General features: G+C 71.6%; 44 protein-coding genes and 3 pseudogenes (1 of these 47 running past the window's edge). 24 read left to right on the top strand and 23 right to left on the bottom strand.

Annotated features, from left to right (window positions below):
- On the bottom strand, positions 1 to 1,331 hold the 5' portion of the coding sequence (locus ACF09C_RS00540; protein WP_392087033.1) for a phosphocholine-specific phospholipase C. It extends 730 nt beyond the left edge of the window; only the first 1,331 of its 2,061 coding nucleotides appear in the window; its start codon is at positions 1,329 to 1,331; the stop codon falls past the left edge of the window.
- Between the two features lie 282 nt (positions 1,332 to 1,613).
- Between ACF09C_RS00540 and ACF09C_RS00535 the strand changes: the two genes are divergently transcribed.
- Entirely contained in the window at positions 1,614 to 4,043 is a 2,430-nt protein-coding gene (locus ACF09C_RS00535) for a polysaccharide lyase 8 family protein (RefSeq protein ID WP_392087032.1), read from the top strand.
- Between the two features lie 23 nt (positions 4,044 to 4,066).
- Here ACF09C_RS00535 and ACF09C_RS00530 read toward each other — a convergent pair whose 3' ends face one another.
- The 10 genes and pseudogenes from ACF09C_RS00530 to ACF09C_RS00485 all read right to left on the bottom strand — a co-directional run.
- The gene (locus ACF09C_RS00530; protein ID WP_392087030.1) at positions 4,067 to 5,560 is read right to left on the bottom strand and encodes an HAD-IA family hydrolase; all 1,494 of its coding nucleotides are present in this window, start codon (positions 5,558 to 5,560) and stop codon (positions 4,067 to 4,069) included.
- 79 nt (positions 5,561 to 5,639) lie between these two features.
- Positions 5,640 to 8,528 carry a glycoside hydrolase family 2 TIM barrel-domain containing protein gene (locus tag ACF09C_RS00525; RefSeq protein WP_392087028.1) on the bottom strand — a complete coding sequence of 963 codons (2,889 nt, stop codon included), beginning with the start codon at positions 8,526 to 8,528 and terminating at the stop codon, positions 5,640 to 5,642.
- Between the two features lie 150 nt (positions 8,529 to 8,678).
- Positions 8,679 to 9,656, bottom strand: coding sequence for a hydroxyacid dehydrogenase (locus tag ACF09C_RS00520; RefSeq protein WP_392088623.1), 978 nt, complete (start codon positions 9,654 to 9,656; stop codon positions 8,679 to 8,681).
- An 89-nt stretch (positions 9,657 to 9,745) separates the two neighbouring features.
- The gene (locus ACF09C_RS00515; RefSeq protein WP_392087025.1) at positions 9,746 to 10,681 is read right to left on the bottom strand and encodes a carbohydrate ABC transporter permease; all 936 of its coding nucleotides are present in this window, start codon (positions 10,679 to 10,681) and stop codon (positions 9,746 to 9,748) included.
- Positions 10,678 to 11,679, bottom strand: coding sequence for a carbohydrate ABC transporter permease (locus ACF09C_RS00510; RefSeq protein WP_392087023.1), 1,002 nt, complete (start codon positions 11,677 to 11,679; stop codon positions 10,678 to 10,680). The genes ACF09C_RS00515 and ACF09C_RS00510 overlap by 4 nt, the downstream gene beginning before the upstream one ends.
- Before the next feature lie 118 nt (positions 11,680 to 11,797).
- Positions 11,798 to 13,108 carry an ABC transporter substrate-binding protein gene (locus tag ACF09C_RS00505; protein WP_392087021.1) on the bottom strand — a complete coding sequence of 437 codons (1,311 nt, stop codon included), beginning with the start codon at positions 13,106 to 13,108 and terminating at the stop codon, positions 11,798 to 11,800.
- Positions 13,109 to 13,234: 126 nt separating this feature from the next.
- The gene (locus ACF09C_RS00500; RefSeq protein ID WP_392087019.1) at positions 13,235 to 14,332 is read right to left on the bottom strand and encodes a substrate-binding domain-containing protein; all 1,098 of its coding nucleotides are present in this window, start codon (positions 14,330 to 14,332) and stop codon (positions 13,235 to 13,237) included.
- Positions 14,333 to 14,409: 77 nt separating this feature from the next.
- A complete protein-coding gene (locus tag ACF09C_RS00495) occupies positions 14,410 to 15,297 on the bottom strand; it encodes a polysaccharide deacetylase family protein (protein ID WP_392087016.1) in 888 nt (295 codons plus the stop codon).
- Complete coding sequence (locus ACF09C_RS00490) at positions 15,294 to 15,611, bottom strand: GH36 C-terminal domain-containing protein (RefSeq protein WP_392088613.1); 318 nt, start codon at positions 15,609 to 15,611, stop codon at positions 15,294 to 15,296. The genes ACF09C_RS00495 and ACF09C_RS00490 overlap by 4 nt, the downstream gene beginning before the upstream one ends.
- A gap of 96 nt (positions 15,612 to 15,707) precedes the next feature.
- Positions 15,708 to 17,463, bottom strand: a pseudogene (locus ACF09C_RS00485) (alpha-galactosidase); the annotation flags it as partial.
- 259 nt (positions 17,464 to 17,722) lie between these two features.
- Between ACF09C_RS00485 and ACF09C_RS00480 the strand changes: the two are divergent.
- The 6 genes and pseudogenes from ACF09C_RS00480 to ACF09C_RS00455 all read left to right on the top strand — a co-directional run.
- Entirely contained in the window at positions 17,723 to 18,592 is an 870-nt protein-coding gene (locus ACF09C_RS00480) for a GntR family transcriptional regulator (protein ID WP_392087014.1), read from the top strand.
- A 17-nt stretch (positions 18,593 to 18,609) separates the two neighbouring features.
- Entirely contained in the window at positions 18,610 to 19,269 is a 660-nt protein-coding gene (locus ACF09C_RS00475; protein ID WP_392087011.1) for a hypothetical protein, read from the top strand.
- Positions 19,270 to 19,448: 179 nt separating this feature from the next.
- A complete protein-coding gene (locus ACF09C_RS00470; protein ID WP_392087008.1) occupies positions 19,449 to 20,483 on the top strand; it encodes a hypothetical protein in 1,035 nt (344 codons plus the stop codon).
- Positions 20,480 to 21,418, top strand: coding sequence for a terpene synthase family protein (locus tag ACF09C_RS00465; RefSeq protein ID WP_392087005.1), 939 nt, complete (start codon positions 20,480 to 20,482; stop codon positions 21,416 to 21,418). The genes ACF09C_RS00470 and ACF09C_RS00465 overlap by 4 nt, the downstream gene beginning before the upstream one ends.
- A 49-nt stretch (positions 21,419 to 21,467) precedes the next feature.
- Positions 21,468 to 22,823 carry a hypothetical protein gene (locus ACF09C_RS00460; RefSeq protein ID WP_392087002.1) on the top strand — a complete coding sequence of 452 codons (1,356 nt, stop codon included), beginning with the start codon at positions 21,468 to 21,470 and terminating at the stop codon, positions 22,821 to 22,823.
- A gap of 223 nt (positions 22,824 to 23,046) precedes the next feature.
- Positions 23,047 to 23,719 (top strand): annotated as a pseudogene (locus ACF09C_RS00455) (phosphotransferase); the annotation flags it as partial.
- A gap of 59 nt (positions 23,720 to 23,778) precedes the next feature.
- Here ACF09C_RS00455 and ACF09C_RS00450 read toward each other — a convergent pair.
- On the bottom strand, positions 23,779 to 24,207 hold the full coding sequence (locus ACF09C_RS00450) for a VOC family protein (RefSeq protein WP_392087000.1): 429 nt from the start codon (positions 24,205 to 24,207) through the stop codon (positions 23,779 to 23,781).
- Positions 24,208 to 24,304: 97 nt separating this feature from the next.
- On the opposite strand from ACF09C_RS00450, the gene ACF09C_RS00445 reads away from it, so the two are divergent.
- Positions 24,305 to 24,886 (top strand): TetR/AcrR family transcriptional regulator, encoded by a 582-nt coding sequence (locus ACF09C_RS00445; protein WP_392088605.1) that lies wholly within the window; start codon positions 24,305 to 24,307, stop codon positions 24,884 to 24,886.
- 125 nt (positions 24,887 to 25,011) lie between these two features.
- On the opposite strand, the gene ACF09C_RS00440 is transcribed toward ACF09C_RS00445, so the two are convergent.
- The 4 genes from ACF09C_RS00440 to ACF09C_RS00425 all read right to left on the bottom strand — a co-directional run bounded on the left by ACF09C_RS00440 (position 25,012) and on the right by ACF09C_RS00425 (position 30,862).
- Positions 25,012 to 25,551 carry a barstar family protein gene (locus tag ACF09C_RS00440; protein ID WP_392086997.1) on the bottom strand — a complete coding sequence of 180 codons (540 nt, stop codon included), beginning with the start codon at positions 25,549 to 25,551 and terminating at the stop codon, positions 25,012 to 25,014.
- Between the two features lie 2 nt (positions 25,552 to 25,553).
- Complete coding sequence (locus ACF09C_RS00435) at positions 25,554 to 26,210, bottom strand: GNAT family N-acetyltransferase (protein ID WP_392086995.1); 657 nt, start codon at positions 26,208 to 26,210, stop codon at positions 25,554 to 25,556.
- Positions 26,211 to 26,422: 212 nt separating this feature from the next.
- A complete protein-coding gene (locus ACF09C_RS00430; protein ID WP_392086993.1) occupies positions 26,423 to 27,709 on the bottom strand; it encodes a Gfo/Idh/MocA family protein in 1,287 nt (428 codons plus the stop codon).
- 207 nt (positions 27,710 to 27,916) lie between these two features.
- Positions 27,917 to 30,862 (bottom strand): hypothetical protein, encoded by a 2,946-nt coding sequence (locus ACF09C_RS00425; RefSeq protein ID WP_392086990.1) that lies wholly within the window; start codon positions 30,860 to 30,862, stop codon positions 27,917 to 27,919.
- Between the two features lie 214 nt (positions 30,863 to 31,076).
- On the opposite strand from ACF09C_RS00425, the gene ACF09C_RS00420 reads away from it, so the two are divergent.
- Positions 31,077 to 33,470 carry a polysaccharide lyase 8 family protein gene (locus tag ACF09C_RS00420; RefSeq protein WP_392086989.1) on the top strand — a complete coding sequence of 798 codons (2,394 nt, stop codon included), beginning with the start codon at positions 31,077 to 31,079 and terminating at the stop codon, positions 33,468 to 33,470.
- Between the two features lie 50 nt (positions 33,471 to 33,520).
- Here ACF09C_RS00420 and ACF09C_RS00415 read toward each other — a convergent pair whose 3' ends face one another.
- Both ACF09C_RS00415 and ACF09C_RS00410 read right to left on the bottom strand, forming a co-directional pair.
- Complete coding sequence (locus tag ACF09C_RS00415) at positions 33,521 to 34,792, bottom strand: alpha-L-fucosidase (RefSeq protein ID WP_392086986.1); 1,272 nt, start codon at positions 34,790 to 34,792, stop codon at positions 33,521 to 33,523.
- Positions 34,789 to 35,838: a hydroxyacid dehydrogenase gene (locus ACF09C_RS00410; protein WP_392088604.1), complete on the bottom strand. Its 1,050-nt coding sequence runs from the start codon at positions 35,836 to 35,838 to the stop codon at positions 34,789 to 34,791. The genes ACF09C_RS00415 and ACF09C_RS00410 overlap by 4 nt, the downstream gene beginning before the upstream one ends.
- A 330-nt stretch (positions 35,839 to 36,168) precedes the next feature.
- On the opposite strand from ACF09C_RS00410, the gene ACF09C_RS00405 reads away from it, so the two are divergent.
- From ACF09C_RS00405 to ACF09C_RS00390, 4 genes are all read left to right on the top strand, one after another.
- On the top strand, positions 36,169 to 37,155 hold the full coding sequence (locus ACF09C_RS00405) for an ABC transporter permease (protein WP_392086984.1): 987 nt from the start codon (positions 36,169 to 36,171) through the stop codon (positions 37,153 to 37,155).
- Between the two features lie 2 nt (positions 37,156 to 37,157).
- A complete protein-coding gene (locus tag ACF09C_RS00400; RefSeq protein ID WP_392088601.1) occupies positions 37,158 to 38,096 on the top strand; it encodes a carbohydrate ABC transporter permease in 939 nt (312 codons plus the stop codon).
- Between the two features lie 69 nt (positions 38,097 to 38,165).
- Positions 38,166 to 39,851 carry an extracellular solute-binding protein gene (locus ACF09C_RS00395; RefSeq protein ID WP_392086982.1) on the top strand — a complete coding sequence of 562 codons (1,686 nt, stop codon included), beginning with the start codon at positions 38,166 to 38,168 and terminating at the stop codon, positions 39,849 to 39,851.
- Positions 39,852 to 39,926: 75 nt separating this feature from the next.
- Entirely contained in the window at positions 39,927 to 40,721 is a 795-nt protein-coding gene (locus ACF09C_RS00390; RefSeq protein WP_392086979.1) for a helix-turn-helix domain-containing protein, read from the top strand.
- Positions 40,722 to 40,765: 44 nt separating this feature from the next.
- Here ACF09C_RS00390 and ACF09C_RS00385 read toward each other — a convergent pair whose 3' ends face one another.
- A complete protein-coding gene (locus tag ACF09C_RS00385; RefSeq protein ID WP_392086976.1) occupies positions 40,766 to 41,467 on the bottom strand; it encodes a FadR/GntR family transcriptional regulator in 702 nt (233 codons plus the stop codon).
- A 308-nt stretch (positions 41,468 to 41,775) separates the two neighbouring features.
- Between ACF09C_RS00385 and ACF09C_RS00380 the strand changes: the two are divergent.
- The 9 genes and pseudogenes from ACF09C_RS00380 to ACF09C_RS00340 all read left to right on the top strand — a co-directional run bounded on the left by ACF09C_RS00380 (position 41,776) and on the right by ACF09C_RS00340 (position 49,853).
- Positions 41,776 to 42,629, top strand: a pseudogene (locus tag ACF09C_RS00380) (fumarylacetoacetate hydrolase family protein).
- Between the two features lie 49 nt (positions 42,630 to 42,678).
- Entirely contained in the window at positions 42,679 to 44,040 is a 1,362-nt protein-coding gene (locus tag ACF09C_RS00375) for an enolase C-terminal domain-like protein (protein WP_392086974.1), read from the top strand.
- The gene (locus ACF09C_RS00370; protein WP_392086971.1) at positions 44,037 to 44,792 is read left to right on the top strand and encodes an SDR family NAD(P)-dependent oxidoreductase; all 756 of its coding nucleotides are present in this window, start codon (positions 44,037 to 44,039) and stop codon (positions 44,790 to 44,792) included. The genes ACF09C_RS00375 and ACF09C_RS00370 overlap by 4 nt, the downstream gene beginning before the upstream one ends.
- A 59-nt stretch (positions 44,793 to 44,851) precedes the next feature.
- The gene (locus tag ACF09C_RS00365; protein ID WP_392086969.1) at positions 44,852 to 45,838 is read left to right on the top strand and encodes an aldo/keto reductase; all 987 of its coding nucleotides are present in this window, start codon (positions 44,852 to 44,854) and stop codon (positions 45,836 to 45,838) included.
- Positions 45,839 to 45,840: 2 nt separating this feature from the next.
- Positions 45,841 to 46,581: a (Fe-S)-binding protein gene (locus ACF09C_RS00360; protein WP_392086967.1), complete on the top strand. Its 741-nt coding sequence runs from the start codon at positions 45,841 to 45,843 to the stop codon at positions 46,579 to 46,581.
- Positions 46,578 to 48,044 carry a lactate utilization protein B gene (locus ACF09C_RS00355; protein WP_392086966.1) on the top strand — a complete coding sequence of 489 codons (1,467 nt, stop codon included), beginning with the start codon at positions 46,578 to 46,580 and terminating at the stop codon, positions 48,042 to 48,044. Before ACF09C_RS00360 ends, ACF09C_RS00355 begins: the two co-directional genes overlap by 4 nt.
- On the top strand, positions 48,041 to 48,694 hold the full coding sequence (locus tag ACF09C_RS00350) for a lactate utilization protein C (RefSeq protein ID WP_392086963.1): 654 nt from the start codon (positions 48,041 to 48,043) through the stop codon (positions 48,692 to 48,694). The genes ACF09C_RS00355 and ACF09C_RS00350 overlap by 4 nt, the downstream gene beginning before the upstream one ends.
- Positions 48,691 to 49,002 carry an L-rhamnose mutarotase gene (locus tag ACF09C_RS00345; protein ID WP_392086961.1) on the top strand — a complete coding sequence of 104 codons (312 nt, stop codon included), beginning with the start codon at positions 48,691 to 48,693 and terminating at the stop codon, positions 49,000 to 49,002. Before ACF09C_RS00350 ends, ACF09C_RS00345 begins: the two co-directional genes overlap by 4 nt.
- Positions 49,002 to 49,853, top strand: a complete 852-nt coding sequence (locus tag ACF09C_RS00340) for an amidohydrolase family protein (protein WP_392086958.1) — start codon at positions 49,002 to 49,004, stop codon at positions 49,851 to 49,853. Before ACF09C_RS00345 ends, ACF09C_RS00340 begins: the two co-directional genes overlap by 1 nt.
- 19 nt (positions 49,854 to 49,872) lie before the next feature.
- Here ACF09C_RS00340 and ACF09C_RS00335 read toward each other — a convergent pair whose 3' ends face one another.
- Positions 49,873 to 51,042 (bottom strand): hypothetical protein, encoded by a 1,170-nt coding sequence (locus ACF09C_RS00335; protein ID WP_392086956.1) that lies wholly within the window; start codon positions 51,040 to 51,042, stop codon positions 49,873 to 49,875.
- 326 nt (positions 51,043 to 51,368) lie between these two features.
- On the opposite strand from ACF09C_RS00335, the gene ACF09C_RS00330 reads away from it, so the two are divergent.
- A complete protein-coding gene (locus tag ACF09C_RS00330) occupies positions 51,369 to 53,390 on the top strand; it encodes a calcium-binding protein (protein ID WP_392086954.1) in 2,022 nt (673 codons plus the stop codon).
- Positions 53,391 to 53,413: 23 nt separating this feature from the next.
- On the opposite strand, the gene ACF09C_RS00325 is transcribed toward ACF09C_RS00330, so the two are convergent.
- Together ACF09C_RS00325 and ACF09C_RS00320 are read right to left on the bottom strand one after the other, a co-directional pair.
- Positions 53,414 to 54,526 (bottom strand): choice-of-anchor A family protein, encoded by a 1,113-nt coding sequence (locus ACF09C_RS00325; protein ID WP_392086951.1) that lies wholly within the window; start codon positions 54,524 to 54,526, stop codon positions 53,414 to 53,416.
- Positions 54,527 to 54,641: 115 nt separating this feature from the next.
- Positions 54,642 to 55,199 (bottom strand): peptidoglycan-binding protein, encoded by a 558-nt coding sequence (locus ACF09C_RS00320; RefSeq protein ID WP_392088599.1) that lies wholly within the window; start codon positions 55,197 to 55,199, stop codon positions 54,642 to 54,644.
- A gap of 699 nt (positions 55,200 to 55,898) precedes the next feature.
- Here ACF09C_RS00320 and ACF09C_RS00315 point away from each other — a divergent pair.
- Entirely contained in the window at positions 55,899 to 56,201 is a 303-nt protein-coding gene (locus tag ACF09C_RS00315) for a hypothetical protein (protein WP_392086949.1), read from the top strand.
- Between the two features lie 436 nt (positions 56,202 to 56,637).
- Here ACF09C_RS00315 and ACF09C_RS00310 read toward each other — a convergent pair whose 3' ends face one another.
- Entirely contained in the window at positions 56,638 to 57,501 is an 864-nt protein-coding gene (locus tag ACF09C_RS00310) for a hypothetical protein (RefSeq protein ID WP_392086947.1), read from the bottom strand.
- Between the last annotated feature and the right edge of the window lie 170 nt (positions 57,502 to 57,671).

Here is a 57,671-nt window from a genome sequence, read left to right as displayed (position 1 = left end):
AGGTCGCCGCAGACCGCGCGGCGCCAGGGGGAGATGTTCGGCTCCTGCACGCCGAAACGCTTCTCCAGGAAGCGGATCACGGAGGTGTGGTCGAAGGTCTCGGAGCAGACGTAACCGCCCTTGCTCCAGGGCGAGACCACGATCATCGGCACCCGCGGGCCGAGGCCGTACGGACCCGCCGTGAACTTGCTGCTGCCGGGGTACAGGTCCTTCGAGACGTCGGCCGTGGACAGGCCCCACGCGGAGGAGGCCGGCGGGTACGGCGGTACGACGTGGTCGAAGAAGCCGTCGTTCTCGTCGTAGGTGATGAGCAGCGCGGTCTTCGCCCACACCGCCGGGTTGGAGGTCAGCGCGTCGAGCACCTGGGAGATGTACCAGGCGCCGAAGTTCACCGGCCAGTTCGGGTGTTCGCTGAACGCCTCGGGCGCGGCGATCCACGACACCTGCGGCAGCGTCCCGTTGGCGACGTCGGCGCGCAGCCGGTCGAAGTACCCGCCGCCCGCCTTGACGTTCGTGCCGGTGCGCGCCTTCTCGTACAGGGCGCTGCCGGGCTGGGCGTTGCGGTAGGTGTTGAAGTACAGCAGGGAGTTGTCACCGTAGTTGCCGCGGAAGGCGTCGTTGATCCAGCCCCAGTGGCCGGCGGCGTCCAGGCCGTCGCCTATGTCCTGGTAGACCTTCCACGAGATGCCCGCGGCCTCCAGGCGCTCCGGGTAGGTCTTCCACCCGTACCCGGCCTCGGCGTTGTCCAGGACCGGTCCGCCGCCCGTGCCGTCGTTGCCGGTGTGACCGGACCACAGGTAGTAGCGGTTCGGGTCCGTGGCGCCGATGAAGGAGCAGTGGTACGCGTCGCAGACGGTGAACGCGTCGGCGAGGGCGTAGTGGAACGGGATGTTGCTCCGGTTCATGTACGACATGGTGACGTCGGTCTTCGCCGGCACCCACTTGTCGTACTTGCCCTTGTTGTACGCCGCCTGGCCGCCGGCCCAGTCGTGGTTGAGGCCCGTCACGAACTGCATGCCCAGGTCGCTGACCTGGGGGTTGAACGGGAGGATGTCCTTCGTCCCGTTGGACTGGTGGAAGACCGACTTGCCGCTGTCCTGGAGGACGGGCCGCGGGTCACCGAAGCCGCGTACGCCCTTCATCGTGCCGAAGTACTGGTCGAAGGACCGGTTCTCCTGCATGAGGACGACGACGTGCTCGATGTCCTGGATCGTGCCCGTGGTGACCTGTGCCGGGATGGCGGCGGCGCGCGCGATGCTCTCGTTGAGCATGCCGGCCGTGGCGGTTCCGCCGGCGATCTGGAGGAATCTGCGGCGGTTGAGTTCCGTCATGGAGTGATGACCTCTGCGGGTGAGGTGGAGCCGATGGGTGGGTGACGAGAAGCTGAAGAGCGCACCAAGGACAGCGCTCTCCGGGGACCGCACGGCGATCCTTGCCCAAAACTTGGCTGTACAACTCGAGAAAACCCGGGCGCGGCAGACCCTAGCGGGGGATCGAAGGAAGGGGAAGAGCGATCGAAACGCTCAACTTCGTCACCACTATGGATCGATTGAGCGCCTGCATGCTAAAACCGGCCAGCCATGACTCGATTCCAGCGTCCCCCTGGAGCCCCCATGACAGCTGTCTGGTCCCGCCGCGGCTTCCTCACCGCCACTGGTGCCGCCCTCGCTCTCGGCTTCGCCGCGAGCCCACCGCTCACGGGAGTGGCGCTGGCCGCCGACGAGTTCAGCACCCTGCGCGCGAAGTGGCGCACGCTGATACTCGGCGAGGGGTTCAGCCCCACCGCCGAACCGTTCAGGACGAAGCTGACCGAGCTCGGCAGCCGCGCCGCCGAACTCCGGGCGACGATGGCGCCGGCCACCGGATCCCTGTGGCCCGACGCGGTGTGGACCGACCCCGAGCCCGACACCGACCAGGAGTCGTTCGGCTACTCGGCGAGAATGAACGAGAACTACTCCCGGCTCCTCACCCTGGCCCAGGCCTACAGCCAGCCGGGAACCGGCCTCACCGGCAACGCCTCCCTGGCGGCGGACATCGTCACCGGCCTCGACCACCTGTACCGCCGGATCTACAACGAGGGCCAGACCCGCTACGGCAACTGGTGGAACTGGCAGATAGGCGCCCCCCAGGCGCTCCTCGACATCTGCGTGCTCCTGCACGACCAACTGACGGCCACCCAGATCGCGAACTACTGCCGTGCCGTCGACCACTTCGTGCCCGACTCGGCCATCGGCAGCTACACCGGCACCAGCACCGGCGCCAACCGCGTCGACCTCTGCCGGGTCGTCGCGCTCCGCGGAGTCGTCGGCGACAACTCCGCCAAGATCACCCTCGCCAGGAACGCCCTCTCGCCCGTCTTCCCGTACGTCACCTCCGGAGACGGGCTCTACACCGACGGCTCCTTCGTCCAGCACACCTCAGTCCCCTACACCGGCACATACGGCGCCGCCTACCTCGGCGGCCTCGGCATGCTCTTCGCCCTCCTCGCGGGCTCCAGCTGGGCGGTCACCGACCCCAACCGGCAGATCGTCCTCGACGCCGTCGAGAACGCCTGGGCGCCGTTCCTCTACAACGGGCTCATCATCGACAACGTCTCCGGGCGCGGAATCAGCCGCGGCATCTCGGCCGGCGACCCGAACCAGATCCAGGCCGACGACCACCTGCGCGGCCACGGCATCCTCTCCTCCATCGTGCTCCTCGGGCAGGGCGCGAGCGCCGCCGAGAACGCCCGCTGGCGCGGTCTGGTCAAGGGCTGGATCCAGCGCGACTACTACAGCCCGCCGCTGAGTAACCCCTCACTCGGCCTGGTGAGCCTCGCCCGGCTGAAGTCCGTGGCCGACGACACCTCCGTCACCGCCCTCGCCGAACCCACCGGGCACCGGCTCTTCCCCTCCATGGCCAGGGCCACCCACCGCCGCCCCGGCTGGGCCGCCTCGATCAGCATGGCCGACAAGCGCACCACGTACTACGAGACCGGCAACGGCGAGAACCTGCGCGGCTGGCACACCGGCTCCGGAATGCTCTACTGGTGGGGCGACACCTATGCCAACGGCCAGTACAGCGACGCCTTCTGGCCCACCGTCGACCCCTACCGCCTGCCCGGGACCACCGCCTCGCGCAAGGTCCTGGCCGACGCGGCGGGCGGCGACTGGGGCGCGTCCAAGCCGGACGTCAACTGGGTCGGCGGCGCCACCGACGGCACGCGCGCCGCGATCGGCCAGTACCTGAAGGGCCTCCAGAGCACCCTGATGGCCAAGAAGTCCTGGTTCTGTCTGGACGACGCGATCGTCTGCCTCGGCGCCGGCATCAAATGCACCGACGGCACCGCCGTCGAATCCGTCGTCGAGAACCGCAACCTCGGCCCCACCGGCACCCACGCCCTCACCGTCAACGGCACCGTGAAGCCCGTCAGCCACCCGTGGTCCGAGACCCTGACCGGCGCGACCTGGGCGCACATCGGCGGCATGGGCGGCTACGTCTTCCCCGGCGGCGCGACCGTCAAGGCCCTGCGCGAGGAGCGCACCGGCCGGTGGAGCGACATCAACCGGGGTATGGCCACCACCGCGCTCACCCGCCGCTACCTGACCCTCTGGGCCGACCACGGCACCAACCCGACCAACGGAACGTACGCCTACGTCCTCATGCCCGGCGCGAGCACCACGCAGACCGCCGCCCGCGCCGTCGACACCGGCTGGGTGCAGGTCCTCGCCAACACCGACAACCAGCAGGTCGTACGGGTGCCCTCGCTCGGCTTCACCGGGGTCAACTTCTGGTTCGGCGGCACCGTCGGGACGCTCACCGCGAGCGCGCCCTGCTGCGTGATGATCACCGAGAAGACCGACGGCACGGCGGTCATCTGCGTCAGTGACCCGATGCGCATGCAGACCGCCCTCACCCTCACCTGGAACCGGGCCGTGACCGCCGTGACGTCCCAGCCGTCGACGGTCACCGGATCGTCCACCGGCTCCTCGCTGACCCTCACGTTCGGCGACCTGAGCGGCACCTTCGGCGCCACCCAGAAGGTCACCGTCGGGCTCGGCTGAGCGGCAAGAGAAGCCGGGCTCACCTACGGCCGAGGCACCCGACCGGCCCGCAGCAGCTCCACCAGCTCCTGCAGGCCGGTCAGGACCCGCCGGCCGGGGGCCGCCTCGACCGGGAAGAGCGAGGGTACGGCGACGACCCGGCACCCCGCGGCCTCCGCCGCGGCGATGCCCACCGGGCTGTCCTCCACCGCCAGACAACTCGCGGGATCGACACCCAGGGCCCGCGCGGCGGCCAGATAGGGCTCGGGGTGCGGCTTCGTACGGTCCACGTCGTCCGCCGTCACCGTCACCTGGAACGACTCGGTCCCGAGCAGCTTGAGCACGGACTCCACCACGGGCCGCGGCGAGGCGGTGACCAGCGCCGCCGGGATGCCCATGTCCCGCAGCGTGCCGAGGAGTTCCAGGGCGCCCGGGAGGGCGGTCGCCTCCTCCTGGACCGCCGTGAGGAACCCGGCGTCCAGCTCGGCCACGACGGCGCCCAGCGGGCGCCCGGTGCCCGAGGTCCGCCACAGGTGGACCGCGGTGTCCTCCACGCAGCGGCCCACCACCGCGGCGGTGTCGGCGTCGGTCAAGGGGTGGCCGAGACCTTCCGCCACCACCCGCGCGGTCCGCCACCACAGCGCCTCGGTGTCGACGAGCGTGCCGTCCATGTCCAGCAGGACGGCCCGCGGCTCGACGGTGAACGGCCGGCCGTCGAGGGTCCAGTGCGAGTCCGGGGGACAGTCGAGCGACGCGAACACCTGGGCGGCGACGTCCTGGTGGCGCAGCTCCCCGACCGGCGCGCCCACCGGGACGTCGGGTCCCGCGCAGGCGATCCATGCGGTGCGCTCCAGGTCCGAACGTCCGCCGTGGCCCCCCTGGTCACGGTGGCCGTGGTCCGTGACCACAAGGAACGTCCAGGCCTCCTCGGCGTACGCGGCCCGCCCGCGGACCGCGGCGAGAAGACGGCCGAGCCGCTCGTCGGCGCGGACGATCGCCCGCTCGTACTCCGTGCCGCAGCCCAGGATGTGGGCCGTCTCGTCGACCGCGCCCAGATAGACGAAGGACGCCTCGGGATCCTGCTCGGCGAGCACCCGCGCGGCGTCGACGGTCACCAGCTCGTCGGCCGCCTCCCAGCCCGCGCAGTCGTCCGCGGCGGGCGCGACATGGCTCAGCCTCCCGGGACCCCGGAACAGCGGACCGCCGTTCGCCACCGTCACCAGCGGCTCCCAGCCGGCGGCCACATAGGTGCGCCGGCCGGCGTCCCGCAGCCGCGTGGTGAAGTCGGGGAAGACGGAGAGGCGGTTGCCGCTGAAGTCGTTGCTCCAGACGGCGTGCTTGTCCACGGTCACGCCGGTCACGATCGTCGCCCAGCACGGCCCCGACATGGTGGGCGTCCCGGGTTCGACGAGGACCGGCGCGAGGAACCCGGACGCCGCGAGGGCGTCCAGGTGAGGGGTGCCGAGGCGGCTGAGCGTGTCGAGACGCACCCCGTCGATGCCGACCACGAGGACGCGGCGGCGGGCGGCGACGGACATGGGATCCTCCGGTTCGTACGGGGTGAGGCGACGGAGCGCGGGCCCCGCTCCGCGAGGAACGGGGCCCACCGGGCGGGGTTCAGAGAGCGCGGAGGACCAATCGCAACGCGACCGGTCCCGCGCCGAGCGCGTGCTGCGGCAACGGGCCGGGACCGCAGGACGCGGTACCGATGCCGTGGTGCGCCACGTCCAGGTTGACGTGCAGCCGGTCACCGGGCACCAGGTCGGTGGTGTGCCGGGCGGCGTCCAGCTCCGCGCTGGTCCAGCGCCGGACCGTGAGGTCGTACGAGGGCAGGCCGACGATCTCCAGGCCGCCGCCGCCCGCGCCGGTCAGCAGGGCCCGGCGGACCGCGCGCCGGTTGCCGTTCTCCTGCGGGCGTACGTACGGGGTCTGGAGCGCGTCGACGGTGCGCCGGTGGCGGCCGAGCCGGGCCGCCGCGGTGCTGTCCCGGTACGCCTCACCCGGGCCGAGGCCGTACCAGTCCACCGTGTCGAGCCGGCCGGGCAGGGAGAGACCGAGGCCGATCCGGGGCAGCGGACAGGGCCACTTGCCCTCCGGAACCGCGACGACGTCCAGCCACAGCGACCTGCCGTCCGAACGCCAGCGGTACGTCGCGTTCACCGCGTGGTCGGCGCCCGCGGGCGCCGTCCGGGTGCGGACCGTCAGCCCTTCGGCGGTCGACTCCACACCGAGGGTCCTGGTGGTGAGCCGGTGCAGACCGGCGGCCCGCCAGCGGTCGGCGATCCGGTCACCCAGCCGGTCGTTGTCGGTCGGTGCCCGCCACAGGTCGAGCCGGAGCCCCCCGACATCGACCCCGCCGACGGCGAGCAGCCGCCCGCTGTGGGCGTCGAAGGCGGCAGGCCCGAGGGCGAGCCGGCCACCCCGCCCCGCGACCGTCGGAAGCAGACGCTCCGGGACCGGTTCCCGAGCCGCCGGGGCGAGGACGGTCTGGCCCCACGCGATCTCGTGGCCCGCCTCCGCCCAGGGCTCGTCGGCGGCGAGCTCCGCGACCACCGTCAGGGCCCGCTCCGCGTCCTTGACCGGCGGCAGCGCCGGCACCGGCAGACTCACGCGGTCGCCGGACGGCAGGACGGGGACGTCGAGCACGCCCTCCGCGACGATCTCGCCGTCGTCCTCGGCCCGCCACCGGAAGCGCAGATACGCCGTGTCCCGGAAGTCATGGCCGTTGCGGACGGTGACGCTCCGCCCGTCGGCGCCGAAACCGATGCTGACCGGCTCGATCACCTTCTTGTACTCGACCAGCCCCGGCGAGGGCGTGCGGTCGGGGAAGACCAGGCCGTCGGCGACGAAGTTCCCGTCGTGCACGGGTTCGCCGAAGTCGCCCCCGTACGCGTGGAACACCCGGCCGTCCGCCGTGCGGCGCGCGATGCCGTGGTCGATCCACTCCCAGACGAAGCCGCCCTGCAGCCGCGGATAGGTCTCGAACAGGCGCTGGTACTCGCTCAGGCCGCCCGGCCCGTTGCCCATGGCGTGCGCGTACTCGCACAGGATGAACGGCAGCCCGCGCCGGTGCGCGTCGAGCGCCGGATCCCGCGTCGGCGGCTCCTCGCCCCGGCCGATCAGCTCGGTCTCGGCGTGGTCCGCGTACATCCGGCTGTAGACGTCGACATAGCCGCTGTCCCACTCACCCTCGTAGTGGACGGGCCGCGACGCGTCGCGTGTGCGCGCCCACTCCGCCATCGCGACCAGGTTCTCTCCGGTGCCGCTCTCGTTGCCGAGCGACCACATGAGGATGCTCGGGTGGTTCTTGTCGCGCTCCACCACCCGCCGCATCCGGTCGAGCAGCGCGTCCCGCCACCGCGCGTCGTCGCTCGGGTTGCCGCGCCAGCCGACCAGCTCGAAGCCGTGGGTCTCCAGGTCGCACTCGTCGACCACCCACAGTCCGTAGGCGTCGCACAGGTCGAGGAAGTCGCTGGACGGCGGATAGTGGCTGGTGCGCACCGCGTTGATGTTGTGCCGCTTCATGAGCAGCACGTCGCGCAGCATCGTCTCGTACGACAGCGTCCGCCCGGTCTCCGGGTCCCACTCGTGCCGGTTGACGCCGCGCAGCAGCAGGGGCCGCCCGTTGGCCTTGAGCAGGCCGTCCTCGACGACGATCCGCCGGAATCCGATGCGCAGCGGGATCCGCTCGCCGGCCGCGGTCAGCTCACCCTCGTAGAGCCTCGGCTGCTCGGCGTTCCACGGCTCGACGCCCGCGAAGGTGTGCGGGCCCGCCGGGTCGGCGTCGACGAGGCCGAGCTCCGGCACGGAGAGCCGGGCCGGCGCCGAGGTCTCGACGGACAGGGTGCCGACGCCGGTGGTGTGGTCGTAGTCGGCGTGGACGAAGAAGTCCTCGACGCAGCCCTCGGGACGGGACAGCAGCCGCACGGGACGGAAGATCCCGGACAGCCACCACATGTCCTGGTCCTCCAGATAGCTGCCCGCCGACCACTGGTGGACGCGGACGGCGAGGACGTTGCGCCCCGGCCGCAGGGCCTCTGTCGCGTCGAACTCGGTGGGGACCCGGCTGCCCTTGCCGTCGCCCAGCCGGACGCCGTTGAGCCAGACCGCGAAGCAGGAGTCGACGCCGTCGAAGCGCAGCACGCCACGGCCGGCCGGCCAGTCGTCCGGGAGCGTGAACTCCCTGCGGTACTCGCCCGTCGGGTTCTCCTCGGGCACCCGCGGCGGGTCGACCGGGAACGGGTAGGTGACGTTGGTGTACGCGGGGGACCCGACGCCCTGGAGCTGCCAGCAGGACGGCACGGGCAGCGTGTCCCAGGCGCCGTCGTCGAAGCCGGGGTCGTCGAAGCCGGCGGTGAGATCCCCGAGCCCGGCGGCGGCCCGGAAGCGCCATTCGCCGTCCAGGGGGATCCCGGGGGCGTCCGAGCGGAACGCGGCCCGCGGTGTCAGCCGGCCGCTGCCGGGGCTGCGGTCCTCGACGTAACGGGTGTCCGGAGGCTGGTGCATCGCTGTGTCCTGTGTGGTCTGCGGGACGGAAGGGCTCGGGAGGGAGGGACGCTGGCCCGAGTGGCTCGGGCCCGAAGGGGCTCGGGCCCGAAGGGGCAGGCCGAGTGGCTCGGCCTCAGGGGGCAGGCCGAGCTGCTCGGGCCCCAGGGGTCAGGCCGAGTGGGAGAGCTCGTCGGGGCCGACACCGTGCGCGAGGGGCAGGCCCTGGGCGATGCGCTCCACCTCGTCGGTCGCCCAATGGGTCATGCGCACCAGCTCGTTGCCCAGGGAACCCGCGATGTGCGGGGTGAGCAGGACGTTGGGGAGCGTGTAGAGAGGCGAATCGGGGGGCAGCACCTCGGGCTCGGTGACGTCGAGCACGGCGTGGATGCGGCCGGTCGACAGCTCCTCGGTGAGGGCGGCGGTGTCGACGAGGGAACCGCGCGCGGTGTTGACGAGCGTCGCCCCGTCGCGCAGCAGCGCGAGCCGCCGCCGGTCGAACATGTGCCGCGTCTCCGGGAGCTGGGGGGCGTGGATGGAGACCACGCTGCTGCGCCGCACCAGTTCGTCGAGCTCCACCGACCGCGCGCCGAGCCGCTCGGCCTCCGAGGCGTCCACGTACGGGTCGTACAGCAGGACCTCGAAGTCGAACGGGCGCAGCAGTTCAAGGACGCGACGGCCGATCCGCGACGCGCCCACGATGCCGACGGTCCGGCGGTGGTTGCCGTGACCGGTGAAGTACTCGAGCAGGTGCACCTGGCCCCGGGCCTCCCGGTAGGCCCGGGCGCTGTCGAGGATCCGCTTGCCGGTGGCGAGGATCGTGGCGAGGGTGAACTCGGCGACCGGCAGGGCGTTGGCGCCGGCGGCCGTGGAGACGGCGATGCCCCGCTCCCACACCGCGTCGGTGACATGGTGCTTGACCGACCCGGCGGCGTGGATGACGGCCCGCAGCCGCGGCATGGCGCGCAGCGCGTCCGCGGTGAGCAGCGGGGCGCCCCAGTGGGTGAACAGCACCTCGGTCTCGGCGAGGGCCGCCGGTTCGACGTCGGCGAAGTCCGGGACGAACCGGTCGGTGTCCACGGCCGCGACCTGCGCAAGCCGGTCGAGCGCGCCCTCGGCGAGGAGCTGGGCGTGGATGCCGGCCCCCATGGCGAGCAGGGTCCGCGGGCGTTGCGGGGCGGCGACACCGTGGGGGGTGTGGTCCTCGTTCAGGACGGAGCCTTCCGTTACGGGCACGGTCACTTGACCGCGCCGGCGGTGAGGCCCGAGCGCCAGAAGCGCTGCAGGCAGATGAAGGCGATGATGAGCGGGACGACGGCGACGAGCGAGCCGGTGATCACCAGAGAGTAGAACTCGGGCTGCAGCTGGGTGGTGCTGTTCCACATGAACAGGCCGAGGTTGACCGGGTACAGCCTGTCGTCGTTGAGCATGACCAGCGCACCGAAGAAGTTGTTCCAGCTTCCGGTGAAGGAGAACAGGAAGATGGTCATGAAGCCGGGCGACAGCATCGGCAGCGCGATCCGCGCGAACATGCTCACCTCACCTGCGCCGTCCACGCGCGCGGCCTCCAGCACCTCGTTCGGCACGTACCCCTCGGAGAAGACGCGGGCGAGATAGACGCCGAACGGGTTCACGAGGGCGGGCAGCAGCAGGGCCCAGTACGTGTTGACCAGGCCGACCTCGGAAGCCAGCAGGTACATCGGCAGCTGGATCACGGTGGCGGGGACGAGGAGCCCGCCGAGGACGACCCCGAACAGCTTCTCCTTGCCGCGGAACTCGTACTTGTCGAAGGCGTAGCCGGTGGCGACGCACAGCAGCGTCGAGGCGGCCGAGCCGACCACGGAGTAGAGCACGCTGTTGCCGAGCCAGCGCAGGTAGATGCCGTCGTTGAAGGTGAAGACGTCGGCGAGGTTGGAGAAGAGGTTGAAGTCGGCGAAGGTGAAGCCGCCGGTGGAGAAGAGGTCGCCGTGGTCCTTGGTGGCGGCGAAGAGCAGCCAGCTGACCGGCATCAGCATGTAGAACGAGGCGAGGAGCAGCACGCCGTTGACGACGCCCTTGGAGAGCAGGCTCCCCGGGCGCTTGCGTCGCGGGTCGCGGCGCCTCACCGCGGTGGCGGCAGCGCCCGTGCGGGCTTCGGCGGCTGCGGGATCCTGGGTGACCGTGTGTGTACTCATGCCGCCTTCCACCGGTTTCCGATCTTGGTGACGATGAACGACAGCACGACGCCGAGCGCGGCGAGCAGCAGGGACGCGGCGGCCGCGAGCCCGTAGTCGTGCTGGACGAAGGCCGTCTTCCAGATGAACATCGTGGGCGACCACTCGGTGTCGACCGCGGCGGTGCCGCGCTGGTTGAGCAGCTTGGGCTCGGTGAACAGCTGGATGGCGCCGACGCAGGTGAACAGGACGGCCATCACGACCGCGGAGGCGATCATGGGCACCTTGATCTGCAGGGCGGTGCGGACGGGCCCGGCCCCGTCGATGTCGGCGGCCTCGATGAGTTCGCGGGGGACGGCCTGCAGGGCGGCGTAGAAGATGATCATGTTGTAGCCCATCCACTGCCACGCCGTGAGGTTCACGATGGACGAGTACACGTGGTCGTTGCTGAAGAAGTCCCAGGTGCCGCCGACGGCCTCGATCCAGTCGAGCACCGGGCTGAGTCCCGGGGTGTAGAGGTAGATCCAGAGGATCGAGGCGATCAGGCCGGGGATGGCGTGCGGCAGGAAGAGCGCCAGCTGGAAGAAGCGCCGGGCGCGGGCCACGGCCGAGTCGATCAGCAGCGCGAGGGCGAGTGCCCCGCCGATCATCACCGGGATGTACAGCGTGCAGTACGCGGCGATGTGCAGGAACGACTCGCGGAAGCCCGCGTCGGACAAGGCCGCGAGGTAGTTGTCGATGCCGGCGAACGTCCGCTCGGTGCCGCCGAAGCCGAGTCCGGACGACTTCTCGCTGAAGAGGCTCATCCACACGGCGTACGCGATGGGCGCCGCGGTCATGGCCGCGAAGAGGACGAAGAACGGGACGATGAACAGGGCCGCCGCGGCGCGCTGGTTGCGCCTGATCGGTGAACTGCCGTTAGGGGCACGGCCGGTGCGGCCGGTGCGCGGGCCGCTGCCGTCGGCTCTGCTGCCGCCGGTCGCGGGCGGGGGCGCGGCCTTCGCGAGTGGTGCTGCCACGGGTACTCCTTGGCGGGTGGGCGCTGCGGGTCCGGGGGAGGGGCTCTGGGGCTGTGGCTCAGCCGAGTGGGACGGCGGGGCCCGGCCGGGGTCAGGGACCGGCCGGGCCCCACCGGGTTCACTCGGCGAGCTTCAGCCCGCGCTCCTTGATGCCCGACGTGGCCTTCGCCTGGCCGGCCGTGACGCCACCGGCGAAGCCGGTCTTGGCGCTCTCGTCCTGGATGGCGGTGTAGACGTCCATCTGGTTCGGGCCCCAGGTCCAGCCGGGCACGATCGTGTCGACCTGCTCGGAGGCCAGCTTGTAGAGGTCCTGGCCGCCGAAGTACGCGGTGTCGAACTTCGCCGCGGCCACCGCCCGCATCTCCGGGTTGGCCGGCAGGGCGCTGCTGGGCTTCTTCGGGTCGCTGAGACGGGCCTTGACCGCGTCGCCGTTGGTCGTGAGCCACGTGATGAACTCGGCCGCGGCCTCGACGTTCTTGCTGCCCTTCAGGACGCCGTAGGAGCTGCCGCCGTAGTTGCCGCTCGCCGGGGTGCCCCAGTGCGGCATGGGCGCGGCGGCCCACTTGCCGGCCAGGTCGGGCAGGTTGGTCTTCATGCCGGCCGCGGACCACGAGGCGCCGAGGAAGGAGAGGGTCGTGCCCTCGACCCGGGCCTTGGTCTCCTCGGGGCTGTAGCCGGTGTAGCTCTGGACCAGGTCGTCCTTCACCAGGCCGTCCCAGTAGGCGGCGACCTTCTTCGAGGCGGCGTCGTCGACGCCGGGCTTCCACGCGTCGCCCTGGGTGCTGAACCACTTGCCGCCGGCCTGCCAGGAGAGCGAGGCGAGCAGGGCGGGGTCCGACTTGGGCATGTTGGCCAGGCGGACGTTCTTGTCGGCCTTCTTGACCTTCTCGGCCGCGACCCGGAACTCGTCCCAGGTCTTGGGGACCTCGATGCCGTACTTCTTGAACAGGTCGGTCCGGTAGTAGTAGACCTGCGGCGCCGCGTCGAACGGGACGGTCCAGGTCTTGCCGCCGAAGGTGACGAGGTCCTGGATCGGCTTGGGGAACTTCTCCTTGACGGTGTCACCGACCTGCTCGGTGAGGTCGACGAGGTTTCCCTGGCTCGCGAACTCGGGGACCATCTGGTACTCGACGGTCGCCACGTCGGGCGCGTTGCCCGCCTTCACACCGCTGGACAGCTTGCTGTAGCCGTCGGCGCCACCGGGGATCTCGGTGAACTTGACCTGGATGTTCTTGTGGGTCCTGTTGAACTCGTCGACGGTGGCCTTGGCGCCACCGGTCCAGGTCCAGTAGGTGATGGTGACCGGCTTGCCGTCGGAGCCGGCGTCGGACGAGCCGCCCTCGCCGCCACCGCACGCGGTGGCGAGCAGGCCGAGAGCGGCGAGGGTGGCGGTGGCGGCTATACGGAACGAGCGTGAACTGCGCGACATGGCACGGCTCCTACGAAGACCTCGACGGGGAGAGAGGCGAACGGAGCACATCATTTTCGCCAACTCGATCACCGTCAAGAGCAAACGCACAAGACAATCAAAACGATCGAGTTACGATCAAGAAGTTCAGCCTGTGCTCGATGCTCCCCGATCGCCCCCGCAGGAGGCGCGGATCCTCAACTTCGGCAGCAGGTCGAGGTGTTGGCCAGGACCCGGCTCGTTCCCCGAGCTCCGCTCGGCAAGCCGCTCGAGCAGCAGCTTCGCCGCCAGCTCGCCGACCGCCTGCTTGGGCGGCGCGATCGCCGTGAGCGGTACGTCGGCGAGCGCGGCCACCTCGTCCTCGTACGCGACCAGGGCGAGGTCCTCGGGAACGCTGATGCCGCGCGCCTGCAGCCGCGGGACCAGCACGATCGCGTCCTCGTCGCTGTGCACCAGGGCAGCCGTGACGCCGTGCCGCCGGACGGCCTCGACGAGGTACTCCGTCACCTCGTCGTACTCCGTGCCGGACCCGCGGGCGAACGGCGAGCCGGGCACGGTCTTCAGGTCCAGTGACCGCACCGAGGTGAGGTACCCGTCCGTGATGCCCGTCGCGTGCGGACCTTCCTGCAGCACCGCCGCGACCGAACGGTGGCCGAGGGACGCGAGATGGTTCACGGCGAGCGCGGCGCCGTGCGCGCGGTCCGTGCGCACCCGGTCGAGCGTGGCCGCCGGATTGACGGCCGGCGCCGTACGCTCCACCAGCACGGTCGGGGCGCCGCAGGCGAACAGCCACTCCTCCTGCCCGTCCGAGGGCGCCCCGCCGAACCAGCTGGGAGCCACGAGCAGCCCCTCGGCCCCGCTGGCGAGCAGATGCTCCGCCTGCACGGGATCCTCGCTGTCGACATAACCGGACACACCGAGCACCAACCGGCCGCCCTGGGCCTCGACGGCCTTGCGCGCACCGAGGACGACGTCCCCGAAGATGTACGAGGTCGTCGGCACGATCATGCCGATCACCACGCCACCGGACTCCGGCTCCTCCGCGCGCCCGGAGGACTCACCGGGCCAGACGACGGCACCGTGCATGCGCTGCACCTTGCCCTGCGCGGCCAGCGCCTCCACGTCCCGCCGCAGCGTCACCGGCGAGACACCCAACTCGGACGCGAGTTCGGTGACCCGGATGCTGCCGCGCGCCCGGACGAGTTCGAGTACCCGATCGTGGCGATGGTCGACGTGATGCCGCATGGCTCCCCCTGGATCGCTTGGGAGGCGCTACCCTACGCCTCTCTACCCAGCGTATCGATCGATTGTGATCGAATCGATCAGAATGCGGAGTGCGGGAGCTGTGAAGGTGGCGTGCGCCGGGTCCAGACGCGCTGGACGGAGCGGTAGTCGATGACCGTGATGTCCTCCTCGCGGAGGACGGCGCGGGCCTGTGGCGAGGTCAGGAACTCGTAGTCCGTCCGGCGAACCGTCCAGCCGTCGTCGACGGCCTGCGACTCCGGGGTGCCCAGACCGGGGTGCACCGCCCACTCGTTGAGCCCGGCGGGCAGGTCGCGCAGCAGTTGCACGTAGCGGCCCGCCTTTCCGTCGATGTCGAGCGAGTAGCTGTCCAGGAAGTCGTTGTCGGTGACCGGCAGCCCACGCCCTCGCATCACGCGGCGCCCACGGTCGAGCCAGACGCGGACCGCGAGGCCGTACTCGCCCGCAAGCGCGGCGGTCAGTTCGAGGATGTCGTGGCGGCCGCCGTCGGCCAGGCAGTGGAAGTCCAGATGGGTCGGTGCGAGGCCCTTCTCGGCGACGGCGTCGATCTGGGCGCGGAACTCACGTTCCACGTCCTCGATCCGGGCCCGGGAGAGGAGGGCCTCGCGCCCGGCGGGCGTCGGAGAGAACACGTCACCCGCCGCGTCCAGCAGCGAAGGGACCCGCTCCCTGGCGGCCATCGGCCCCCACCGGATGCGGGGCATCTCGCACACCAGGGTGAGGTGGATACCGAAAGGGACGTGCGGCCTCCGGGCGAGCAGCTCCATCGCCTGCGCCGCCGCAGGGCAGGGCACCATCAGGCTGCAGGAGGTGGCGATGCCCTCCTCGATCGACTCGATCACGGCGGCGTTGATCGCCGGATACATCCCGAAGTCGTCGCAGTTGACGATCAGCAGCCGGGCATCGCGGGGATACCCCAGCAACTCACTCGACGTTTCCACCGTCATGTCCTCGCTCCTTTCCGCCGTCCTCGCCGGAGCCGTTCCACGTCCAGCAGCAGCGCGTCGCCCGGCGCGAGGCGGGGTACCGCGAGCCCGAGCACGCCGAGGACGCGCCCGGTCGTCGTGATGCCGGTCGTCGCGAGCGGGCCGGGAATCGGGGTGTGCGGGGTGAGTTCGGGAGTGAGCGCGACCCGGTACGCGGCGTCGGCGGTGAGTCCCGGCAGGCGCAGCCGTACGGGAGCGTCCGCGACGGACGTGCCGGTCCGGGCGTGGCAGAAGAGGGCGCGTTCGCCGTCGGCGGAGACGACGCCGTGGAGCAGGGCCGCGGGGTCGGGGTGGTCGGCCCGGACGGTGGTGCCGGTGTGGATCAGCTCGCGCCGGCGCTTGTAGAGGGTGATCCACGAGGTGAGTTCGCCCAGCTCGGCGTCCGTGCACCCGGTGAGGTCCCATTCGATCCCGGCGTGTCCGAACAGGGCCGTGGCGCAGCGGAAGCCGAGCCGGGTGGTGCGGCCGGTGACGTGCGCGGTGGCCGGGCCGACGTGGCTGCCGACCAGCTCGGGCGGGAGCAGCAGCCCGGTCCAGCGCTGGCTGTACTGGCGGTCGACGGGATCGTTGGTGTCCGAGGCCCACACCCGGTCCGTGCGTTCGATGATCCCGAGGTCGACGCGGCCCCCGCCGGAGGCGCAGGACTCGATCTCCACTCCTGGGTGCAGCCGCCTGATGCGGTCGATGAGCGCGTACACGGCTCGGGTGTGGCGGTGGACCCCGGCCGCGCCGTCGTGGACGGCCTCGACGAGAGGGCGGTTGTGGTCCCACTTCACGAAGGCGATGGGGTACTCGGTGAGCAGGGCGTCGATCCGCTCGGCGAGATGCCGGGACACCTCGGGTCGGGCGATCGAGGACGTGCTGGTTGCGGTGCGGCTCGGGCAGCCGGCCGGGTGCGGCGAGGAGCCAGTCCGGATGGGCGCGGGCCAGGTCGGAGTCGGGGTTGACCATCTCCGGCTCGCACCACAGCCCGAAGTCCATGCCCAGGGCGCGGACATGATCGGTGAGCGGATGCAGACCGTTCGGCCAGATCTTCTCGTCCACGTACCAGTCGCCGAGTCCGGCGCTGTCGTCGCGACGCCCGCGGAACCAGCCGTCGTCGAGCACGAACCGCTCGACACCGACCTGGTGGGCCCGGTCGGCGAGGGCCTTGAGCCGGTCGAGGTCGTGGTCGAAGTAGACCGCCTCCCAGGTGTTGAGGACGACCGGCCTGGGCGTTGTCGGGTGGTTCGGGCGGGCGCGCAGCATGCGATGGAACCGGTCGCCGATGCCGTCCAGGCCCTCGTCGGAGTGAACGAAGTACACCCAAGGGGAGACGTACGACTCGCCCGGCGCGAGTCGCACCTCACCGGGGGCCAGGAGCTCACCGCCGGACAGCAGGCCGTGGTGACCGGCGGAGCGCTCGGCGCCGTGCTCGCTCTCCCCGCTCCAGGCCACGTGCACGGCCCACACCTGTCCGTGGCGGAAGCCGAATCCGGCGGTTCCGGCCACGAGCAGGGTGGCGGAGTCGTGCCCGGGCCGGCCCTGGTGCGTCTCGCGCAGATGGAGGCCGTGGACGAACGGGGAGCGCTGGGGGACGCGTTCGAACCCCCAGCGCCCGGTGAAGTCGAGGAGCTCCACGGCCTCCTCGGGAAGCGGCAAGGAGGGGCGTGCCGCGGCCACCGCCCAGGGGTCGTCGCCGGTGTTGATCACCGTGTGCCTGATGCCGACCACGCCCTGGGCGGTGAGCCGCAGTTCGCAGGTGAGGCCGACCCCGGCCTCGGCGTCCGCGGCGCGTGCGGTCACGACGGACCCGCCGCTGCCGTCGGCCGTGTGCGTGACGGGTTCGGTCAACTGGGGCCGCAGGTGCGGCCAACGCCCGGCGCGGTCACCGCGGACGCCGGGTCGTCCCGGCCATCCCAGGGACTGCAGGGGTACGAGGGGCACTCCGTGCGGCACCCCGCTGCCCGCCGCGCGGGTGTCGTCGGCCGCACCCGCGCCGCTCGCGACGAAGGCGGCGGCACCGTCGGCGTCCGGGTCAAGGGCGGTACCCCAGTGCAATACACGGGGGAGAGCGGGGCCCGCGATGTCCAGGACCAGGCCGGAGCCTCCGGCCGCGAGCACGAGCGGAAGCGGTTCGAGCCGCATGTATTCCTCCGGGCGCTGGGGGCGTGCAGGCCCCGCCAATCCCACGAACACTCGGGAGCGCGCATTTTCTATCAGGTTCGCGCAGGTTCAGACAATGTCCAACGCTAGGGTGGCCCGGGCGGGGGAGCGTCGAGGCTCGCCGGGTGCTCCCAGGGTGCTCTCGGAGTGGAGCGCAGGGGTTCGACTCAAAGGTGTAGACCAATGCTGGCTTGATGCCGCACCGCGCCCGGACCATCACATTCCGTGAGGTGACGCTGTCGTGTCTCGCCCACTCCACCACCGGCCCGCACCCACTCCTGCCTACCTGCGCATCGCCACGCACCTGGAGCGGGAGATCGCGCAGGGCCATATGCCCGTCCACACCAAACTCCCCGCCGAGCGCGCGCTCGCCGAGACGTTCGCCGTCAACAGACCGACCGTACGGGCCGCCCTCCAGTGGCTTCGGCAGCGGGGAATCGTGGTGACGGATCGCCGCGGCACCTACGTGAACGGCTCCGTCCCACCCGCCGACACGCCGCCCGTCGAGCGCCCGGGACCCGCGGGCGCGGACAGAGCCGGGCACGCGTTTCCCATGGCCGCCGCCGACACCGGCCATGAAGGCCGCCTCTTCAGCGCGCCGGTCCCGCCGGCCGTGGCCGACGCCCTGGGTATCCTGCGTACCCGCCCGGCGCTGACCTACCACCAGCGTGTCGTCGACGCGTCCGGACGCCTGACCCACGAGGCCGTCACACACTTCGCCCCGGCGGCCGCCCTGGAGATCCCCGAACTCGGCCGGTACCTCACGCGGTTACCGGTCATCGACCCCGACCTGCGGCTGCTCCACCACTGGCTCACCCGCGCCGGGCTCCGTCCGACCCTCACGGAAACGGTCACCGTGACGCGCCCCGATGCGCAGCCCGACGCCCCGGCCGCACCCGAACTGGCCATCCGCCGCCACCTCCACGACCAGCGCGGCCGCCTCCTCGCCCGCGCCGACATCACGTTCCCCAGCGGCTGGCAACGCATCACCCTCGCGCACACCGGCCCGTGCCCCCTCACCCACGACCTCCACCCCGAGCCACCGACCGGCTCGGACGACCGGGTCGGTCAGACGGGAGAGGTCACCCTCTGCCGAGGACACCACCGCTGACCTGTCACCCTGGTGAGATGCTGCTCAAACTGACCGGCTCCAGCTGCTCGGGCAAGACCACCCTCGCTTACTCCCTTCGCGAGCGTCTGGGACGTATCGCCGTGCACGACTTCGACGAACTCGGCGTACCGGAGAGCGCCGATCGTTGGTGGCGCAACCGCATGACCGAGATGTGGGTGCGTCGTGCGCTGGAGTACCAGGTGCGTGGAGTCGACCTCCTGCTGACCGGGCAGTCCCCGCTGGGCGAGGTCCTGGCCAGCCCCTCCGCCCCGTCGCTGGATGGAATCGCGGTCTGCCTGGTCGACGTTTCCGACGAGCACCGGCGCGCCAGGCTCACCCTGCGCGACCCGGGCCGATGGGATGCTCCTGCGGTGGATTCCTTCCTCGGCTGGGCCGCCTGGCACCGCAGGCACGCCGAGGATCCCTGCCACCGACCCGACGTCATCATCGACGACAGCTGGCCCGAGATGGCCTGGCACCGCTGGACCGGATGGACCGCCGACGACCGGCGATGGTCCACCCACCTGCTCGACACCACGGATCGGCCCGTCGCGGAGTCCGTGGATCAGATTGAGCAATGGGTGACCGAACAGCGCGACGCGCTCCGATCCGGCCGTCTCGCCCTGTCGCGGGGCTGGTCGGACCGGACCGCCGACCGAGCCGACCACGACTCCTGATCCACTGTCGCAAGCTCCGACGGCTGCGGCGACCTGGGCGGCGGTGGTCGAGATCATCGACATTGCGGCATCCTATTCAACACGTTCAACGACCTGACCCCACCGGGCACCTTCCAGCCGGGGGAGCGCGGGGCCTATAACGAACAACACCCGCCCCCGCCGCGAACCCGGGGCCCCTCATGCTGCAACACCCCCACCGTGACGTCCTCTCCTCCGCCGCCCGGGGATGGGCCTTCCTCTCCGCCTCCCCGCACGGCATGCCCGCCGCACTGTGCTCCTGCGACCCCTCCTTCGACCCCTCCCTCGAGGAGATCGCGCCGCCGGCCGCCGCGCCCCGGCTGCTGCGCGAGCGGGACGCCACGGACCTCGGGTTCGAGCTGGGCGACGAGGCGTTCTCCGCGATGCTCGCGCTGTCCGTGCTCCCGCGCGCGGCGGCCCCGGCCGAGCGACGGTTCCTCGGGGACGTGGCCCGGCAGGTGGAGGGGGCGCGCCGGGGGAGCCGCTTCGCGTTCTTTCCCGGAGTTCCGGCCTTCGCCGCCGACACGGACTGCACGGCTGTCGCGGCGGGCGCCCTCATCGAGCACGGGCTCATGCCGGAAAGCCGCTTCCTGGCGACGGTCCAGGATCTTCTCCGATCCGCCGTCGGCCCCGGCAGCGGGACGCCGAACGGCCCGCTCCACGAGGGCGTCTTCCTCGTGTACTGGGACGACTCGACGGAACCCGACGCCCCGCCCCGCGGCCCCAAACACGACGCGGTCGCCTGCGCGAACGTGCTGGCCACCCTTCACCTCGTGACCGGTCACCCGGATGCGGCCCCCGCCACCCTCGCGTACCTCCGCCACCATCTGACCTCCGGCGACTACCGGAAGGGCACCCGCTACTACCCGTCCCCCGCGGCCTTCCTGCACGCCGCCGCGCGCGTGTGCCGACGGTGCGCGCGGTGCGCGGACGCGCTGTCGGCCCCGCTCGCCGCCGCCCTGAACCACGTCGAACCGGAAAGCGCGCTCGATCTCGCGCTCCTGACGATCGCCGCGGACGACATCGGCCTCGGCTCCCCGCCCGCGTGGCGCGAGGAACTGGCCGCGCGGCAGCGGCAGGACGGATCGTGGCCCGCCCACGGCTACTTCCGGATGGGTCGGGTCCCGCTCTGGTTCGGCTCACCGCACCTGACGACCGTCTTCGCCGTACGCGCCCTGCACGGGGCGAGACCATGACGAAGTACCTCGACGAATCCCACCGCCGTACCGCGCAGAAGCTGCTCGCCTGGTCGCTGCGGCACTGCACCTGCACCCGGGGCAGGGCGTACCACGAACGAGGGGCCTACCTGGCCGCCACGTACGACGCGTACTGCGCCCCGCGCCGCACGACGACCGGCCTCGACGGCCCCGAGGTGGACGCCGGCACGCTCCTCGTCCTGTTCGTGTTCCTGGTGGAGGATGTGACGCTCGCCGAGAACGAGGCCCTCGTACGGTTCCTCACCACGGGCGCCGTCGACGAGCGGAACGAGGGAGTGGCCTGCGTACGCGCGATCCTGGGAACCCTGCACCGGAAGGGGATCCCGACAGGGCGGCTGGAGGAGACGTTCCGCTCCTGGGCGTCCCGGGCCCGGGCGGAGCAGTCGCTCGACCTGGAGGAACTGACCCTCGCGGCCTACTGGCCGTACCGGCAGCACACGATCCTGGTGCCTCTCTTCCTGGAGTGCTGGACCACGGAACTCGGCCTCCACCTCCCCTCCCACATCGAGGAGGCGCTGGACCTCAGTGGTCTGCCCGAACTGTCCGCGCACATGGTCGTACTCGCCAACGACCTGGGCTCCCTCGACCGCGACGCGGCCCGACGCCCGGACGACGCCCACGTGGTCGACATCAACTCCGTGCTGCTCCTCGAAGGGAACCTCGGCTCGCGAGACGCGGCCGTCCGGCACCTGGTGGAGGAGTACCGCAACGACGTCGAGCGGTTCACCACACGCGCGACCCGCCTCCTGGCCGAGCACGGGCACGCGGAGCCGCGCCTGCGCGACCGCGTCGAACTGATCCGGCGCCAGACCAACGGCAACCTGGACAGCGTCCGCCACCTGACGGACCGCTACCCAGGCAGCCGGGAACGGCTCCGTGAGCTGTCCGCCATCCCCGACATCAGCGCCGGGTGATGCGGGCAAGAGGCCTGTGGGTACCCGCCGGCGGCCGGAGGGAGGGTGCGTGGCACGTCGTGAGGCCAACGGACTGCTCGCCGCGCTGCTCGGTGAGGCCGACTGGACCGGGGGAGAGCTGGCACGAGCGGTCAACGCCCTGGGCACGGCCCAGGGCCTGCGCCTGCGCTACGACCGTACGTCGGTGGCCCACTGGCTCACGGGGTCCCGGCCCCGCCCACCGGTTCCGGATCTGGTCGCCGCCGCCTTCAGCCGGCGAGTCGGCCGCCTGGTGCTCCCCGCGGAGACCGGTCTCGCGGCAGACACACGTCTCGGGGCACCGGTGCTCGATCCCGGCGCCGGGGCAGCCTCGGCGGCGCTCGGGCTCATCGCCCTGTGCCGGGCGGAGGCGCTTCCCGAGCAGCGCGCCGTCCTGACCCGATCCGGATACACCCCGACGGCTCCGCCCCTTCCGGGCGGCCACACGCCCCTCACGCCGCCACCGTCCGCGGCGAGCGGAGCCGTCCACCGTGTGCTTCCCGAGGACGTGCGGCTCTTGCGGGAGATGGCACGCGTGTACGCGGTGTTGAGCCGCGGTCACGGCGGCGCGCACGCGCGCAGCGCACTCGCCGCCTACATTGGCGACGACGCCGGCCGCGTCCTGGGCGCCACCGGGCCGGACCGCCTGCCCGAGGAAGCGCGGGTCGCCGTCGCCCAACTGGTGCATCTACTCGCGGTCATGACCGCGGACGCGGGACATGACGGGCTGGCGCAGCGCTACTTCTCGTCGGCCCTGTCCCTGGCCCGGGAGGTGGGCGACCGCCGTCAGTACGCCATCACGCTGCGGGCCATGAGCTCGCAGGCGCTCAGGCTGCTGCACCGCCGGCACGCGGACGTCCTGGCACACGCCGCGCTCACCGTCCATGGAGACGAGGCTGATCCGACCGTGCGCAGCTATCTGCTGGCCCAGCGGGCGCTCACCTCGGCCCATCGCGGCGAGCGCAGGGAAGCGCTCGCCGACCTGGCGGACGCGGCCCGGCTGCACGAACGCGCGGTCCACGAAGGCGCTCCCTTCACGGCGTATCCGCGCTCAGGTCTCCACTACCAGCGGGCCGAGGTCTTCCAGGCCCTCGGGGACGAGTCCGAAGGCAGAGCGGCCCTGCGGTCAGCCCTCGCCCACCGGCCACCCGGCGATCACCGGCCCGTCGCCCTCACCCACGCCCGGCTCGCCGAATCCCTCCTGAGAATCGGTCACTTGGACGTGGCCTGCGGCCACTGGAGCAGCTTCCTCGACCACTACCCCCACCTCCACTCCCGCCAGGTGGACCAGGCCCTCGCCGAACTCGTCCGGCGTCTGCGGCCCCATCAGCGGCAACGGCACGCCGCCGCGATCCTGGACCGGGCACGAGAACTCCGGAGACGGTGAAGGGAGCGGGAGCGGGGGCGCGGCGTCCCTCGCGGGACGGGGGAGCAGCGCTGCGAGCGCGAAAGGGTCATCCACGGCACCTGTGTACGGCTCCGGACCGCCTCCGGGCAGCACCCCGCCGGACGGCCGGGGCGAGATCCACCTGAAGAATCGATCCGCCCTACTCCACCCGGTGAACACGAAGCGGAGCACGGACAGTCCGCCACGACTACCGTTGCTCCGCATGACGCACGCCGACACGGGGACGGGGACCGCCGACATCACGGCGGACCTGGTCCGGGCCCTGCTCCGCGACCAGCACCCCGACCTGGCCGATCTCCCCGTGACGCTCGGCGCACGCGGCTGGGACAACCAGCTCTGGCGGCTCGGCGACGACCTCGCCGTACGGTTGACCTGGGCGACGCGGTCCGCGGACGCGTTGCTGCGCAAGGAGTACGCCTTGGTGCCCACCCTCGCGCCACGCCTTCCCCCTGCGGATCCCCGTCCTGCAGCGCCTCGGTGAGCCGTCCGAGCGCTTCCCGCGGCCATGGACCGTCACCACATGGGTGCGGGGAGAGCCCGCCGACCGCGCCCCTGCCACGCGCACGCCGGAGGCGGCCGACTCCCTGGCGGCCTTCCTGACGGCCCTCCACCGCCCCGCTCCCGCCGAGGCGCCGGCCGGCCGTGACCGCGGCGGCCCTCCGGCCGACCACGCCGCGGGCTTCGCCCGGCAGTTCGCCGAGGCCACCGACCTGGGTCTCCTCTCCGACCCGGACGTCGTCCGTGCGGTGTGGGAGGACGCCGTCGCCGCGCCCGCCTGGCTGGGCCCGGCGGTGTGGATGCACGGCGACCTGCATCCGGCCAACGTTCTTACGAGCGACGGCACCTTCTGCGGCGTGATCGACTTCGGCGACCTCTGTCGACGGGTGGCTGATCGACCCGACCGGACCAGGACCGTTCACGGGCCCCCGACCCGTCAGGAGCCGGAGCCGGTGTACTGGGCGGCGTACTCCTCGCTGGGCGGGGCGACGGTGATGACGTCGATCAGCACATCGTCAGGGGCGGCGACGATGAAGTGCCGCTGGCCGAACTCCTCGGTCCGCAGGGGCAGTAGCTCGCGAAGGCCCGCCTCCGCCACGAGCCGCCGATGCTCGGCATCCACGTCGTCCACCTCGAAGTTCAGGAGCAGCCCGCCCCGTAGCGCGACCCGGTGGCCCTCGGGGACGGTCGGGTGGGCGTGGTGCAGCAGGGCCAGCTCGTACTGCGGTGCGTCGGGGCGGCACAGACTCACGTACCAGTCCGCCTCGAAGGTCACCTCGAACCCGAAGTGACGGGTGTAGAAGTCGCGTGCCGCTCCCACGTCCTGGGTCGCGAGCACCGGGTAGAAGCCGCTGAGCTTGGTCATGGCAGAGCCCTCCAGATCTCCTTCACATACCCAGGGTATGTGAAACATGTGGACTAGCATACCTTCGGTACGCGAAAGGGAAAGGGCGGTGCGCACGATGGCGGTCAACCGGGCGGAGCAACGCGCGGCCACGCGGCAGGCGCTGCTGGCCGAAGGCAGGCGGCGGTTCGCGGGCGACGGCTACCACCACGTGGTACTGGCCGAGGTGGCACGGGCCGCCGGGGTCACCAAGGGTGCCGCCTACCACCACTTCGACAGCAAGGCGGGCCTCTTCCGGGCCGTTGTCGCCGAGGTCCAGCAGGAGCTGGGCGAGCGGGTCGCGACCGAGGCCGAGCGGTACGAGGACCTCTGGGAGCAACTCCGGGCCGGCTGCCGGGCCTTCCTCGCCGCCGGCACGGACCCGGCGGTCCGGCGGATCCTGCTCGTCGACGCGCCCACCGTGCTGGGCTGGGACGAGTGGCGGGCCCTCGACGAGGAGTCATCCGCCCGGCACCTCACCGAAGCCCTCGCAGCGCTCGCCGCGGCCGGGGTCATCGCCGATCAGCCGGTGGAGCCCCTGGCCCGGCTCCTCTCGGGCGCGATGAACGAGGGCGCGCTCTGGATCGCGCGGGGTGGGGATCCGCAGTCCGCGGAGGCGGCACTGGACCGGATCCTTGCCGGGCTGCGCACTCCGGCCTGACGCCGGTCGGCGGCCTGACGCGGGTCGGCGGCCTGACAGCGGTGGCGGCGGCCCGACACTGGTGGCGGCCTGGACCGTCAGGGCCTGCTCCCGTCAGGGCCTGCTCCCGTCAGGGCCTGGTCCCGTCAGGGCCGCCAGACCGCGAGGTTCAGGGTCACGGTGAGAAAGCCGGCGCCCGTCTCCACCACCAGGTCCGGATCCTCGATCCGCGCGGCGAATCGCTCCGCCGCCACCCGGTCCAGCAGGAAGACGAAGTGTTCGATCACCACGGGAACGTCCCGAGGGCAACCGTCGGGGTCGACCTCCGTGTTGGCGCGGTCCGCCGCCAGGCAGAGCGAGGCAAGCAGAACCTTCAGGTCGGCGGAGTCGAGTAGGAGGTCGGCGCCGTGGACGACGACGACGATTCCCACGCCGCCGGTGTGGTGCCCGTGCAGGTCGTCCAGGCAGTCGACCAACGCGTCCCAGTTCCGGCCGAAGTAGCCGGGGAAGCCGAGGGCGGCCGCGAAGGCGTCGCAGGTGCGCGCCATGTCGGTGAAGTCCCGGGCCTGGAGGTGGTACGACCTGCCGCCGGCAGCCTCCAGAGCCGCCACCTGCTCCTCGATCTCGGCGGCGCCCCGAGGGCCGAACACCACCCAGGGGGACCTGGGCGTGCTGAGGTCGAACACGGTCACCCGCCCGCGTGCGGTGCGTCCCAGGAACGGGACCGGGTGAACTCCTGCCACTCGCCCCGCAGGAGGGCGAGGACCGCGACGTCGTAGCGTCGGCCCCGGTGCAGACAGGCGGAGCGGCGTACCCCCTCCTGGACGAACCCGGCCCTCGCCAGGACGTCGAGCGCTGCCTTGTTGGTGGTGTGGGTGACGGCCTGCACGCGGTGCATGGGCAGCTCGCCGAAGGCGAGGTCCACGAGTGCGTCGACGGCTGCCGTCCCCATGCCCCGGCCCCGGTGATCGGGGTCCAGCATCAGCAGGATCTCGGCTGTGCCGTCGACCAGGTCCTGGTCGAACAGGGCGATGTGGCCGATCGGCGTGCCGTCGGGGAGCAGGACGAGGAAGTCGTCGCGATCGTGCTCGTCACGGTCGCGCTCGATCCGCTCGCGCACGGCGGAGAGCGAACGCGGCCACATGCCGATCTCGTGCGCGGCCACGGGGTCGGCCCGCCAGGCGTGGATCAACTCCGCGTCGTCGACGTCGAGCGGCGCGAAGGCGACGCCCCTGCCGCGCCAGCACACCTGACGGGGCGATTCCGCGCCCCCTGCCGCAGGGTGCTCCCGGGCCGCGTGCTCCGGCGCTTCTTCGGCGACTTCTACCGCCACTTCCTCGACCATGGTCGGATGCTACGAGCCACCGCGAACGCCGGGCCAGCCATTTCCCGCCGGGCCAGCCATTTCCCGCCGGGCCAGCCATTTCCCGCCGGGCCAGCCAGTTCCGCCCCGGCGGCGGCGGGGGCGACGGGCCTCCACGCCGCCGCCGCGGGACGGACCGCCCACGCCGGCGCTACGCGAACCCCCCGTCCCGTCGGCGTCCGCCGGCGAACCGTTCACCGCACGGCCGGCTCCGTGGCGGCCGGTGCCGGGCGGTGCACCGTCTCGACGGTGCCGCCGAGGCGCGCACGCTCGGCCGCGAGGACGGTGAGATGGCTGGTCAGGGACTCCTGCGGGCCGGACTTCACCAGAGCGGGGTCGCCCGTGGCGACGGCCGCGACGAAGGCGTCCATCAGCCCCGCGTCACCGCCGCCGTGACCGCCTCCGGCGTCCATCGACCCCTCACCGAACACGTCGATGGTCTCCTCGGTGCGGGTCAGGAAGTCGTACACCCGCAACGTCCGTCCGTCGCCGTGGAGTTCGCCGCGCGTGCCGAAGATCCGGGTCTGCCGGTCCGCCTGTTCGGTGAAGGCCGTCATGGTGAACGTGGCCGTCGCGCCGGAGGCGAACTCCATGGCCACGACCTGGTGGTCGACCACGTCGTTGTCGCACCCGTAGACGCACCGCCCGTACGGTCCCTCCCGCAGGGCCGTCTCCAGGGCTTCGGGCGTGAACTCGTCGACCACCACGCTGAGCGGCCAGCCGTGGCCGCCCTGGGCGAGGAGGTCGCCGTAGTCGCGCTTGGCGGAGTACGGGCAGCCGGCCTCCACCGAGCAGTCCAGGCACCGGTCGGCCGCGCCCGCGGGCCGGTTCTCGGCGCGGAAGTGGGAGAGCCGGCCGAAACTGGAGACGCGGACCGGCGGCGCGCCCAACACGTACTGGAGCCAGTCCAGGTCGTGGCAGGACTTGGCCATCAGCATGGAGGTCGCCTCGTCCTCACGGCGCCAGTTGCCCCGCACGAACGAGTGGGCCTGGTGCCAGAAGCCGACGGGCTCCAGGTGCTGGACGCTGACCAGGTCCCCGATCCTCCCGGAGTCGAGCAGGTCCTTCAGGGCCCGGGTGTAGGGGGTGTAGCGCAGGACGTGGCCCACGGCCAGGGTGACTCCCGCGTTCTCCACCGCGTCGACGATCCTGCGGCACTCGTCCTCGGTCAGCGCCATCGGCTTCTCCAGCATGATGTGGTAGCCGAGCGCGGCGAAGGCGAGGACCGGTTCGAGATGGTCGCGGTCGAGGGTGCAGATCAGCACCGCGTCAGCGATCCGGCCGCGCGCGGCAAGGACCCGCCAGTCGTCCACCGCCGCCGCGGGCTCGAGCTTGTGGGCGTCCGCGAACCGCTGCCGCCGCGTCCGGCGCGGCTCGGCCACCGCGACGACCTTCGCCCGCTCGGGATGGGCGAGGGCCCAGGCCGCGTGACCGGTCCCGCGATCTCCGGCACCGACGACGGCAAGAGTGACAGGCGACATCCGACGTTCTCCCTTTTCGGGTCGATAGAAAGCGCTTGCTGCGTGTCGGGGATCGTAGTGCCCCATGAGCCCTTCCGACAGAGCGTGATGCGCCCCGCGCCACCGGACCCGCGTGGCCGCACGCGCCCTGCCCTCCTACCGGACCCGCGTGGCCGCACTCGCCCCGCCCTCCTACCGGACCCGCGTGGCCGCACCCGCCCCGCCCTCCTACCGGACCTGTGTGGCCGTACCCGCCCGCGAACTCGACGCGGCCAGGAGGTGGTCCCTCAGGTCGTCCAGGTCGAACTCCGCGTCGCCGAGCACCAGCCTGCCGCCCTCCGCGACGGCCGTGGGCACCGTGGTTCCGCTGCCGACCGCGAGAACGATACGGAACTCCACCTCCGTGCCGCTCCGCGTCACTCTGAACGCGCCCTTGTCCACGGAAAGTTCCGCGCCCTCGATGTCGAGGATCCACCCCTTGAGCCAGCCGTCGCCCTTTCTGAACAGGAACGTCGTCGCCCCGGACTCGACCTCGCCGAACGTGATCGACGTACCCGCCTCCGGGGAGAGCTGCCAGGCGTACGTGTGCGCGGCGGTGTCGGCGAACGTGTCGTGGACCGCGACGACGGAGTCGGCCCCGCCGGCCGGACGCAGGTCCACGGCGATGTCCCGCCGGGCCGTGCCAAGTCCGTAGTTCCCGCTGCCGTCCAACGAGACGAAGCCGCCGCCCTGGCCCGCGTACGCTCGTGACTCCAGCGTCCGCCCCAGCCCCGCGAGGGGCTCCGGCTTCCCGTCGACGAGCGGCTTCGAGAACAGCTCCGGCTTCGCGGTGTTCTTCGCGGGCTGCTGCGCCCACGTCACGTCCTGGCCGACCAGCGACAGCGCGAAGGTGTCCGAACCGCCCCAGCCGATGTGCTGTTCGTTGCGGTTCTGCACCCCGACCAGGACGTCGTCCTTGTCCTGGTACCGGCCCCGGAAGAGGTACGAGCCGACATGGTCGTCGAGCAGCGCGGCGCGGACGCTCTCCGGGCCCTCGTCGGGGTCCTGCGGAGCCACCCCGTACGGGTAGTGGAGCAGCCCGTACGTACCGCCCCCGGCACCGACGGTCCGCTCGTACTGCCAGAGCCAGGCGCCGCGTTGATCGGCCGGCACCTGGGTGAAGATCAGGCCGGGGATCGGTACGGCGCCGGTGCTCGTGGCGACACCCCACTGGAGCCGCGCCCTGTCCTGCTGCGCGGACACCCCGTGCAGCAGGAGGTTGGCGAACGCCGGGCGCTCCCACTTCGCCTTCAGCGCGCCGATGCCCGCGTCGAGGGAGCCGGTGACTCCCGGCGCCCCGACCCCGAGCCCGTAGCCGAAGTAGTCGAGCCCCTCCTGGTCCCAGCCGCTGTCCGCGTACGCCGTGTCCAGGTGCCGGCCGAGTTCGTCTACCAGTTGGGGGATCCGCTCCTCCTGCAGGTCGAACGGCCCGTCACCGCGCACCGCGAGACGGAGCGTCAGTTCGGCGCCCCGCACCACGGCCGTCCAGTTGCTCTGCTTGGTCGGCAGGGCGACGTTCGGGTGGTACGCGACCTCCAGGTAGGCGGCGACCCGCTGGAGCACCTGCTGGGCCTCGGCCCGCTGCTCGTCCGTCCACGCCTGGTACGCCCAGTCGTAGGCGGTGGCCAGGGGAGTTGCGGCGTTGGCGGTCTCCAGAGCGGCGGCCCCGGAGTGGGCGGTGCCGTTGACGAACGGCATGGTCCGCCCGGACTCGACGACCGCCTGATGGGCGATCGCCGCGTACGCCGGGTCCTGCGTGACCTGGTACAGGAGGGCGGCGTCATGAGCCAGCGCGGCCTGAGCCTCGCCCGGACGGTAGGTGTAGCCGGCGAGCCCCTTGGCGACTCGGCTCACCAGGCTGTCGTACGTGGACCTGGGCGTGCCGCTCCGCTGGATCGCGGCGCGGATCGCGGTGAGCCGCTCATCGGTGACGCCCATCCTCGGGTGCGCGAGGCTGCCGAGGCTCGCGGTGGCGAGGACCTCGCCGTGGCGTCCGGTGAGAGCGAACCCGGTCGCGCCTCCGAGGTCCTCGGCCGACAGGGTGAGCGCTCCGGTCGTCGCGCCGTCCGCGCCCCACGTGCGGAGCTTGCGCGCCCCGGTGAGCCTGCCCTCGGCCACCTCCGGTCCGCCCGCGTACAGGGTCACCGGAGTTCCGCTGCCCGCCTTCAACCGCCAGGCCAGGCGGGCACCCCTGCCGGTCGCGGGTGCGGCCGCTGCCGCGGGTCCCGTCGCGGTCGCGGTCAGCACGTCCGTCCGCTGCTCGTCGAGGAAGCGGGAGGGCAGGGTCACGGTCTCGGCGCCGGTTGTCGCGAGCCGTGTGCCGTCGGCGGCCAGGGCGACGACCTTGTACGTGTACCGCCGGCCGGGACGGCCCGAGGCGTCCTCGGCCGTCCAGGCGGCCGGCACCGCGCGGATCAGGGACTTCGGCCCCGGCGTGAAGCGCGGGTCGGGGGAGCGGTGGACCTCGTACGAGGCCGGGGGCTGCGCGAGCGTGCCGAAGTTCCAGGTGAGCTGGACGGCTCCGGTCGGCTGGACGTTGGCGCCCACGACATCGCCGGCCAGGTGCTCCACGCGGACGTTGTCGACGAGCAGACGGCCGGTGCTCCGCTCCAGGGCGAGCAGCAGATTCAGGGTCGGGGCGCCCGGGCGGGCCAGGACGACGGCGCTCGCTCTGCGCCAGCGCGTGTCGCCCGAGATACGGCCGACGAGGGCGTCGTGGCCGAAACCACGGGCCCACAAGTCACCGCCGTAGCCGCGCAGATCGATCGCGCGCTCGTCGAAGGTGATGCGGTAGGCGCGGAACGCGCCGGTGTCGGGGATCGGGACGTCCTGGCCGATCGCCGCCTTGTCGTCCGCGTTCCCGAGGTCGAGGGCGAGCGCCCGGCTGCCGTCGGGGCCCGCGCCGTCGAGGATCCGCGCACGGCCACTCGCCCGCGTCTCGTTCTGCGGCCAGCCGACGATCGTGCCGTCGGCCGCGACCTGCTCGAAGTCGCCGTTGACGACCAGGTTCGCGGCGGCCTCGGCGGGGGCGGTCTCGGCGTGGGCCGGCGCGGGAACCGGCACGGCGAGCGTCCCTGCGAGCGCCGCGACGACAACCGCGGCTCGTCCGAGACGGGACGGGAGTGCTATGGACATGGCTGCTCCGAACGTCGCGCAAACGATGAGGCGGCGAGTGTATATCGATCGCTCTGATCGAAGGATCGAAAATGCGATCCTCTCTGTTGACTCCGATCGGAGCGGTCGTCACCATTTCAACCCACCGAGTACGCACCGAGTACGCACCGAGTACGCACCGAGAACGCGCCGCAACCTCCCGACCGCCGCACCGCACACCGCCGGAGGCCCCCGCATGACAACGCCGTCATGGTCCCGCCGTACCTTTCTGTCCGCCGCGATGGGCACCGGTCTCGCGATCGGCCTCATCGGGGCGACCCCGGCCCTCGCGGCCGACGCCTACGACACGCTCCGCCTGCGGTGGCGCGAACTCCTGCTCGGTACGGGCTTCAGCGCGAGCGACCCGCTCTTCGCCGGGCGGCTGAGCGAGCTGGGCGCCAAGGCCGCCTCGTACCGTGCCGCGATGGCTCCGTCGAGCGCCTCGCTCTGGCCCGACCTGCCCTACGCCTCCTTCGCGGGCGACCCGGTCACCGGCACCTACAACCGGCTCAGGACCATGGCGCTCGCCCACGCGCAGCCAGGCACAGGACTGACCGGCGACGTCTCACTCGCCGCCGACGTCGTCGCCGGGCTGCAGCACGTCCACGACGGCGTCTACCACGCCTCGTTCACCCTGCCCAGCACCAACTGGTGGTGGAACGCCCAGATCGGCGCCCCGAGCGCGCTCCTCGACACCTGCGTCCTGATGTACGACAGCCTCTCCGCCGCGCAGATCAGCGCCTTCTGCGCGGCCGTCGACCACTTCGTGCCCGACAGCCAGCTCGACGTGGGCGCCCCACACGGCGAGAGCGCCAACCGCGTCGACTTCTGCAAGGTCGTCGCCGTGCGCGGAGTCCTCGGAAAGAACTCCGCGAAGATCGCCCGCGCCCGCGACGGGCTCTCCCCGGTCTTCCCGTACGTCACCTCCGGCGACGGCTTCTACCGTGATGGATCGTTCATCCAGCACAGCCACACCCCCTACACCGGTTCGTACGGCGCCGTCCTCCTCAGCGGCCTCGCCTGGCTCTTCGCCCTGCTCGGCGGTTCCTCCTGGGACATCACCGACCCGAACAAGCAGCTCATGCTCGACGCCGTCGAGCGTGCCTTCGCCCCGTTCGTCTACAACGGCCTTCTCATGGACGCGGTCAGCGGACGGGCCGTCAGCCGCGGCCTCTCCGCCACCGCCACGAACGGCTTCACGGGCGGGGACCACAGCCGCGCGCAGGGCGTCATGGCGGCCGTCCTGATGCTCGCCATGGGCGCGAGCGCCACCGAGCGGACCCGCTGGCGCGGCATGGTCAAGGGCTGGCTCCAGCGCGACTACTACCTGACCCTGGAGGCGAACCCGTCCCTGGAGATCGCATCGCTCTCCCGGCTGAAGGCGGCGCGCGACGACACCGCGCCGACCGCCGTCGCCGAACCCGTCGGCCACCGCGTCTTCGGCTCGATGGACCGGGCCACCCACCGCCGCCCGAACTGGGCCGCCTGCCTGTCGATGTCGTCCGCCCGCGTCGCCTTCTACGCCTTCGGGAACCTGGAGAACAAACGAGGCTGGCACACCGGCTCCGGCATGCTCTCCTGGTGGAAGGACTCCACCCTCGGCCAGTTCAGCGACACCTTCTGGCCCACCGTCGACCCCTACCGGCTCCCCGGCACCACCGTCTCGAAGAAGCCGCTCGCCGACGGCGCCGGCGGGGACTTCGGCGCACCGCGGCCGTCCTCGACCTGGGCGGGCGGCGCGAGCGACGGAACGTACGCCGCACTCGGCATGGACATCCGCGGCCTCCAGTCCACCCTGGCCGGCCGCAAGTCCTGGTTCTTCCTCGACGACGCGGTCGTCTGCCTCGGCGCCGGCATCGGCTGCGCCGACGGCACGGGCGTCGAGTCGATCGTCGAGAACCGCAACCTCGGCGCGACAGGCACGCACACTCTCACGGTCGACGGAACCGCCATGCCGGCCACCCAGGGCTGGTCGGCCACGCTGACGGGCGCCCGCTGGGCCTCCCTCGCCGGCATGGGCGGCTACGTCTTCCCCGGCGGCGCCACCGTCAAGGCGCTCCGGCAGGAACGCACCGGAGCCTGGAGCGACATCAACGGGCTCTCCGGCTCGACGACACCCTTCACCCGCCGCTATCTGACGCTCTGGTTCGACCACGGCACCGACCCGACGGGCGCCGGCTACGCCTACATCCTGATGCCGGGCGCCGACAGCACGGCCACCGCGGCCCGCTCTGCCGACACCACCTGGCTGAGCGTGCTCGCCAACACCGGCAACCACCAAGGCATCCGCGTCCCCTCGCTGGGCTTCACAGGCGTCAACTTCTACGGCAGCGGCACCGTCGGGACCCTCACGGCCACCGGGGCCGCCTCGGTCATGGTCAGGGAGAGCGGCACGACGGCCACCGTCTGCGTCGCCAACCCGACGCAGACGGTCGGCAGCCTCGACATCACCTGGAACCGTGCGGTGACCGGCGTGGTCTCCCAGGACCCCTCCGTGACCGTCCTCGCCACCGGCTCCTCGCTGAGGCTCCGGGTGGACACCTCGGCGAAGGCGGGCGCGACCCAGCGCGTCACGGTCACCCTCGGCTGACCACGACACCCCCGGACCGGCCCGCTGACCGACTCGGCCGGCTCGGGCGGTCAGCCCGCGCCCTGCCCGCGGTAGAGCTCGATCTCGCCGTCGAGTTCGAGGGCGAGGACCGTGGCCTGCGGGTCGCAGAGGGTCGGGGCGTCGATGCGCACGACTCCGGGAACGCGGTGGGAGGGGAAGCCGCCGACGACGCGGTGGCCCAGCTCTTCCCCCGTACCGAGCACGGCGATCCGCCGGACCCTGTTCCGCAGGCCCCGCACCTCGACGAAGCCGCGCGGCGGGTCGAAGCAGACCAGGAAGAGGGTGCGGCGGTCGCGGGCGAGCGTCGACGGGCCGTAGTGGTGTCCGTAGGGCAGACCGCGGTCCGTCGTGTGGACGGCCTCGCTGTTGCGGCGGATCCACTGCCCCAGGCCCTCAAGGCGTTCGGCGTGATCGGGCGGGATCGTGCCGTCCTCCCGGGGGCCGGTGTTGAGGAGCAGATTGCCGCCGTGGCCGACGGTCTCGGCGAACACCCGGACGAGTTCGGGCACCGACTTGTGCGCCGTGTCCCCGGGCTGGTGGCCCCAGGCGTCACCGATCGTGTAGCACAGCTCCCAGGGGCCCTCCGGCGGGACGATCGGCACGCCGAGTTCCGGGGTCGCGTAGTCGCCGTGGCCGAGCATCCGGCCGTTGAGCACGGTACGCGGCCGGAGCCGGAGGATCTCCTCGCGCAGCTCCTTCATCCGCCACTGGCGCTCGTCGCGTTCCCAGGCGCCGTCGAACCACAGCAGATCGGGCCGGTAGCGCGAGAGCAGTTCCCGGATCTGACCCCTGTGCACCTGTTCGAGGAAGCGCTCCCAGCGCTCGGGCTCCTCCTGACCGGGCGCGGGCATCGCGAAGCGGTTGTCCACCCACGGGCGCTGGAGGACGGACGGCCGGACGGTCGGGTAGTCCGGGTGGCTCCAGTCGGAGTGGGAGAAGTAGAGCCCGACCCGTAGGCCGTGATGGCGCAGCGCCTCGGTGAACGGGCCGACCAGGTCGCGCGCGGCGGGACTGCGGGCGGCGACGGACAGCTCCGTCCGCGCCGTGTCCCAGAGGGCGACGCCGTCATGGTGCTTGGTGGTGAGTACCGCGTACCTCGCCCCCGCCCGCACGAAGAGGCGCGCCCAGTCCTCGGGACGGTAGTGGGAGGCGGTGAAGCCCTGGAGCTGCTTCATGTACGCGTCGCGGGACATGTCCCCGCCGAAGAAGGACCAGGATTCGGGGACGCCGTCCACGGCGTAGATCCCCCAGTGGACGAAGATGCCGAGCTTGGCCTCGGCGAACCAGGGCTGCATGGTCACGCGGAACGCTCCAGGTCCTCGCGCCGTACGGGATGGGCGAACGGGAGCCCGGCCGCGTACCGCTCCACCTCCGCCAGGGCCGACTCCGCCATCCTGCGCAGTTCCGTCCCGAACGAGCCCGCGAAGTGCGGGGTGAGCAGGACGTTGGAGAGGTCGTAGAGAGGGGAGTCGGCGGGCAGGTGCTCGGGCTCGGTGGTGTCGAGCACGGCCCTGATGCGGCCGGCGGCCAGCTCCTCGGTGAGGGCCTCCTGGTCGACGAGTGAACCGCGCGAGGTGTTGACGAACGTGGTGCCGTCCCGCATCAGAGCCAGCCGGCGCCGGTCGATCATGTGCCGGGTCTCGGGAGTCTCGGGCGCGTGCAGAGTGACGACGTCCGAGACGGCGCAGAGCTCGTCGAGAGGTACCCGGCGCAGCCCGAGCCGCTCCGCCTCCTCCGCGGTCAGGTACGGGTCGTGGACGAGGAGGTCGAAGGCGTACGGGGCGAGCAGTTCGGCGACACGGCACCCGATCCGCGAGGCCCCCACGATCCCGACCGTGCGCCCGAAGTTGCCCACGTCGGGATAGCGGGCACGCCAGTCCTGCTCGCCACGGACCCGGCGGTACTCGTCCCGGACCTCCAGGACGCGCTTGTTGGAGAAGAGGACGGCGGCCACCGTGAACTCGGCCACCGGAACGGCGTTGGCCGCGGCGGCGGAGGACACCACGATGCCGCGGTCCCAGCAGGCGTCGGTGATGTGTCCGCGGACCGAACCGGCGGCGTGGACCACGGCCTTGAGCCGCGGGGCGGCGGCGAGGACCCAGCTCTCCAGCTCGGGGCAGCCCCAGGAGGTGAGGAGGATCTCGGTGTCGCGCAGCGCGCTGAGGGCATCGGCGCGGCTGAAGTCGTCGGTGACCAGACCGGTGTCGACCTCGGTGAGCCGCGCGAGCCGGCTCAGGTTCTGTTCGTCGAGCAACGAGGGAGTCAGGTCGGGGGCCATGGCGAGAAGGAGCCGAGGACGGCGGGGCGTCGCCGTCCGCTCGTGCGCCGGATGGCTGTGCGGCAGCATGGCGGTCATGGCGCGACCCTAGGGATCGATTAATCGATCGTCAAGATCGATCATTGTGATCGATGGATCGATCCCCCTTGACTACGATCGCCTCGGTGGCCAGTATTCGACTCATCGCACCGGGCTACGCCTGAAGCCCCGGGCGCTGTCGTCACAAGCCGCACGGGACGGGCGGACACCCACGTCCCACCGGAGCCGAACCCGAGCGCGCCGAACGCCGCGCGCCGCTCGACCGCGTCCGTACCCCCGCCCATACCGCCCGCAGGGAGAGGTGTGCGCTGCGGGCGACGCACGGCGACCCGGAGCCGGCGGCATGGAGAGGGGAGCTGCATGTCCGTGACACTCAAGGACCGGGAGGCGCGCCGACAGCCTCGCGCCGCCGGTCCTCCGAAAGCGGCGGGGCCACGGCCCCGGGGCCTGCGGCACCGGCTGCGCAAGGACCGCGCCCTCGTCGCGCTCATGGTTCCGGGCGTGCTGTACTTCCTGGTCTTCCACTACGGGGCGATGTTCGGCAACGTCATCGCCTTCAAGGACTACGTGCCGTTCCTCGGCATCGACGGCAGCCCCTGGGTGGGCCTCGCGAACTTCGAGGCGCTCTTCGGCGACGGGGCCTTCTGGGCCGCCGCCTTCAACACCCTGTCCCTGTCGTTCCTCCAGATCGTCTTCTTCTTCCCGCTGCCGCTGGGCCTCGCCATGCTCCTGCACAGCGTCAGCCGCGGCGGGGTGCGCAGGTTCGTCCAGAGCATCGTCTACCTGCCCCACTTCATCTCGTGGGTCATCGTGGTCGCGCTGTTCACCCAGGTCGTCGGAGGCGACGGACTCCTCAACGGCCTGCTCGGCGAGGACGACGGCGACCATCTGATCGACGTCTTCGGCAACCCGACGGCCTTCCAGCCGCTCATGGTCGTCGAGTTGATCTGGAAGGACTGCGGCTGGGGCACCATCATCTTCCTCGCCGCGCTGCACAATGTGGACGAGGCGCTCTACGAAGCGGCGGCAATCGACGGGGCCGGACCCTGGCGCCGCTTCTGGCACGTCACGCTTCCGGCCATCCGCCCGATCGTCGTGCTGCTGCTGATCCTTCGGCTCGGCGAGATCCTGAACGTCGGCTTCGAGCAGATCCTGCTGCAGCGCGACGTCTTCGGCCCCGAGACGGCCGAGGTCATCGACACCTTCGTCTACTACCACGCGGTCACCGACGGCATGTGGGGCGTCGCCGCTGCGGCGGCCCTCTTCAAGGGCGTGATCGCCGCCGTCCTCGTCTTCGCCGCGAACAAGATCGCCCACCGCATGGGCGAGCAGGGGGTGTACCGGTGAGCATGGACCTCGACGACCGCACGTCCGTCCGGCCCGGCCGGACCTCAGGCAGGGGCGACGGGCGGCCGGCCTGGATGGAGAAGCCCCGGCTCGTCACCCGCATGGCCAAGGGGGTCGCCCTCCTGCTGACCGTGGCCATGGTCGTGGTCCCCTTCTGGACCGTGCTGGCCACCAGCCTGTCGCCGGACCGCCAGATCGTCGAGAACGGCGGCTGGGCGTTCTGGCCGGACGAATGGACCCTGAAGGCGTACGCGAAGGTGTTCGCCAACGAGAACACCACTCACGCCATGCTCGTCTCGGCGGGCGTCGCGCTCGTCGGCACGGCACTCAGCCTGGCCTGCACCGTCTTCCTCGCCTACGCGCTCGCCCGGCCAGGCGTCGTCGGGGGCAAGCCGGTCATGCTGCTCATCCTCTTCACCTTCCTCTTCCCGCCCGGCATCATCCCGAGCTTCCTCGTCGTCCACACGCTCGGGCTGCGCAACACCTACTGGGCGCTCTTCCTCCCTGTCCTGATCAACGCCTTCAACCTCGTGGTCGTGCGCGGCTTCTTCCAGGGCATCCCGGCGGAGCTGTACGAAGCCGCCCGGCTCGACGGAGCAGGGGAGATCCGGACGCTCTTCCAGGTCGTGCTGCCCCTCTCCAAGGCCGTCATCGCCGTCGTCGGGCTCTTCTACGCCGTCGGGTACTGGAACGACTTCTTCCGGGGCGTGATCTACCTCGACGACAGTTCGATGTGGCCCCTGCAGACGGTGATGCGCGGCTACGTCACCCAGGGATACGGGCTGTCGGACTCCCAGGCGGTGGACGAGACGCTCGTCCAGGCGCCCCAGACGCTCAAGATGGCCAACGTGATCGTGGCCACCGTACCGATCCTCTGCGTCTACCCCTTCATCCAGCGGTACTTCGCGAAGGGCGTCCTCACCGGCGCCATCAAGAGCTGACCCCCCGCGGCTCCGCACCACCTCACACCTCTCTCCCCGTCTCCGGGGTCCTCAGCAAGGGACGTTCTCATGAGCACGAGCACGAGCACTCGCACGAGCACCGGTGTATCGCGCAGAAGAGTTCTGCAGACCATCGGTATCGGCACCGCCCTGGCCGCCACCGGCGCATCCCTGTCGGCCTGTTCCACGGCCGGTACGTCCGGGACCGACGCCGGCAACAGCGGCAAGGACCTGGCGCCGTTCCCGACGCACGTACCGTTCGCAGGACCGAAGCCCGACCTGCCCGGTACCGAGCAGGGTGTCCAGGCCGCCTACCTCAGCTACCCGTCCGAGCTCACGCAGTCGGTGCAGGAGAAGGCCGGCGACGGGAAGAAGATCACGGCATGGTTCCTCTCCTGGGGCGCCACGCCCCTGTCCCGGGAGAAGAACACGTTCTGGCAGGCGGTCGAGTCGGCGCTCGGCGTCGAACTCGAGCTCACGGTCGTCCCCGCGGTCGAGTACGAGACCAAGCTCGCCACCCTGATGGCCAGCGGCGAGATGCCGGACATCCTCCAGGTCGTCGCGGCTCCCAACGAGGCCCAGTTCGTCCTCACCAAGTGCGCCGACCTCACCGAGCACCTCTCGGGCGACGCCGTCAAGGAGTACCCGAACCTGGCCAACATCCCGCCGTACGCCTGGAAGGCCACCGGTCGGTTCGGCGGCAGGCTCTACGGAGTCCCGGTCGAGCGCCCCCTCGTCGGACACGGGCTGATCGTCAACCAGGACAAGTTCAAGGAGGCCGGAATCTGGGTTCCCGAGGTCGGCGGCCTCGATGTCGACTCCTTCACGAAGGGCCTGAAGCAGCTCAGCGTCAAGGGCAAGTACGGCCTCGGCGCCTCCCAGATCGGTGCCTTCGGCTTCAACTCGTACATCGCCAATCACGGCTCGCCCAACATCTGGTCGGTCAAGGACGGTGCCTTCGTCAACTACATCGAGACCGACGAGTTCAAGGCGGGCCTCGAACAGATGGTGGCGTGGCAGAAGGCAGGCGTCTTCCGCCGGGACGCGCTGAGCGTGGACGGTGGCGCCTACAGCCTCGAGTTCTCCAACGGCACCACCTACGCGCAGTCCAACGCCTACGGCGGCTACAAGGGCGCCGTGCTCGCCGTCAAGGACGGCTTCACCGTCGACATGGCCCGACCCTTCAAGCCGGCCAACGGGGCGTCCCCGAAGCACTGGCTCGGCCCGGGTATCTACGGCTACACCGTCCTCAAGAAGGCGCCCAAGGAGCGCATCGAGCTGCTGCTGCGGGTGATGAACTACCTGGCCGCTCCGTTCGGCACCAAGGAGTACGAACTCGTCAACCACGGGGTCGAGGGCACCCACTTCACCCGGGGCACGGACGGAGGCCCCGCGATCACCAAGCTGGCGGCCGACGGCGGCGACGGCCCGGCCAACCTCCCGCTCACCTTCATCGCGGGCCCGCCGGTGCCGCTCTACTTCGCGGGCCAGCCCGAGGCGACCCGGCGCTACCACGCCTACCAGCAGGAGATGATCCCGCTCGGCGTGCCGAGCGCCCACTACGGACTGCGCTCCAACGCCTGGGCCAACAGCGAGCGCGGCCTGGTCAAGCAGCGCGAGGACGCGATCAACGCCGTCGTCACCGGGAAGCGCAGCCTCTCCGAGTGGGACGCCGTGGTCAGGGAGTTCAAGGCGAAGGGCGGCGCGAAGGCAGCCGACTCCCTTGCGGAGGAGTACGGGGCCGCAGGCAACTGACCCCGCCGGACGCGTAGGCGGCCCGAGCGTCCCGTCGCTCGGGCCCTGCTCCGCTTCCACCGGTAGATTTTCGCCGTGCGCGAGAGATTCTGGATCCGGCCCGGACGGACGGCCGCCGTACCGCTGGACGAGCCGCCGCGGGTGCTGAGTCTCGGTGTCGGGGTCCACGGCACGACAAGTCCGGTGGACGTGTTCCGGCTCCCGGACCTCTGGCAGCTGCACCTCTACCGGTACACCGCGGAACTCGTCGTCGACGGCGTCCTCCACGTCGTGAGACCCGGTCATGTGAGCCTCGTGCCCCCCGGAGCAGAGGTGCGCTACCGCTACCGCGGGCGCTCCGAGCACCTGTACGCGCATCTGCGTCTGCCCGGCACGGGACCGACCGTCGACCTGCCCGTCGTCCAGGACGCCGGCGCGGCGACCCCCGGTCTCTCGGAACAGCTCCTGCGCGCCATCGCGGTGGCTCCGCGCAGTCCGCGCCGCGCCGACGCCGAGGTCTGGTCCGTGCTGTGGGAGCTGGCCGAACTCGCCCGGCCGGAAGGACGCGAGAAGAGCCCGCACGCCTCGCTCGCCGCCGCCGTCGCCCACATCGAGTCGCATCTCGCGGAGCGGCTCCTCGTCCCCGAGGTGGCGCGGGCCGCGGGCGTCTCGCACAACCACCTGCTGCGGCTCTTCCGCGCCGAGACCGGCACCACCGTCGTGGCGTACATCCGGCAGCGACGCATGGAGCGGGCACGGCACCTGCTGCGCGAATCGACCCTGTCGATCCCCGCGGTGGCGGCGGCCGTCGGGATCGACGATCTGCAGGCCTTCAACAAGGCGTGCCGACGCGAACTGGGCGCATCGCCGCGCGGGGTGCGGGCCGGATAAGGATCGTCCGTGCTGCTACTGGTCCGTTCTCACGATCTCGGGGCTCACCGCTCGACGTGGGACCGCAGCCACTCCTCGACCTCGCCGACATGGGCCGCCGCGGCCGCGCGCGCCGCCTCGGGGTCGCGTGCGACGAGGGCGCGGTGGATCGCCGCGTGTTCACGGCGGGTGCGCTCGAATGCGCCCTCCTCCGCGTAGCCCCGCCGGGCGCGGGCCCGGAACGTCCGGGTCGACAGACCTTCGAGGATGGCGGCCATGGTCCCGTTGCCCGAGGCCGCGTTGACAGCGCGGTGGAAGGCCAGGTCGTGGGCGAGGATCTCCTCGGGGTCCTCGGCCTGCTCCATCGCCCTCAGATGCGCGGTCACCGCGGCCAGTTGCTCCTCGTCGATCCGGGCGGCCGCCAGCGCGGTGGCCGTGGACTCCAGGACGCGCCGGATCTCCAGGAGTTCGACGAGCTGCTCGCCGCGCGAGAGGTCGGCGACGACGCCGAAGGTCTCCAGCAGGTCCTCGGCCCCAAGCCCCCGCACGTAGATCCCGGAGCCGTGCCGTGCCTCCAGGACGCCCATGACGGTCAGCGCGCGGACCGCCTCCCGCATCGAGCTGCGGGACAGTCCCAACTGCGCGGCGAGGTCCCGTTCCGTGGGCAACCGGTCCCCGGGGTTCAGCTCGCCCTCGGTGATCATCGCCTTGATCTGCTCGATCGCCCGCTGGGTCACGGTTCCCCGCTGCGGGGTGCGCTCCTCCACCGATTCCCTCCCTTGTCCGATTCGGGCAGTCTAGCCAGACAAGTGGTCCGACCACTTCGTGCTCGACAGGTGAAATCTTCCTCCCTGGGGGTGTCGTTGACGTCAAGTGGTCTGATAAATCTAGGAGGCCGAGGGTGTTCCGCTTGAGCCCCGGCCCGGGATCCGGACCGTCCGGCAGCCGTCGCTCCGCGCCGTCGCGGCCGTGACCACGGGTCCCGCGCAGGGGTGGGGCCGCGACCCGCCGCTCGACCGTCCCTCGGGCGGCAGCGGCCCCACCCCCCTCCCCCCGTCTGCGAGGAGACCTGCCAGTGAAGCTCATGCGCCTGGGCGCCCCCGGCGCCGAACGGCCGGCCGTACGCACCGACGACGGCCGGGTGTGGGACCTCACGCCCGTCGCCGGCGAGATCGACGGGGCGTTCCTCGCCTCGGGCGGACTTGACCGCGCCCGTGCGGCCGTCGGCGAACGGAGGCTCGCCGAACTGGACCCGAGGGGCCTGCGCGTGGGCGCCCCCGTCGCCAGGCCGGGGAAGGTGGTCTGTATCGGCCTCAACTACCGGGACCACGCGCAGGAGACGGGCGCCCCCGTCCCGCCCCGTCCGGTCGTCTTCATGAAGGATCCCGGAACGGTCGTCGGCCCGTACGACGAGGTGCTGATCCCGCGCGGCTCGGCGCGGACGGACTGGGAGGTGGAGCTCGCGGTCGTCATCGGCAGCCGGGCCCGCTACCTGGAGAGCGCGGCGGAGAGGGCCTGCGGCACATCGCCGGATACGCCATCAGCAACGACGTCTCCGAGCGGGGGTTCCAGCTCGACCACTCATCCCAGTGGGACCTCGGGAAGTCCTGCGAGACCTTCAACCCGCTCGGCCCGTGGCTGGTGACCTCCGACGAGGTGGACGACCCGCAGGACCTCGGGCTGCGCCTGACCGTCAACGGAGTCCGGAGACAGCACGGCACCACCCGCGACATGATCTTCCAGGTGGGCCACCTCGTCGCGTACCTGAGCAACTACATGGTCCTGGAGCCCGGCGACGTCATCAACACGGGCACACCGGCCGGGGTCGCCCTCGGCCTGCCCGGCACCCCGTACCTCCGCCCCGGCGACACCGTCGAGCTGTCCATCGACGGACTCGGCGACCAGCGCCAGACCTTCCGCCAAGCCTGACTTCCCGCGTGCCCCCCCGCCGGTCCAAGAGGCGCCTGAGAGGCCCCACATGACTGCATCCGCCGCCCGCGTCACCGCGGTCGACACCTACGACATCCGCTTCCCCACCTCGCGGGAACGCGACGGCTCCGACGCCATGAACCCCGACCCCGACTACTCCGCCGCCTACGTCGTCCTGCGCACCGACGCGGCCGACGGCCAGGAAGGACACGGCTTCACCTTCACCATCGGCCGCGGCAACGAAGTCCAGGTCGCCGCCCTCGACGCGCTGCGCCCGCACGTCGTCGGGCGCCCGGTCGCCGAGCTCTGCGCCGACCCCGGCTCCCTCAGCCGTGACCTGGTCGGGGACAGCCAACTGCGCTGGCTCGGACCGGAGAAGGGCGTGATGCACATGGCCATCGGCGCCGTCCTCAACGCCGTCTGGGACCTCGCCGCCAAGCGCGCGGGCAAGCCGCTGTGGCAGTTCCTCGCGGACGCCGAACCCGCCTGGCTCGTCTCCCAGATCGACTTCCGCTACATCGCCGACGCCCTCACCCCCGAGGACGCCCTCGCCCTGCTCCGCCGCGGCGGAACCGGCGCCCCCGAGCGCGCCGCCGCTCTCCGCGCCCACGGATACCCCGCCTACACCACCTCACCCGGCTGGCTCGGCTACTCCGACGAGAAGCTGAGCCGTCTCGCCCGGGCCGCCGTCGCCGAGGGCTTCACCCAGATCAAGCTCAAGGTCGGCGCCGACCTCGCGGACGACCTCCGCCGCCTGCGCGCCGCCCGCGCCGCCGTCGGCCCGGACATCCGCATCGCCATCGACGCCAACCAGCGGTGGAACGTCGACGAAGCCGTCGAGTGGACCAAGGCGCTCGCCGCCTACGACCCCTACTGGATCGAGGAGCCCACCAGCCCCGACGACATCCTCGGCCACGCGGCCGTACGCGGGGCCGTCGCACCGGTCAAGGTCGCCACCGGCGAACACGTACAGAACCGGATCGTCTTCAAGCAGCTGCTGCAGGCCGGCGCGATCGACATCCTGCAGATCGACGCCGCGCGCGTCGGCGGCGTCAACGAGAACCTGGCGATCCTGCTGCTCGCCGCGCACCACGACGTAGCGGTCTGCCCGCACGCCGGCGGCGTCGGCCTGTGCGAACTGGTCCAGCACCTGTCGATGTTCGACTACGTCGCCCTGTCCGGCACCACCGAGAACAGGGTGATCGAGTACGTCGACCACCTCCACGAACACTTCCGCACCCCCGCGGAGATCCGGGCCGGCCACTACAGGGCCCCGCTCACCCCCGGCTTCTCCAGCGAGATGCACCCGCGCTCCATCGAGGAGTACGCCTACCCCGACGGCACCTTCTGGAGCACCGACCTGGCGGCCGCCGGCCCCACCCGCCCCACCCGCGAAGGGAGCCCCGCATGAGCGAGTTCACCGGCCTGCGCGCCGTCGTCACCGGCGGCGCCTCCGGCATCGGCCTGGCCACCGCCGCACTGCTGGCCGCGCGCGGCGCCACCGTCGCCGTACTCGACCGCGCCCCCGACGGCCTGCCCGCACCCCTCGTCGGTCATCACGCCGACGTCACCGACGACACCGCCGTACGGTCGGCGGTGGCCGAGGCGGCCGAAGACCTCGGCGGCATCGACATCCTGGTCAACAACGCCGGCATCGGCGCCCTGGGCACCGTCGAGGACAACGACGACGCGCAGTGGCACCGGGTCCTGGACGTCAATGTGCTCGGCATCGTCCGGACCACGCGCGCGGCCCTGCCGTACCTACGCGCGTCCCGAGCCGCCGCCGTCGTCAACACGTGCTCGATCGCGGCCACCGCCGGACTGCCGCAAAGGGCCCTGTACAGCGCCAGCAAGGGCGCGGTCCTCTCCCTCACCCTCGCCATGGCCGCCGACCACGTCCACGAGGGCATCCGGGTCAACTGTGTGAACCCCGGAACCGTCGACACCCCCTGGGTCGGCCGACTCCTCGACGCCGCGGACGACCCGGCCCAGGAGCGGGCGGCCCTCGAGGCGCGCCAGCCCACCGGGCGTCTCGTCACGGCCGGCGAAGTCGCCGCCGCCATCGCGTACCTGGCGAGCCCCGCCGCCGCGTCGGTCACCGGCACGGCGCTCGCCGTCGACGGCGGCATGCAGGGCCTCCGCCCGCGGCCGGCCGAGAAATGAGCGGGCCCATGAGCCGAACGGGGAACCCGGCACCGAACCGAGCGAAAGGCACCGCCCCCGTGCGACACCACCCCCTCGGCACCGGCAAGGTCGCCGTCACCGCGCTCTCCTTCGGCGCCGCCGGCATCGGCAACCTCTACGCACCGGTCAACGTGGCACAGGCCGCCGGCGCCGTCGACGCCGCCTGGGACGCTGGCATCCGGTGCTTCGACACCGCCCCGCACTACGGCCTCGGCCTCTCCGAGGAACGTCTCGGCGCCGCCCTGCGCACCCGACCGCGGGACACGTACGTCCTGTCCACCAAGGTCGGCCGGCTCCTCCGGCCGGCCACCGGCGGCGGCGACGACCTCGCCAACGGGTTCGCCGTGCCGGCCACCCACCGCCGCGTCTGGGACTTCTCCGCCGACGGCGTACGCCGCAGCATCCACGAGAGCCTGGTGCGCCTCGGCCACGACCGCGTCGACGTCGTCTACCTCCACGACCCCGACGACCACGCCCGGGAAGCCTTCGACCAGGCGTATCCGGAGCTGGAGCGGCTGCGCGCGGAGGGCGTGATCGGCGCGATCGGCGCCGGGATGAACCAGACCGCCATGCTGACCCGGTTCGTCCGCGACACCGACGTCGACGTGGTGCTGTGCGCCGGCCGCTACACCCTCCTCGACCAGAGCGCCCTCACCGACCTCCTGCCGGAGGCCGCGGCCCGCGGCAGGAGCGTCGTGATCGGCGGCGTCTTCAACTCCGGGCTCCTCGCGGCCCCCCGGCCCGGAGCGACCTACGACTACACCACCGCGCCGCCCGAGGTCCTGGCCCGCGCCCTGCGCCTCCAGGCCGTCGCCGAACGGCATGGCGTGCCCCTGCGCGCCCTCGCCCTGCGCTTCCCCTTCGGCCACCCGGCCGTCGCGAGCGTCCTCGTCGGCGCCCGCTCGGGACACGAGGTCCGCGACGCCGCCGAGCAGCTCGCGCGGCCCCTCCCCGCCGACGTGTGGGCCGAACTGCGCGCCGAGGGCCTGCTGCCGGCCGCCGTCCCGGTGCCGGAGGAGAGCTGACCGTGCGCATCGCCCTCTTCGTCACCTGCTTCAACGACACGATGTTCCCGCGGACGGGCAGGGCCGTGGTCACCCTCCTCGAACGGCTCGGCCACACCGTCGACTTCCCGCGGGCCCAGGCGTGCTGCGGCCAGATGCACATCAACACCGGGTACCGGTCGCGGGCCCTGCCCATGGTGCGCCGCTTCACCGAGGTGTTCGCCGGCCACGACGCGATCGTGACCCCCTCCGCGTCCTGCGCCGGAACGATCCGCCACCACCACACGAAGGTCGCCCAGGAGCACGGCGAGGCGGGCCTGGCCGCCGACGCCGAACGGATCGGGCCGCGCGTGTACGAGCTGTCCGAACTGCTCGTCGACGTCCTGGGCGTCACCGACGTGGGCGCGTACTTCCCGCACCGTGTCACCTACCACCCCACCTGCCACTCACTCCGTACGCTCCGGGTCGCGGACCGTCCCCTGAAGCTCCTGAGGGCCGTCAAGGGCATCGACCTCGTCGAGCTGCCCGCCGCGGAGTCCTGCTGCGGCTTCGGCGGCACCTTCGCCCTCAAGAACGCGGACACCTCCCACGCCATGCTCGCCGACAAGATGCGGCACGTGCAGGAGACCGGCGCCGCGGTCCTCACGGCGGGGGACAACTCCTGCCTCCTGCACATCGGCGGCGGACTCTCCCGGCTGCGGACCGGCATCGGCACCCGCCACCTCGCCGAGATCCTCGCCTCGACGGACGGAGACCCCCGATGACCGCCACCGACAACGTCGTATGGCTCGGCGCCCCCGGCTTCCCCGACGCCGCACGCACCGCCCTCGCCGACGGCCGACTGCGTGCGAACCTGCGCCGAGCCACGACCACGATCCGCGACAGGCGCCTCGCCGCCACCGCGGAACTCGACCACTGGGAGCGGCTGCGCGAGGCCGGCGAGGCCGTCAAGCGCACCACGCTCCGCCACCTCGACCACCACCTCCTGCGCCTCGAGGAGTCCGTCACCCGGGCGGGCGGCCAGGTGCACTGGGCGTCCGACGCCGCCGACGCCCGCCGCATCGTCACCGAGCTCGTCCGGGCCACGGGCGAGACCGAGGTCCTCAAGATCAAGTCGATGGCGACGCAGGAGATCGGCCTCAACGAGGCACTGGACGCCGCCGGGATCCGTGCGTACGAGACCGACCTCGCCGAACTCATCGTGCAGCTCGGCGACGACCGGCCCTCGCACATCCTGGTCCCGGCCCTGCACCGCGGCCGGGCCGAGATCCGTGAGATCTTCCGCCGGGAGATGGGGAAGTGGGGCAGGCCGGCGCCCGCCGGACTCACCGACGACCCGCGCGAACTGGCCGAGGCGGCGCGGCTGCATCTGCGGGAGAAGTTCCTCCGCGCGAAGGTCGCCGTCTCCGGCGCCAACTTCGCCGCCGCCGACACGGGCACGGTGTGCGTCGTGGAGTCCGAGGGCAACGGCCGGATGTGCCTGACCCTGCCGGAGACCCTGATCACCGTCATGGGCATCGAGAAGGTCCTGCCCTCCTTCGCCGACCTCGACGTCTTCCTGCAGCTGCTGCCCCGCTCCTCGACCGGCGAGCGGATGAACCCGTACACCTCGATGTGGACCGGTGTGACACCGGGGGACGGGCCGCAGGACTTCCACCTCGTCCTGCTCGACAACGGCCGCACCGCCACCCTGAAGGACACCGTCGGACGGCAGGCACTGTCCTGCATCCGCTGCTCCGCCTGCCTCAACGTCTGCCCCGTGTACGAGCGCACCGGCGGCCACGCGTACGGATCGGTGTACGCGGGCCCGATCGGCGCGGTGCTCACCCCGCAGCTCGTCGGGGTCGAGCACGCGGACACGCTGCCGTTCGCCTCCACGCTCTGCGGCGCCTGCTACGACGCGTGCCCGGTGCGGATCGACATCCCCGAGGTCCTGGTCCATCTGCGGGCCCGGGCCGTCGAGGCGAAGGCGGCCGGCCGGCTCCTGCCGACGGCCGAGTCTTTGGCCATGGGGGCGGCGGCGATGGTACTGGGCTCACCCACCCGTCTCGGAAAACTCGGGCGGGCCGCCGGGTTCGCGGCCCGCCTGTGGGGGCGCCGCGGACTGATACGGCGACTTCCGGGCCCGCTCTCCCGATGGTCCGACACCCGCGACACGCCCGCGCCGCCCGCCGAGTCCTTCCGGAGCTGGTGGCGCCGCCGCACGAGAGAAGGAGGCGAGGGATGAGCAGCACGAGAGAGGCCGTACTGGCCCGCATCGCGGAGGCCCTGGCAGACGTCCCGGCGAGCGAGACACCCGACGGCGATCTCGTTCCCCGCGACTACCGCGCCGTCTCCACGGCCCCCGACCCGGTGGCCCTCTTCGTGGAACGCGTCGCCGACCACGGGGCGTCCGTCATCCGCACGACACGGGCGAAGGTGGCGGGCACCATCGCGGCTGCCTTGGCCGAGCGACCCGCCGACGGCGTCGTGGTACCGCCCGGATTCCCCGAAAAGCTCCTGCCCCAGGGCCGCTTCACCCGCCTCGGGGACGTACCGCCGCTCTCCCCGGACGACCTGGACGCGGCGGCGGTGCTCACCACCGCGGCCGTCGGGATCGCCGTCACGGGCACGGTGGTCCTGGACGCGGGCCCCGGACAGGGCCGCCGAGCCCTCTCCCTCCTCCCCGACCACCACATCTGTGTGGTGCGCGAGGACCAGATCGTCGGAGACGTCCCCGAAGCGCTGTCCCGTCTCGACCCCGCAGCCCCGCTCACCTTCGTCTCCGGACCGTCCGCCACCAGCGACATCGAACTCGACCGGATCGAGGGCGTCCACGGCCCCCGCACCCTCGACGTCATCGTCGTCGCCGCCCGATCCACCGAGGAGCCGTCATGAGAGTCGCCCTGCACACCAGGGTCCGTCCCGACCGCGTCACCGCGTACGAGGACGCCCATCGCGCGGTCCCCGAGGAACTGACCCGGGCCATCCGCGCGGCCGGAGCCACTTCCTGGACGATCTGGCGCAGCGGCACCGACCTCTTCCACGTCCTGGAGTGCGAGGACTACACGAGGCTCCTCGCCGCCCTGGAGCACCTCCCGGTCAACGTCGCCTGGCAGGCCCGGATGGCCGAACTGCTCGACGTCGTCCACGACTACGGCGCCGACGGCGCGGCCGCCGGCCTGCCCGTCGTCTGGGAGCTGTGATGCACGGCGGCATCGTGGACGCCCACCACCACGTGTGGGACCTCGGCGCGCGGGACCAGCCCTGGCTCGCGGACGACGAAATGACGCCGCTGCGAAGGAACTTCACCCTCGCCGACCTCGCGCCCGAAACGGGTGCGGCGGGCGTGACATCGACCGTCCTCGTACAGACGGTCACGACGGCCGAGGAGACACCGGAACTCCTCGCCCTGGCCGGCGCCCACGACCTCGTCGCGGGAGTGGTCGGCTGGACCGACCTCACGGCCCCCGACGTGGCCGACGAACTCGCTCGGCTCCGTGAACTGCCGGGCGGGAACAAGCTGGTGGGCATCCGCCACCAGATCCAGAGCGAGCCCGACCCGCTGTGGATCCTGCGGCGGGACGTCCTGCGCGGCCTGGACGCCGTGGCCTCGGCGGGCCTCGCCTACGATCTCGTGATCCGCCCCCACCAGCTGCCCGCCGCGACCTCGGCGGCCTTCCTGCTGCCGCACCTCACCTTCGTCCTCGACCACCTGGGCAAGCCCCCCGTCGCCACCGGCGAACGGAACACCTGGGCCCGGCACCTCCACGCCCTGGCCACCCTGCCGCACACGACGGCCAAGCTCTCGGGCCTCGTCACCGAGGCGCGCTGGGACTCCTGGACCCCCGACGACCTGCGGCCGTACACCGAAACGGCCCTGGAGGTCTTCGGCCCGGACCGCCTGATGTTCGGATCGGACTGGCCGGTCTGCCTCCTGGCGAGCTCGTACGGCGAGGTGGTGACGACGGCACACGAGCTGACGGCGGACCTCACCGAGCCGGAACGGACGGCGGTCTTCTCCGGCACGGCGAAGCGCGTGTACGGCCTCAGGTGAACGGCCCCGCGGGGGCACGTCACATCACGATCAGCGCCAGAGGCGTGTCGCTGAGACCGGTCCTGAGGTGGAGCAGCACCGTACTCGTGACCTGGGACGCGTCGATGTTCAGGTACAGCGTCGTCCGGAAGGTCGCACCCGGCGCGAGGGCGGGCACGTTCCAGTACTGCCAGCCGGTGCCGTAGGTGCCGACCCCCGGCGACTGCCCTCCGATGGACTGCATCTGCGTGGCGGCCGTGGTGGAGCCCGAGGTGTTGGTGATCGTGACGGGGATCGGGACCTGGGCGCCGCGGGAGACCGTGCAGTCGCCGCTCGGCGGAGTGGCAGTGGCCCGGAGCGGGCCGCTGCTTCCGGTTCCGGTGATGACGCCCATCTCGTACGAGTGCTGCGACACCCAGGGGCAGGCGTCGGCGTTCTCGGCGCCGGCCTCCCAGACCACGACACCGTCGGCCTTCGCCTTGACCTGCTGGATCACATGGGCCCAGCTGTTGCCCGGCTGGTACGTCTCCGAGGGGAACGACACCGGGTTGACGTACGGGTAGACGGGGTGATCCGGCGCCATCGCGCGGTCGCGCGCGATCGACGCGTCGAACCGGCTCGTCCAGGCCGCCAACGACTGGCCGTCGTCGAAGTAGGCACGGGGGGCGAAGCAGTTCAGCAGGTCGTCGTCGTGCAGCTGCTTGATCAGTTCCTGGTTGCGTGTCTGCCAGTCGTAGCCGTAGTGGCAGATCGGCGCCTGCGGAGCCGCGTTGCGGGTCCACGTCAGCAACTGCCGCCACAGGTTGTAGGCATGGGTCGCCGCCTGCCCCGTGGGAACCTGCGTCAGCTCGATGTCCTCGAAGTCGAGCACGACCGGCGCGGTCGCCTCACCCCCGAACTGCCCTGCGCCCATGTACTCCTTGACCTTGGCCTCGTACGTGGCCTGCGAAGGCAGCGCCCCGCCGTTGGAGGTACAGCCGGTCGCGTCGCAGCGGTAGGCGAAGACGTCGTAGACGACAGTGGCCTTCGTGGCGCCGTACTGGGGCTGCCCGGTCGGATGAGCACCCCGCTCGTTGGTGTACACGGTGAACCCCGCGGCCGCGCTCGACGCATCCGCGCTCGACGGAACCGCGCTCGACGGAACCGCGCTGTGCAGCACGAGCGCGCCGACCGCGCCGGCAAGTGTGGTGAGGAGCTTGCGACGTTGCAATGTGTCCTCCTGAGGGGAATCCGGGGCATCAACTCCCCGGCCTCGTACGGTCATGGGAACAATACGATCGTCACGATCGAAGTCAATGGTTCAGGAGAGAATTTCCGATCGTTGCGATCGGTTGCGATGCCGCCCTCCACGCGGTGCGCCTCAGCGCGCACGGCGGCCGTGTCCACCAAGATCCCCTCACCCACACGAGTGGGCTCCCCTCGCCCAGCGGGCCCAGTATCGCGAGCCGCTACGCTCCCGCGCCGACGGTGGCCGGAAGCTGAAGGCCGTCACTGGCGGTGACCGGCCGCGGGGCGGTCGGAGGCGGAGAGGTTCAGATGTCCACAACCATGGCCGATGTCGGAGCGGTGCGGAGAGGAAGCCTGCGCGGCGGCCGTGCCCGCGCCGCACTCGTCGCGGGCCTCGCCCTGTCACTCGCCCTGAGCCTGCCGGGCGTCGCGACGGCAGTCCCGGGCGACCTGGATCCGGGCTTCAGCGGGGACGGAAAGGTCACCGTCGACGTCGCGAACGCCGAGTTCAACTCGGATGTGCTCGTGCAGGCGGACGGCAAGATCGTCACACTCGGCAGCGGCTCCGATTTCGAGCAGCCCTACGACTTCGTCCTCGTGCGGCACAACGCCGACGGCAGCCGGGACACGACATTCGGCGGCGGCGACGGTGTCGTCTTCACCGACTTCGACGCCGGCAGCCACGACGAGGCCCGGGCACTGATGCAGGACAGCACCGGCGGGCTCCTCGTCGTGGGCAGCAGCGGGCCGGCGGACACCTTCGTGCCGCAGGTGGCGATGGCGCGCTACACCCTGGACGGCTCCCTGGACACCACGTTCTCCGGCGACGGCAAGCTCGTCACCGGACTCGGGTCGACCGCATCGAGCGTCGCCAACACCGTGATCAACGGAACCGACGGCCGCATCATCATCGGCGGCGCCCTGGGCGGCAACGCGATGGTCGCCGCCTTCACCTCCGCCGGTACCCCCGAGGCCCCGTGGGGCGACGACGGCTCGGGGAAGACCGTCTTCACGTACGCCGGCGGCGGCTCGGCGATCTACGACCTGACGCCGGCGGGCGGCGAAGCGTATCTCGCGGCCGGTTCAAGCCCGGCCGGCTTCGGGCTCATGCGCTTCTTTCAGGAGTTCGGGGGCACGGACGCGTCGTTCGGCGACAACGGCAAGGTGGCCACGGCGTTCGGGAACGAGATCCGGAGCGTGGAACAAGTACCCGGAGGGTTCGTCGCCGCCGGGTCCAGTGGCAGCGGGACGGGATCCCGGTTCGCCGTGGCCCGCTACGACGAGGACGGGAACCTGAGCCCGGCGTTCGGCGGCGGAACCGGCACGGTGACCACCGCCTTCGGTGCGAGCTCCGCGGTGGGGCACGACATGGTCCTCCAGGAGGACGGCAAGATCGTGGTCGTGGGCGGCGCGAGCCTCGATCTCGCGGTCGCCCGCTACAACACGGACGGCTCCCTGGACACCACCTTCCACGGTGACGGCCTGGTGACCACCGACATCTCGACGTTCTTCGACGAGGCCTACGCCGTGGCGCTGCAGTCCGACGGGAAGATCGTCGTGTCCGGCCAGGACGGCGACAACCAGGCCGTGGTCCGCTATCGGATCGACGACACCCCGCCCCCGCCCACGGTGGACATCTCCGTCACCAAGACCGGGCCCGCCACCGTCAGTCTCGGTGACACGGTGACGTACACGATCCGGGTGACCAACCACAGCACGACGACGACCGCCGGGGTATCGGTCTCCGACACCCTCACCGGCGGGTCGGGCACCCTGCTGTCGGCCACCCCCAGCCAGGGCGGTCCCTGCACCGTCAACCCGACCACCATGAACTGCAGCCTCGGGAACATCGCCCCCGGTGCCTCGGCCACCGTCACCGTGGTCGCCGAGCCGCGTGCGACCGGCACCCTGACGGACTGGGTGGTTGCCGGGTCGGTCCAGGAGGACCCCAACCAGACCAACAACCAGGCCAGCGCCTCGACCACCGTCAACAACGCTCGTGGCTGCACCATCATCGGCACCAGTGCCACCGAGACGATCAACGGCACCGCCGCGGGCGATGTGATCTGCGCGCTCAGTGGCAACGACACCGTCTACGGCCACGGCGGCAACGACACGATCTACGGCGGAGCCGGCAACGACTACATCAGCGGCGGCACCGGCACCGACCGGCTGTTCGGCCAGTCCGGCAACGACTGGCTCGCCGGCGAAGGCGGCAACGACAACCTCAACTCCCAGGACGGCGTGGGCGCCAACGACGCCGTCGACGGCGGCTCCGGCATCGACACCTGCACCACCGACGCGAACGACTACCGCTACAACTGCCCGTAGGCCCTGAGGCGTTGCCCGTACCGTCAGCGTTGGACGCGGCGGCGGCGTGTGGCCAGCAGGGTCGCTCCACCGGCAGCTCCGAGCGCGGCGGCGGTGATCAGGTACGGGGCGATCTGCCCGCCCGTCGTCGCGAGCGAGCCGTCGTCCTTGCCGCCTCCCGGGGGAGGCGTCGCGGACGTGGACTGCGAGGGCGTCGGCTCGGAGGTCCCCGGCGTCGGCGTGGACGCGTCGGGCGTCGGGGTGGACGTGCCGGGCCGCACCGGGGGAGTGCTCTCGGTGCCGGGCCGCGACGGCGTCGGAGTCGGCTGCGACGGAGTGCCGTTCGGCACCTCCGGCGCGGTCGGCTCGGGCTTGCACGCGAACGTCGACGAGCCCGTCCAGGGGTAGTTGTGGCTCTCGTTGCCGGTGCCGTGGGTGCGGATGTCGCCACCGGCGTACACCCGGCCGTTGGTGCTGGCGGTCAGGTCCGCGCCGGCCTTGGGCGCGACGATCGACCCCATGAAGTTGCCCCCGCCGCCGAGGCTGATCGAGGTGGAGTCCTCCAAGTTGTGGAGGATCCGCGACGCGGCCTCGCCGAAGTGGGCGGAGTCGTAGACGTCGACGCGATCGCCGTTGAACCCGACGGACATGGGGGAGATGCCGACGGCCTGGCCGCCCGTCACGTTGACCACGACGGCGTCCTTGTCGGGGATCGACGTGAACACGAAGCTGGAAGCGCCGTCCATGTCCTTCGCGGAGATCTCGAAGACCTGGGGACCGGCCCCGTGCCCGCCGCCCTTGAAGGTCACGGTCCCGCCCGACCGGACGGCCGTCCCGGTCGGCGCGAGCGCGGCGAGCGACCTGGACTCGCCGCGGATGCTGTCGCCGAACGCGTCGTACGGGTGAGGGCGTCCCGTACACCCGTCAGGCCGTGGCCCACGTCCACCGTCGTGCCCTTGGCGATCGACAGGGCACCCCACGGCGAGCATCACCGAACCCGACTCGGGCAGGATGCCGGAACCGGCCCCGACCCGGCCCACGTTGAACACACCCCCGGACTTCTTGGCGAAGGTGGCGTTCCCGCGGACGACCAACAGGCCCTCCGCCTCGGCGGACCCGCCGTCCACCATGTAGTCGCCGCCCGCGTACAGGGCCACGTTGGCGTCGGTGAACAGCGGGTTGTGGCCGATTCCCGGTTCCTTCCCGGGCGTGGGACAGGTGAGGAGATGGGGTCTGGGGGGCGTCGAGCCCGTCACCTGACCGATCGCCGGGTCAGTCGTCCCAGCCGGCCCAGTCGTCCCAGCCCCAGTCGTCCCGGTCGTCGCGACTGGTCTCGGCGTACAGGGCGGCGCGCGTCAGCGGACCGTAGACGCCGCGTGCCTCGGGGATGTTGCGGGCTGTTTGGAAGCGGCTCAGAGCCGTTGCCACGGAGTCGCTGAAGACGCCGTCGACCGAGCCCAGGTACAGATGAAGTTGGCGGAGGCGACGCTGCAGATCGTCGACCTCGGGGCCGGTGCTGCCGAGCTGGATGACGTCCGTGTCCGGCGTCCGCCCGGGCGGTGCGGAGCTGCGCGTCGGGCTCGCCGTGGGCCTGTGGGTGGCGGACGACGGGGGCGGGGTGCGGGGAGTGGACGTCCTCGCCGGGGTGCGCGGGCTGTCGGTCGCCGGCGAGGTCGTCGGAGCGACGGTCGTCGTCGTGGGAGGCCGAGGGGACACGAGCGTGATGGTCGGCGGCTCGGCGTCCGGGGTCGTGCTGGGAGGTGGGAGGTCGGGCATCGTGAGGGACAGACTGTCCGGGCGCGCCTGGCCCAGCCCCGAGGTCAGACCCACGGTCAAACCGATTCCCGCGGCCAGCGCGCCCGACAGGAGCAGCGGGAGCGACAGGCCGGCCCTGTCGTCACGTTCGGCCGCCGACGCGGCCCTCCGCGCCCGTGACGTCTTCCTTACGTGCCGGGGCTTCCCGGCCCCATGACGTGCGCGCGGCGGCCCGGAGTCAGCAGCGCCGCGCGTTGGCGTCAGCTCCCCGTCGAAGAGCTCGACGTCCTGCGTGCGGGCCCCCTGACAGGGACCGCCGGGCCACGCGACCTTCCCGAAGACGAGGTCGTCCTGCGGGGGACCTGACTCCGGCTCAGGGGCGCTGGAGGTGACTGCTGTGGTCAGGGCAGTCCTGTTGCGCATGCGGATGCTCCAGGTGTGGAGAAGTGGTGGGTGATATGGCAGATCCGCGGATGTTGGGGCGGAAGATGGGGAGACTTTGACCGACACTCAAGGTAGGCGTCAACTGTGGGCCGCAGCGTAGAAATCGTGAAAAACGGGACAGTCGCGACGTTGATTCTTAAACAACCCTTAATGAGTGACGCACGTCACTCCTTGAGAGGGTGTGAAGCGACGCATCCTCAAGTCAACCGCCGAGAACGAGAGTTGAATTTCCCCCCTCGGCAGGGGAAGCGACGGCCCCCGGGTGCCGACCCGAGCGCGTCCGCGTCCGAGGCGTGTGTTGAGATGAGGCCCTTCACCGAGGGAGGGCGGATGGCGGACGACGCGCATGAGGTGTGCGGCCCGGTGCGAGTTCTGTCTCCCGGCGACCCTGTCTTCGTGTCCGGGTGTGTGTACCGCGGGCGGCCGGTCGTGCGTGTCCACCTCGATGAGGACGGCGACTGGCAGGCGTTCTCGGCTGTGGAGCCACGCTGGTTCGGGCGCCCGCGCCTGATGTACGCGGCGCACTTGCTGGAGCGTGACCCGTCGCTGGCGAGCCTGCCGGCCCTGCCGCTCGGTCACCTCGCGTACAGGGACGACGCTTCCGGCACCACCTGGCGGACAGCGCAGGGGTGATGGTCGGCAGCGCGGCCGCGGCCGGATCGCTTCCGCCGTCGCCCCCCCCCGAGTCGACCGAGGGCCGTGACCCTCGCCCCGATCCTGACTCCTCACCTCCGAGGCGGTCTCAGTCGCGTGGTCACCCCGCTCGCGAGCGGCCCCCAATGCTCGCGCCACGTGTCCAGTCGCACCATGTGGTGGAACTCCGCCTGAGCCGAACTGGCGCCGCCGAGAAGGTGCGTGAGCTCCTCGTGCAGATCTCGCCAACGCTCCGTCCCGGTGATCCCCGCCACCGCACCCGCCGCCCGCCGCGCCGGCTCGGCATGGGCCGATGCGATCTCCGTGGCGTCGTGCGTCGACGTCATTCGGCTCGCCGCGGGCGCGCCCTATTATCGTCATCGGGACGATAATAGGGCGCGGCAGTCTCCGGCTCCCGTTCGCCGGTGCTGGAGCGTCAGACGGGAAACGCGGCGAGACCGCCGTGTTCGGTCGGCTCGAAGCGGAAGGCGTCGTCGACCAGGTGCCGGGCCCGGATGAGCTCCACCAGGGCGAAGTACGCCGCCACGATGCCGTCGACCGCCGCGCGCATGCCGCGGGCGGCCTCGTCACGCCCTTCGAGGGAGGCGGGCAGCACGAGTACCGCGGGGTGGTCCGGGTCCTCCCACACGAGCGCGTCGGAGTGGGTCGCGAACCGCTGGACCGCGGCGTCCAGCCGTTCGCGCGCCCGCTCCAGCTCCGCGTCGCCGAAGAGGGCGCCGGACCGGTCGACCGTTCCGTTCGCGTAGACCACGGGCAGGCGGTGTCCGTGCCGCTGCAGATATCCCCAGAGGGGCGTGGCGACGTGTTCGGGGACGCGCTCGAAATTGTCGAGGTCCCGCAGGGCGGAGAACCATTCGCTGTCCCAGCGCCACTCCCTGAGGAGTGTGAGGGAGCCTCGCAGGTCTCGCTCCTGGGGTGTGCGCGGGGGAGTTCCCGAACGCTTTCTGGGAGGGACTCCGTGGAGCTCTTCCACGGCTTTCCAGTACAACATGTACCAGAATTCCACGGAATTCATGACGTATCCCTCGTCGCGGGATCGCGCGGCCGACTCCAGGTAGGCGACCAGCAGTCGGAACTGCCAGTCCTTGACCGGCAGGGCGGTGCCGTCCAGCCAGGAACGGACCTCCGCCTCCGACCAGTCCGCGCCGCCGACCCGAGGCCTGCGCCCAAAGGCCAGCAAGCCCTCGACCGGCACGCCGGACCTGGTCCACAGTTCCCGCAGGCGGTGCGAGAAATCCCCTTCGGGGAAATCGCCCTCGCGGACACCGGTTTCCCTCATGAACCCTTACGCCCTCACGTCACGTGGTGGTGGACAAAAGACCGGCCGTGGGGGGGGGGGGGGGGGCGGGGCGCCCCCGGGCCCCCCCCCCCCGCCCCCCGAAAACCCCCCAAAGGAGAAGCCAACCACCATAAGAAAATGGTGTAGCAGATACCTCAAAATGGAAAAAG

This window comes from Streptomyces sp. NPDC014870 (assembly GCF_043081505.1).
Taxonomy (GTDB): Bacteria; Actinomycetota; Actinomycetes; order Streptomycetales; family Streptomycetaceae; genus Streptomyces.
The sequence above is the reverse complement of the archived record's forward strand: the minus strand, read 5'-3'. Positions and strand labels throughout refer to the sequence as shown.

Excerpts from the sequence above, each read along its gene's own strand:
- ACF09C_RS00535 (WP_392087032.1), top strand. The coding sequence starts at position 1,614 with ATGACAGCTGTCTGGTCCCGCCGCGGCTTCCTCACCGCCACTGGTGCC.
- ACF09C_RS00350 (WP_392086963.1), top strand. The coding sequence starts at position 48,041 with ATGAGCAGCACGAGAGAGGCCGTACTGGCCCGCATCGCGGAGGCCCTG.
- ACF09C_RS00375 (WP_392086974.1), top strand. The coding sequence starts at position 42,679 with ATGACTGCATCCGCCGCCCGCGTCACCGCGGTCGACACCTACGACATC.
- ACF09C_RS00400 (WP_392088601.1), top strand. The coding sequence starts at position 37,158 with ATGGACCTCGACGACCGCACGTCCGTCCGGCCCGGCCGGACCTCAGGC.
- ACF09C_RS00345 (WP_392086961.1), top strand. The coding sequence starts at position 48,691 with ATGAGAGTCGCCCTGCACACCAGGGTCCGTCCCGACCGCGTCACCGCG.
- ACF09C_RS00470 (WP_392087008.1), top strand. The coding sequence starts at position 19,449 with ATGCTGCAACACCCCCACCGTGACGTCCTCTCCTCCGCCGCCCGGGGA.
- ACF09C_RS00315 (WP_392086949.1), top strand. The coding sequence starts at position 55,899 with ATGGCGGACGACGCGCATGAGGTGTGCGGCCCGGTGCGAGTTCTGTCT.
- ACF09C_RS00450 (WP_392087000.1), bottom strand. The coding sequence starts at position 24,207 with ATGACCAAGCTCAGCGGCTTCTACCCGGTGCTCGCGACCCAGGACGTG.
- ACF09C_RS00445 (WP_392088605.1), top strand. The coding sequence starts at position 24,305 with ATGGCGGTCAACCGGGCGGAGCAACGCGCGGCCACGCGGCAGGCGCTG.
- ACF09C_RS00530 (WP_392087030.1), bottom strand. The coding sequence starts at position 5,560 with ATGTCCGTCGCCGCCCGCCGCCGCGTCCTCGTGGTCGGCATCGACGGG.
- ACF09C_RS00330 (WP_392086954.1), top strand. The coding sequence starts at position 51,369 with ATGTCCACAACCATGGCCGATGTCGGAGCGGTGCGGAGAGGAAGCCTG.
- ACF09C_RS00525 (WP_392087028.1), bottom strand. The coding sequence starts at position 8,528 with ATGCACCAGCCTCCGGACACCCGTTACGTCGAGGACCGCAGCCCCGGC.
- ACF09C_RS00475 (WP_392087011.1), top strand. The coding sequence starts at position 18,610 with ATGCTGCTCAAACTGACCGGCTCCAGCTGCTCGGGCAAGACCACCCTC.
- ACF09C_RS00500 (WP_392087019.1), bottom strand. The coding sequence starts at position 14,332 with ATGCGGCATCACGTCGACCATCGCCACGATCGGGTACTCGAACTCGTC.
- ACF09C_RS00435 (WP_392086995.1), bottom strand. The coding sequence starts at position 26,210 with ATGGTCGAGGAAGTGGCGGTAGAAGTCGCCGAAGAAGCGCCGGAGCAC.
- ACF09C_RS00310 (WP_392086947.1), bottom strand. The coding sequence starts at position 57,501 with ATGAGGGAAACCGGTGTCCGCGAGGGCGATTTCCCCGAAGGGGATTTC.
- ACF09C_RS00515 (WP_392087025.1), bottom strand. The coding sequence starts at position 10,681 with ATGAGTACACACACGGTCACCCAGGATCCCGCAGCCGCCGAAGCCCGC.
- ACF09C_RS00340 (WP_392086958.1), top strand. The coding sequence starts at position 49,002 with ATGCACGGCGGCATCGTGGACGCCCACCACCACGTGTGGGACCTCGGC.
- ACF09C_RS00495 (WP_392087016.1), bottom strand. The coding sequence starts at position 15,297 with ATGACGGTGGAAACGTCGAGTGAGTTGCTGGGGTATCCCCGCGATGCC.
- ACF09C_RS00355 (WP_392086966.1), top strand. The coding sequence starts at position 46,578 with ATGACCGCCACCGACAACGTCGTATGGCTCGGCGCCCCCGGCTTCCCC.
- ACF09C_RS00395 (WP_392086982.1), top strand. The coding sequence starts at position 38,166 with ATGAGCACGAGCACGAGCACTCGCACGAGCACCGGTGTATCGCGCAGA.
- ACF09C_RS00465 (WP_392087005.1), top strand. The coding sequence starts at position 20,480 with ATGACGAAGTACCTCGACGAATCCCACCGCCGTACCGCGCAGAAGCTG.
- ACF09C_RS00410 (WP_392088604.1), bottom strand. The coding sequence starts at position 35,838 with ATGCTGCCGCACAGCCATCCGGCGCACGAGCGGACGGCGACGCCCCGC.
- ACF09C_RS00420 (WP_392086989.1), top strand. The coding sequence starts at position 31,077 with ATGACAACGCCGTCATGGTCCCGCCGTACCTTTCTGTCCGCCGCGATG.
- ACF09C_RS00520 (WP_392088623.1), bottom strand. The coding sequence starts at position 9,656 with ATGGGGGCCGGCATCCACGCCCAGCTCCTCGCCGAGGGCGCGCTCGAC.
- ACF09C_RS00405 (WP_392086984.1), top strand. The coding sequence starts at position 36,169 with ATGTCCGTGACACTCAAGGACCGGGAGGCGCGCCGACAGCCTCGCGCC.
- ACF09C_RS00425 (WP_392086990.1), bottom strand. The coding sequence starts at position 30,862 with ATGTCCATAGCACTCCCGTCCCGTCTCGGACGAGCCGCGGTTGTCGTC.
- ACF09C_RS00505 (WP_392087021.1), bottom strand. The coding sequence starts at position 13,108 with ATGTCGCGCAGTTCACGCTCGTTCCGTATAGCCGCCACCGCCACCCTC.
- ACF09C_RS00370 (WP_392086971.1), top strand. The coding sequence starts at position 44,037 with ATGAGCGAGTTCACCGGCCTGCGCGCCGTCGTCACCGGCGGCGCCTCC.
- ACF09C_RS00430 (WP_392086993.1), bottom strand. The coding sequence starts at position 27,709 with ATGTCGCCTGTCACTCTTGCCGTCGTCGGTGCCGGAGATCGCGGGACC.